At 56.0% G+C, this 57,671-nt stretch carries 48 protein-coding genes and 2 pseudogenes (1 of these 50 running past the window's edge); 17 read left to right on the top strand and 33 right to left on the bottom strand.

Annotation, left to right across the window (positions count from 1 at the left end; genetic code table 11):
• The 5 genes from glgB to I554_RS0113370 form a co-directional block, all read left to right on the top strand.
• Window positions 1-1,860: the 3' portion of a 1,4-alpha-glucan branching protein GlgB gene (glgB, locus tag I554_RS0113390; RefSeq protein ID WP_024576567.1), read on the top strand. 291 nt of this gene lie to the left of the window's left edge; 1,860 of the gene's 2,151 nt are visible here — the last part of the coding sequence; its start codon lies off the left edge, out of view; the stop codon is at window positions 1,858-1,860.
• Window positions 1,860-3,938: a glycogen debranching protein GlgX gene (gene glgX, locus I554_RS0113385; protein ID WP_024576568.1), complete on the top strand. Its 2,079-nt coding sequence runs from the start codon at window positions 1,860-1,862 to the stop codon at window positions 3,936-3,938. The genes glgB and glgX overlap by 1 nt, the downstream gene beginning before the upstream one ends.
• Window positions 3,935-5,692 (top strand): malto-oligosyltrehalose trehalohydrolase, encoded by a 1,758-nt coding sequence (gene treZ / locus I554_RS0113380; protein ID WP_024576569.1) that lies wholly within the window; start codon window positions 3,935-3,937, stop codon window positions 5,690-5,692. The genes glgX and treZ overlap by 4 nt, the downstream gene beginning before the upstream one ends.
• Window positions 5,693-5,696: 4 nt before the next feature.
• Window positions 5,697-8,501: a malto-oligosyltrehalose synthase gene (gene treY, locus I554_RS0113375; protein ID WP_024576570.1), complete on the top strand. Its 2,805-nt coding sequence runs from the start codon at window positions 5,697-5,699 to the stop codon at window positions 8,499-8,501.
• Window positions 8,502-8,890: 389 nt separating this feature from the next.
• Window positions 8,891-11,335: a glycogen/starch/alpha-glucan phosphorylase gene (locus I554_RS0113370; protein WP_024576571.1), complete on the top strand. Its 2,445-nt coding sequence runs from the start codon at window positions 8,891-8,893 to the stop codon at window positions 11,333-11,335.
• A 669-nt stretch (window positions 11,336-12,004) separates the two neighbouring features.
• Here the strand turns inward: I554_RS0113370 and I554_RS27295 are convergent.
• Complete coding sequence (locus I554_RS27295; protein ID WP_192817737.1) at window positions 12,005-12,415, bottom strand: hypothetical protein; 411 nt, start codon at window positions 12,413-12,415, stop codon at window positions 12,005-12,007.
• A 96-nt stretch (window positions 12,416-12,511) separates the two neighbouring features.
• Between I554_RS27295 and I554_RS0113355 the strand changes: the two genes are divergently transcribed.
• Window positions 12,512-13,054, top strand: coding sequence for a DUF4142 domain-containing protein (locus tag I554_RS0113355; protein WP_024576573.1), 543 nt, complete (start codon window positions 12,512-12,514; stop codon window positions 13,052-13,054).
• A 457-nt stretch (window positions 13,055-13,511) separates the two neighbouring features.
• Here I554_RS0113355 and I554_RS0113345 read toward each other — a convergent pair whose 3' ends face one another.
• Window positions 13,512-13,922, bottom strand: a complete 411-nt coding sequence (locus I554_RS0113345; protein WP_024576575.1) for a DUF3147 family protein — start codon at window positions 13,920-13,922, stop codon at window positions 13,512-13,514.
• Complete coding sequence (locus tag I554_RS0113340) at window positions 13,919-14,263, bottom strand: DUF3147 family protein (RefSeq protein ID WP_024576576.1); 345 nt, start codon at window positions 14,261-14,263, stop codon at window positions 13,919-13,921. The genes I554_RS0113345 and I554_RS0113340 overlap by 4 nt, the downstream gene beginning before the upstream one ends.
• An 81-nt stretch (window positions 14,264-14,344) precedes the next feature.
• Between I554_RS0113340 and I554_RS0113335 the strand changes: the two genes are divergently transcribed.
• Window positions 14,345-14,938: a phosphatase PAP2 family protein gene (locus tag I554_RS0113335; protein WP_024576577.1), complete on the top strand. Its 594-nt coding sequence runs from the start codon at window positions 14,345-14,347 to the stop codon at window positions 14,936-14,938.
• Window positions 14,919-15,527 carry an isochorismatase family cysteine hydrolase gene (locus tag I554_RS0113330; protein WP_024576578.1) on the top strand — a complete coding sequence of 203 codons (609 nt, stop codon included), beginning with the start codon at window positions 14,919-14,921 and terminating at the stop codon, window positions 15,525-15,527. The genes I554_RS0113335 and I554_RS0113330 overlap by 20 nt, the downstream gene beginning before the upstream one ends.
• A 671-nt stretch (window positions 15,528-16,198) precedes the next feature.
• On the opposite strand, the gene I554_RS27590 is transcribed toward I554_RS0113330, so the two are convergent.
• The 7 genes from I554_RS27590 to I554_RS0113295 all read right to left on the bottom strand — a co-directional run bounded on the left by I554_RS27590 (window position 16,199) and on the right by I554_RS0113295 (window position 23,658).
• Window positions 16,199-16,675 (bottom strand): MBL fold metallo-hydrolase, encoded by a 477-nt coding sequence (locus tag I554_RS27590; RefSeq protein WP_244432749.1) that lies wholly within the window; start codon window positions 16,673-16,675, stop codon window positions 16,199-16,201.
• Between the two features lie 293 nt (window positions 16,676-16,968).
• Window positions 16,969-17,742: an enoyl-CoA hydratase-related protein gene (locus I554_RS0113320; RefSeq protein ID WP_024576579.1), complete on the bottom strand. Its 774-nt coding sequence runs from the start codon at window positions 17,740-17,742 to the stop codon at window positions 16,969-16,971.
• 36 nt (window positions 17,743-17,778) lie between these two features.
• Window positions 17,779-18,864 carry a CaiB/BaiF CoA-transferase family protein gene (locus tag I554_RS0113315; RefSeq protein ID WP_244432762.1) on the bottom strand — a complete coding sequence of 362 codons (1,086 nt, stop codon included), beginning with the start codon at window positions 18,862-18,864 and terminating at the stop codon, window positions 17,779-17,781.
• Window positions 18,865-18,963: 99 nt separating this feature from the next.
• Window positions 18,964-20,463: an AMP-binding protein gene (locus I554_RS0113310; RefSeq protein WP_024576581.1), complete on the bottom strand. Its 1,500-nt coding sequence runs from the start codon at window positions 20,461-20,463 to the stop codon at window positions 18,964-18,966.
• Between the two features lie 15 nt (window positions 20,464-20,478).
• A complete protein-coding gene (locus tag I554_RS0113305; RefSeq protein ID WP_024576582.1) occupies window positions 20,479-21,243 on the bottom strand; it encodes a glucose 1-dehydrogenase in 765 nt (254 codons plus the stop codon).
• Window positions 21,244-21,254: 11 nt separating this feature from the next.
• Window positions 21,255-22,475, bottom strand: coding sequence for an ABC transporter substrate-binding protein (locus I554_RS0113300; RefSeq protein WP_024576583.1), 1,221 nt, complete (start codon window positions 22,473-22,475; stop codon window positions 21,255-21,257).
• Between the two features lie 46 nt (window positions 22,476-22,521).
• A complete protein-coding gene (locus tag I554_RS0113295; RefSeq protein WP_024576584.1) occupies window positions 22,522-23,658 on the bottom strand; it encodes an acyl-CoA dehydrogenase family protein in 1,137 nt (378 codons plus the stop codon).
• Here I554_RS0113295 and I554_RS0113290 point away from each other — a divergent pair.
• From I554_RS0113290 to I554_RS0113280, 3 genes are read left to right on the top strand one after another with little or no spacing between them, the layout of a single operon-like run.
• Window positions 23,599-24,819: an NAD(P)-dependent alcohol dehydrogenase gene (locus I554_RS0113290; protein ID WP_204366237.1), complete on the top strand. Its 1,221-nt coding sequence runs from the start codon at window positions 23,599-23,601 to the stop codon at window positions 24,817-24,819. The genes I554_RS0113295 and I554_RS0113290 overlap by 60 nt on opposite strands.
• Window positions 24,816-25,616, top strand: a complete 801-nt coding sequence (locus I554_RS0113285) for an enoyl-CoA hydratase/isomerase family protein (RefSeq protein ID WP_024576586.1) — start codon at window positions 24,816-24,818, stop codon at window positions 25,614-25,616. The genes I554_RS0113290 and I554_RS0113285 overlap by 4 nt, the downstream gene beginning before the upstream one ends.
• Before the next feature lie 15 nt (window positions 25,617-25,631).
• A complete protein-coding gene (locus tag I554_RS0113280; protein WP_081710780.1) occupies window positions 25,632-26,810 on the top strand; it encodes an epoxide hydrolase family protein in 1,179 nt (392 codons plus the stop codon).
• A 6-nt stretch (window positions 26,811-26,816) separates the two neighbouring features.
• On the opposite strand, the gene I554_RS25595 is transcribed toward I554_RS0113280, so the two are convergent.
• On the bottom strand, window positions 26,817-27,452 hold the full coding sequence (locus I554_RS25595; protein WP_024576588.1) for a TetR/AcrR family transcriptional regulator: 636 nt from the start codon (window positions 27,450-27,452) through the stop codon (window positions 26,817-26,819).
• A gap of 764 nt (window positions 27,453-28,216) precedes the next feature.
• Window positions 28,217-28,783 (bottom strand): Pycsar system effector family protein, encoded by a 567-nt coding sequence (locus I554_RS0113265; protein WP_024576589.1) that lies wholly within the window; start codon window positions 28,781-28,783, stop codon window positions 28,217-28,219.
• A gap of 259 nt (window positions 28,784-29,042) precedes the next feature.
• On the opposite strand from I554_RS0113265, the gene I554_RS0113260 reads away from it, so the two are divergent.
• From I554_RS0113260 to I554_RS0113250, 3 genes are read left to right on the top strand one after another with little or no spacing between them, the layout of a single operon-like run.
• Window positions 29,043-30,599: an adenylate/guanylate cyclase domain-containing protein gene (locus I554_RS0113260; protein ID WP_024576590.1), complete on the top strand. Its 1,557-nt coding sequence runs from the start codon at window positions 29,043-29,045 to the stop codon at window positions 30,597-30,599.
• Window positions 30,599-32,287: a ThiF family adenylyltransferase gene (locus tag I554_RS0113255; RefSeq protein ID WP_024576591.1), complete on the top strand. Its 1,689-nt coding sequence runs from the start codon at window positions 30,599-30,601 to the stop codon at window positions 32,285-32,287. Before I554_RS0113260 ends, I554_RS0113255 begins: the two co-directional genes overlap by 1 nt.
• Window positions 32,284-32,802, top strand: a complete 519-nt coding sequence (locus I554_RS0113250) for a Mov34/MPN/PAD-1 family protein (RefSeq protein ID WP_024576592.1) — start codon at window positions 32,284-32,286, stop codon at window positions 32,800-32,802. The genes I554_RS0113255 and I554_RS0113250 overlap by 4 nt, the downstream gene beginning before the upstream one ends.
• On the opposite strand, the gene I554_RS0113245 is transcribed toward I554_RS0113250, so the two are convergent.
• From I554_RS0113245 to I554_RS0113205, 8 genes and pseudogenes are all read right to left on the bottom strand, one after another.
• On the bottom strand, window positions 32,780-33,709 hold the full coding sequence (locus I554_RS0113245) for a TIR domain-containing protein (RefSeq protein ID WP_024576593.1): 930 nt from the start codon (window positions 33,707-33,709) through the stop codon (window positions 32,780-32,782). The two genes, I554_RS0113250 and I554_RS0113245, sit on opposite strands and share 23 nt — an antisense overlap.
• A 981-nt stretch (window positions 33,710-34,690) precedes the next feature.
• Entirely contained in the window at window positions 34,691-35,545 is an 855-nt protein-coding gene (locus I554_RS0113235) for an alpha/beta hydrolase (protein ID WP_024576595.1), read from the bottom strand.
• 67 nt (window positions 35,546-35,612) lie between these two features.
• Window positions 35,613-36,673, bottom strand: a pseudogene (locus tag I554_RS25590) (alpha-hydroxy-acid oxidizing protein).
• Between the two features lie 168 nt (window positions 36,674-36,841).
• Complete coding sequence (locus tag I554_RS0113225) at window positions 36,842-38,011, bottom strand: alpha-hydroxy acid oxidase (RefSeq protein WP_152527677.1); 1,170 nt, start codon at window positions 38,009-38,011, stop codon at window positions 36,842-36,844.
• The gene (locus tag I554_RS0113220; protein WP_024576597.1) at window positions 38,011-38,937 is read right to left on the bottom strand and encodes a ketopantoate reductase family protein; all 927 of its coding nucleotides are present in this window, start codon (window positions 38,935-38,937) and stop codon (window positions 38,011-38,013) included. The genes I554_RS0113225 and I554_RS0113220 overlap by 1 nt, the downstream gene beginning before the upstream one ends.
• 89 nt (window positions 38,938-39,026) lie before the next feature.
• Complete coding sequence (locus I554_RS0113215; RefSeq protein WP_029659557.1) at window positions 39,027-40,241, bottom strand: ABC transporter substrate-binding protein; 1,215 nt, start codon at window positions 40,239-40,241, stop codon at window positions 39,027-39,029.
• 243 nt (window positions 40,242-40,484) lie between these two features.
• Window positions 40,485-41,276, bottom strand: a complete 792-nt coding sequence (locus I554_RS0113210) for a class II aldolase/adducin family protein (protein WP_051358638.1) — start codon at window positions 41,274-41,276, stop codon at window positions 40,485-40,487.
• Window positions 41,277-41,322: 46 nt separating this feature from the next.
• The gene (locus tag I554_RS0113205) at window positions 41,323-42,144 is read right to left on the bottom strand and encodes a class II aldolase/adducin family protein (RefSeq protein ID WP_024576600.1); all 822 of its coding nucleotides are present in this window, start codon (window positions 42,142-42,144) and stop codon (window positions 41,323-41,325) included.
• Between the two features lie 196 nt (window positions 42,145-42,340).
• Between I554_RS0113205 and I554_RS26395 the strand changes: the two genes are divergently transcribed.
• Window positions 42,341-43,264 (top strand): LysR substrate-binding domain-containing protein, encoded by a 924-nt coding sequence (locus I554_RS26395; RefSeq protein ID WP_192817738.1) that lies wholly within the window; start codon window positions 42,341-42,343, stop codon window positions 43,262-43,264.
• A 79-nt stretch (window positions 43,265-43,343) separates the two neighbouring features.
• On the opposite strand, the pseudogene I554_RS27585 reads toward I554_RS26395, so the two are convergent.
• The 4 genes and pseudogenes from I554_RS27585 to I554_RS0113185 all read right to left on the bottom strand — a co-directional run.
• Window positions 43,344-43,524: pseudogene (locus I554_RS27585) on the bottom strand (cysteine hydrolase); the annotation flags it as partial.
• A gap of 298 nt (window positions 43,525-43,822) precedes the next feature.
• On the bottom strand, window positions 43,823-44,266 hold the full coding sequence (locus I554_RS25585) for a nuclear transport factor 2 family protein (RefSeq protein ID WP_343205826.1): 444 nt from the start codon (window positions 44,264-44,266) through the stop codon (window positions 43,823-43,825).
• A gap of 80 nt (window positions 44,267-44,346) precedes the next feature.
• A complete protein-coding gene (locus I554_RS0113190; RefSeq protein WP_024576602.1) occupies window positions 44,347-46,044 on the bottom strand; it encodes a long-chain-fatty-acid--CoA ligase in 1,698 nt (565 codons plus the stop codon).
• A 182-nt stretch (window positions 46,045-46,226) separates the two neighbouring features.
• A complete protein-coding gene (locus I554_RS0113185; RefSeq protein WP_051373161.1) occupies window positions 46,227-46,886 on the bottom strand; it encodes a TetR/AcrR family transcriptional regulator in 660 nt (219 codons plus the stop codon).
• A 65-nt stretch (window positions 46,887-46,951) separates the two neighbouring features.
• Here I554_RS0113185 and I554_RS0113180 point away from each other — a divergent pair, with 65 nt between their 5' ends.
• Complete coding sequence (locus I554_RS0113180; RefSeq protein WP_024576604.1) at window positions 46,952-47,389, top strand: tautomerase family protein; 438 nt, start codon at window positions 46,952-46,954, stop codon at window positions 47,387-47,389.
• Between the two features lie 29 nt (window positions 47,390-47,418).
• Window positions 47,419-48,273: an SDR family oxidoreductase gene (locus I554_RS0113175; protein WP_244432748.1), complete on the top strand. Its 855-nt coding sequence runs from the start codon at window positions 47,419-47,421 to the stop codon at window positions 48,271-48,273.
• A 157-nt stretch (window positions 48,274-48,430) separates the two neighbouring features.
• Here I554_RS0113175 and I554_RS0113170 read toward each other — a convergent pair whose 3' ends face one another.
• From I554_RS0113170 to I554_RS0113125, 9 genes are all read right to left on the bottom strand, one after another.
• Window positions 48,431-49,324, bottom strand: coding sequence for a haloalkane dehalogenase (locus I554_RS0113170; protein WP_024576606.1), 894 nt, complete (start codon window positions 49,322-49,324; stop codon window positions 48,431-48,433).
• A gap of 175 nt (window positions 49,325-49,499) precedes the next feature.
• On the bottom strand, window positions 49,500-50,300 hold the full coding sequence (locus tag I554_RS0113165; protein WP_024576607.1) for a glucose 1-dehydrogenase: 801 nt from the start codon (window positions 50,298-50,300) through the stop codon (window positions 49,500-49,502).
• A gap of 126 nt (window positions 50,301-50,426) precedes the next feature.
• Entirely contained in the window at window positions 50,427-51,146 is a 720-nt protein-coding gene (locus tag I554_RS0113160; RefSeq protein ID WP_024576608.1) for an NAD(P)H-dependent oxidoreductase, read from the bottom strand.
• 186 nt (window positions 51,147-51,332) lie between these two features.
• Entirely contained in the window at window positions 51,333-52,205 is an 873-nt protein-coding gene (locus I554_RS0113155; protein ID WP_024576609.1) for an SDR family oxidoreductase, read from the bottom strand.
• 554 nt (window positions 52,206-52,759) lie between these two features.
• Window positions 52,760-53,290 carry a PadR family transcriptional regulator gene (locus I554_RS0113150; RefSeq protein ID WP_024576610.1) on the bottom strand — a complete coding sequence of 177 codons (531 nt, stop codon included), beginning with the start codon at window positions 53,288-53,290 and terminating at the stop codon, window positions 52,760-52,762.
• Between the two features lie 585 nt (window positions 53,291-53,875).
• On the bottom strand, window positions 53,876-54,373 hold the full coding sequence (locus I554_RS0113140) for a helix-turn-helix domain-containing protein (protein ID WP_024576611.1): 498 nt from the start codon (window positions 54,371-54,373) through the stop codon (window positions 53,876-53,878).
• Between the two features lie 235 nt (window positions 54,374-54,608).
• Window positions 54,609-55,322: an ABC transporter ATP-binding protein gene (locus I554_RS0113135; protein ID WP_081710788.1), complete on the bottom strand. Its 714-nt coding sequence runs from the start codon at window positions 55,320-55,322 to the stop codon at window positions 54,609-54,611.
• Window positions 55,315-56,982 (bottom strand): ATP-binding cassette domain-containing protein, encoded by a 1,668-nt coding sequence (locus I554_RS0113130; RefSeq protein ID WP_024576613.1) that lies wholly within the window; start codon window positions 56,980-56,982, stop codon window positions 55,315-55,317. The genes I554_RS0113135 and I554_RS0113130 overlap by 8 nt, the downstream gene beginning before the upstream one ends.
• Window positions 56,983-57,026: 44 nt before the next feature.
• On the bottom strand, window positions 57,027-57,671 hold a 645-nt coding region (locus tag I554_RS0113125; RefSeq protein ID WP_024578179.1), incomplete at its 5' end, for a branched-chain amino acid ABC transporter permease.

Below are 57,671 nucleotides of genomic sequence, written 5' to 3'. Positions count from 1 at the left end.
GCCATTCTGACCGACTTCGATCTATATCTTCTTGGCGAAGGAACGCATCAGCGGCTTTTCGATAAGCTCGGAGCGCATGTACTCAACCTCGATGGGGTGCAAGGCGTTGCCTTCGTAGTGTTCGCGCCGAGTGCACAACGCGTCAGCGTGGTGGGCGATTTCAATTTCTGGGACTACCGTCGGCACGCCATGCGCGTGCGAGGTACCGGATACTGGGAAATCTTTGTGCCGGGTGCGAAAGCAGGTGAACGGTACAAATTTGATATCGTCGGCCCTCAGGGTCAGGCGATACCCTTGAAGGCAGACCCCCTCGCTTTCGCAAGCGAACTGCGGCCGAGCACAGCGTCCATCATACTTGGCGAGCCGAGTTTTCGGCCCGCCCCCCTGCCGTCAAGCCAAGCGAATGCACTGAATGCGCCGATGTCAATTTATGAGGTCCATCTCGGATCATGGCATCGAACACCGGACAACCGATGGCTAACCTACCGTGAACTGGCCGAGGTTTTGCCTCGTTACGTAAAGGATCTGGGGTTCACGCATATTGAGTTTCTGCCCGTCAGTGAGCACCCGTTCGATGGATCGTGGGGGTATCAACCCACGGGCCTATTCGCGCCAACGAGCCGGTTCGGAAGTCCCGAGGATTTTGCGGCTTTGGTGGAGGCCTGTCACGAGGAAGAACTCGCGGTGCTCCTTGATTGGGTGCCGGGTCATTTTCCAGATGATCCACACGGTCTCGCTCAATTTGATGGAACAGCACTGTACGAGCATGCCAATCCGCTGCAGGGCCGGCATCTCGATTGGGGAACGCTGATTTACAACTACGGCCGGACTGAAGTTGTGAACTTTCTGGTGGCCAACGCTCTGTTCTGGCTTGAGCGATACGGTATCGATGGTCTGCGTGTCGATGCCGTAGCATCAATGCTTTATCTCGATTACAGCCGTCCTGCGGGTGGATGGATTCCAAACAAGTATGGCGGACGCGAAAATGTTGAAGCGATCGAATTTCTCAGGCGCTTCAATAAGGACGTGTTCGCTAAATTTCCGAACGCCACCACGGCCGCGGAGGAATCAACCGCTTGGCCGCAAGTATCTCGGCCTGTCGAACTTGGCGGTTTAGGCTTTGGCTATAAGTGGAATATGGGCTGGATGCACGATACCCTGAACTACATCAGCAAGAACCCTATCCATCGCAAACATCACCACGACCAGATCCGGTTTGGTCTGCATTATGCGTTCTCAGAGAACTTCATCCTTCCGCTTTCTCATGACGAGGTCGTGCATGGCAAAGGATCGATTTTAGCCCGCATGCCCGGAGACGATTGGCAGCGCTTCGCGAATTTGCGGGTCTATTTCTCGTTCATGTTCGCTCACCCTGGGAAAAAGCTGATGTTCATGGGATCTGAATTCGGGCAAGAGCGTGAATGGGACCACGATCATTCACTGGATTGGCATCTGCTAGATCAGCCCCGCCACCGAGGAATCCAGAGCGTTGTTCGCGATCTAAACAGGTTGCACCGCTCGCTGCCCGCCTTGCACGAGCTCGACTGTGATCCCGCCGGGTTCGAATGGGTCATAAACGATGATGCCGACAGCAATGTTTTTGCCTGGATCCGCAAAGGCAACGCTGCGCGAGACAGGTGCCTCATCGTGCTGAATTTCTCACCAAACGTATACAGGACCTATGAAGTGAAGGTCCCCTTCCCCGGAAAGTGGCGGGAAGTGTTCAACTCCGATTCCGTACATTACGGCGGCACGAACGTTGGAAACGTCGGCGAGATTCACACGTCAACAGAACCCATTCCACATCTCAGACTGACGATTCCACCACTCGCAGCGATATATTTGGTACCGAGTCTGTAATGCGCTTATCAACAGGGACCAACAGCCGGCTGGGAGCCACTTGGGACGGGCGAGGGACAAATTTCGCACTGTTCTCAGCGAACGCGCAAAAAGTCGAACTCTGCCTTTTCGATAGCCAAGGAAGGCGTGAAGTAGAGAGGATCGAACTGCCGGAGCGGAACGAAGATGTATGGCACGGCTATCTTAACGACGTCTCACCGGGGCAACTGTACGGCTACCGTGTTTATGGTCCTTATGAGCCGGATCACGGGCATCGCTTCAATCCTCACAAGCTCCTGCTCGATCCTTATGCCAAACGCCTTGCGAACCGTCTTGTCTGGAGTGACGCGCACTTCGGTTACCGAGCCGGCAGTTCGCGAGAGGATCTGTCCTTTGATCGCCGTGATAATGCCCGGGGGATGGTCAAGGCAGTTGTGGTCGACGAGACTTTCAATTGGGGCCGGCGTGAAAACCGCCCCAATGTCGCGTGGCAGGACACCATCATCTACGAGGCGCATGTAAAAGGGCTTACCCAGACCCGGCAGGACATCCCACCAAATCTGCGAGGTTCTTTCCGCGGACTATCGTCACCTGCCATGATCGAGCACCTAAGCCGTCTCGGTGTCACAACAGTCGAACTATTGCCCATACATGGCTTCATCGATGATCGTCATCTCGTGGAGAAGAAACTTTCTAACTACTGGGGTTACAATTCGATCGCGTTCTTCGCGCCCGAGCTGCGGTACGCGCCGGACAATACGCTCGATGTTTTACGAACAACAGTGGCAAGGCTACATGACGCCGGGATCGAAGTCATGCTCGACGTCGTCTATAATCACACCGCCGAAGGCAACCACATGGGGCCGACCTTATCATTTCGCGGTATCGACAACGCGTCCTACTATTGGCTGATGCCCGAAAAGCCGCGCTATTACGACGACTTCACTGGATGTGGAAATTCTCTAAACCTGGCACATCCGCGCGTCCTGCAGCTTGTCATGGATTCCCTGCGGTACTGGGTTGAGGTTTGCCATATCGATGGCTTCCGGTTTGATCTTGCAAGCACACTCGCGCGCGGGGCCAATGGCTTCGACCGCGGAAGTTGCTTTCTCACAGCAGTTCGCCAAGATCCGGTCCTCGCTTCCGTGAAACTAGTAGCAGAACCATGGGACGTTGGTCTCGGGGGCTACCAGGTCGGTGCCTTCCCCTCTCAATGGTCGGAGTGGAATGATCGCTACCGGGCGACACTGCGCCGCTATTGGTCCGGAGAAGGCAATCTGATTGGCGACGTGAGCCGCCGAATGACTGGATCGTCGGACCTATTTAATCACGATGGTCGAACGCCCCGCGCGAGCGTCAATCACGTGACGGTCCACGATGGTTTCACATTGCTGGATTTGTTTAGCTATAACGAAAAGCACAATGACGCCAACGGCGAGGACAATCGCGATGGCTCCAATGACAACAACAGCACAAACTGTGGCCATGAAGGCCCTACGGATGACGCCGAAATAAATTCACTCAGACTTCGGCTTCGAAAAAATCAACTTGCCTGTCTGTTTCTTGCACAGGGCGTGCCGCTGTTGCTCGCCGGTGATGAAGTTGGCAACAGCCAGAATGGCAATAACAATGCGTATTGCCAGGATAACGAGATTGGTTGGGTCAGTTGGGACGGTCTTGGGAATGATAAAAACGATCTCGTTGATTTTGTCGGCAAACTTACGGCACTGCGAAGCCGCTTTCCGCAGATCAAAGCACAGGGATGGGTCGACGGCAGGAGAGCAGATGGATCCTACGGCGTTTTATGGCTGACGCCCCGAGGCGAGGAGATGTCGGAAGACGACTGGAATTTCCCGGAAGGAAGGTTTCTCGCTTATATACTTGGCCCTACGGCGGAAGGGGTTGCCGCGGCTTTCATCGTCCTGAACGCGGCCCCGGAGGCGATCCAGTTTACGCTGCCTCCAATGCCGGAATACAAGCGATGGGAGTGCGTGCTCGATACGGCGGTCGAGGGACCAAAGGATGCAAACTTCCATTCCCCAGGTGAATCCGTGGAGGCGCCGCCCCGCTCGGTACTTGTATTCGCGGGGTCAATATGACCGGGCATCGGTTCAGTGCCGAGCCAAGCGGCGATGGCGTAACATTCAATTTATGGGCGCCAGCGGCCGATACGGTTGACGTCGTCATAAGAGAACGCGCGACTGCAATGGATCGTTCAGATCATGGCTGGTTTCGTCTGCACGTCCAAGAGGCCGGACCTGGCACACTGTATCATTTCCGCATCGACAACGAAGTCGATGTTCCGGATCCTGCGTCCCGTTTCCAGCCGACGGACGTGGCCGGTCCCAGCGAAGTTATCGATCATTGCAGTTACAAGTGGAGATCTCGAGAATGGCGCGGACGGCCCTGGGCGGAGGCTGTTTTTCTGGAGTGCCACGTCGGCACGTTTACTAACCAAGGGACATATCTGGCGATGATCGACAAACTCGATCATTTGGCGGCGACGGGTATAACGGCGCTTGAGTTGATGCCGATCGCGGACTTTCCTGGCAGATGGAATTGGGGTTACGACGGGGTCCTTTGGTATGCACCGGACAGCACCTATGGGCGTCCGGACGATCTGAAGACCCTTATTGACGAAGCGCATCTGCGGGGACTGATGGTGTTTCTGGATGTGGTTTATAACCACTTCGGTCCAGAAGGTAATTATCTGAGCCGATACGCCCCTACATTTTTTTCCAGCTCCCAGACGCCATGGGGAAACGCGATAGATTATCGCCAACGGGAAGTCCGTCAGTTTGCAATTGAAAATGCACTGCATTGGATCAAAGATTATCGCTTTGATGGCCTTCGCCTTGATGCAGTCGACGCGCTCACTGAGCCCGGCGAGCCGCATCTCCTCAACTCGCTGAGCAGCGCGGTTGGCGACTTTGCCAAGATGAATGGGCGGCATGTTCATCTTGTTCTTGAAAACGATGACAACATCGCTGGGCTGCTGAACCCTTCGACCGACCCTCCGCGCGGCCAATACCGCGCGCAATGGAACGATGATTATCACCACGGATGGCACGTTCTGGTGACGGGCGAAACCCACGGATACTACAGTGACTATCTTGAGCCCGAGAAAACCTTGATCCGGAGCCTCGGATCGGGTTTTGCATATCAAGGAGAAGCCTCAGTTCATCGAAACGGTGTTCCACGCGGCGAGTCCAGCGGTCACCTTTCACCGCTCGCTTTTGTAAATTTCCTTCAGAATCACGATCAAATTGGGAATCGCGCATTGGGCGATCGCCTCGGAATGGGGGCCAATCCGCGAACCATTGAGGCCGCGCTTGCAATTACGCTTCTTTGTCCCATGCCACCGCTGATGTTTATGGGCGAGGAATGGGGAGCTACTTCGCCATTTCCGTTCTTTTGCGATTTTTCAGGCCATCTGGCGGACGCTGTTCGAAGAGGACGTCGCGAAGAATTCCAGGCGGCCTATGAGCAATACGGGGATGAGATACCCGACCCGTTGGACGAGATGACATTCAAGTCGGCGCGCCTGGACTGGTCTTTAGCGACAGAGCCCGCTGGGAAAGATCGTTTGCAACTCGTTCGCAGACTTCTAGCCGTGCGCCATGCCGAAGTTATTCCTCATCTTGCCCACTGCCAGTTCGACCATGCAAGTATCAATCAACATTTGCTCGTAGCGCAGTGGAGGCTTGGGGGCGGCAAGCTGCTATGCCTTACCGCTAACCTGTCTGACGAGGTGATCGCGTCTCCTACATCGATAACTGGACGAACGATTTGGGGGAAAATAGAGCAGCGCAGGTTGCTTCCCTGGAATGTCGTCTGGTGGGTGCGAGGCTGACAAAATGGTCCGGCCTATTCCCCTTGCGACGTATCGTCTGCAACTTACCTCGAGGTTCGGCTTCGACGAGGCTGCTGAGGTCGTACCCTATCTGAAGGAGCTCGGCATCACGCATGTTTATGCTTCACCGTTCATGCGGGCACGCAAGGGCAGCACTCACGGATATGACATTATCGATCACAACGTGCTCAACCCCGAGCTTGGCGGCGCTGAGGGATTCGAGCGGTTAAGTGATGCACTAAAGGCGAGCGACCTCGGTCTCATTCTTGATTTTGTTCCAAATCATATGGGTGTTCATTTTGCTGACAATCCATGGTGGCTGGATGTGCTCGAATGGGGCAAGGCATCGCCCTATGCTCCCTTTTTCGATATCGAGTGGGACACCCTCTCCTACCGTGGAAAAGGCGGGATCCTTGTGCCTATCCTGGGAACGTCCTATGGCGAAGCTCTCGAGAGTGGCCAGATCGAGCTTCGTTTTGATCCCGACGGAAGTTTTTCCGCTTGGTACTTCGAGCATCGTCTCCCGATTGCCCCGCAACGATACAGCGAAATCCTGCGGACAATCGTGGCAGCAGCCGGCGTCAACAAAACCGCAACTGGCGACAGGATCCATGAAATTGCGAGTCTGTATGCCGGGCTCCGGCGTCCGGACAGGTCGGAAGCCCCCGTCCTAAAAAGGCAGCTGCTTGAAACTGCGGATATTCGATCCGTTATCGATCGAGGGCTGGATGCTTATCGCGCGGGTGCGCAATCATCCTCTGCCACCCAGGCATTGCACTCCCTGCTTGAGAGACAGCACTACAAACTTGCCCATTGGCGGTTGGCGACCAGTGACATCAACTACCGGCGCTTTTTCGATGTCAACAGTCTCGCCGGGCTTCGCGTGGAGGATAACGCCACCTTCGACAGCATTCATGGTCTGACCAAACGTCTCATTTCCGCCGGTCAATTGCAGGGACTGAGGATTGATCACATTGATGGCCTGCGGGATCCTGCGCAGTACTGCCGACGATTGGCACGCCTGATTGCGCAGGCGCGGGGTCATTCATTTGACCCATTCTATCTGCTGATCGAGAAAATCCTTGTAGAGGATGAGATTCTACCTCCGTTCGAAGGGGTTCACGGTACGACCGGATACGAATGGCTGAACGCCATCACGCAAGTCTTGCTGGACACGCGAGGCCTGGAAACACTCGACGAGGTCTGGCGTCAGGCAAGCAATATCCCTCCGAACCTCGCACCGATCCTCGAAAGCTCGAAACGCCGAGTGCTGGAGACCTTGCTGGCAAGTGAGTTCACCGTTTTGTCACGCCTGCTGGTGCGAATTGCCGGTGGTCATTATTCAACACGAGACTTTTCTGCGGATAGCTTGCGCCAGGCATTCGAATTGTATGTCGTGAACTTTCCAGTTTACCGCACGTACATGACGTCCGCTGGCCCCTCGTCCGCCGACCGCGCGCTGATATCGAAAACAATCGAAAAGGCGCGGGCCCGCTGGTTCAGCGCCGATGAAGGCATTTTCGATTTTTTGCGCGATGTTCTCACAATGGACCTCGCAAAAACCGGACGCCGCGCGCCCGGCAAGCCACGCATTCGCCGCTTTGCGCTCAAGGTGCAGCAGTTCACCGGGCCAATGATGGCCAAATCTCTTGAGGATACGGCTTTCTACAGATTTCACCGTCTTCTTGCTCTTAACGAGGTGGGAGGGAATGCCGGGAGCTCTGGTATGCCAATCGCATCATTTCATTCGCTGATGATCGAAAGGTCAAATTCGTCTCCTCATGGCATGAACACAACCGCCACCCACGACACCAAGCGAGGCGAAGATGCGCGGGCGCGTCTTCTCGCACTGCCGGAGCTTGCGAGCGAATGGGCCGGTCTTGTCGGACGCTGGAAGGAGTTGAATGCCCGCTATATCACTCACCAGGAGGGTTCCCGCAGCCCTTCGGTTGCGTTTGAGTACATGCTTTACCAGGCTTTGATTGGCGCGTGGCCGGAGAAAGTGGATGCGGACTTCACAAAGCGCATGCAGACATACGCCGTGAAAGCGGCCCGTGAAGCCAAACTCGAGACGAGCTGGCTCAATCCAAATGAACCCTATGAGCGGAACCTCGAATCCTTTATTGCGGCAATCCTCGATGCGACTCGCTCCAGCGCCTTTCTCGACTCATTTGAATCGTTCAGTAACAGGGCATCCCTTGTTGGTGCCTTGAACAGCCTTAGCCAGATTACACTCAAGACGATGATGCCGGGCGTACCGGATTTTTATCAGGGCACCGAGCTTTGGGAGACCTCGCTTGTCGATCCCGACAATCGGCGCCACGTCGATTTCAACGCGCGTCGATCCGCCTTGGAAGCGACGCATCTGCCCGACTGGAAAAATCTGACGGCGAACTGGCGAGATGGCCGACTTAAGATGGCATGGACCCGGCAACTTTTAAGGCTGCGCGCCCGCTTGCCCGACCTCTTCACACGGGGGGGCTATATGGCAGTACCGGTCGAGGGCCCCGACAAGGATCACGTTCTCGCGTTTGCGCGCTGTTTGGACGACCATGCGGTGATCGTCGCAGTAGGTCGGAAATTTGCAGGTATCACTGAGCAAGGAACAGTATGGCCGAGGCGTACGTTCGACGCAGCATTAAATCTGAGCGGGTATGAAATTGATTCCTCAATGACCGCACTGGAAAATGGCCGACTGTCGATCTCCGAATTATTTGCCCATTTCCCCGCAGCTACTGTGAACGCAACCGTGCTGCGACCAGGCAATGGACGGAAAAAGGCCGCCCGGGAGCATGGCCGGACGGCCTAGCGGGCGTTGTGCCGATTCGAGATCGGTTCCCTCCTACCGCAGGAGCTAGGCTAGGATTATGAGGCCGTGGCGTGCAACATCCGGCTTACTTACTGCCCGTTTATCAACAGAACGCGGTATTGCTGAGCAGCATTCGACGCTTCACGACGACCTTGGGACGGCAGACAAACCATTCCGGTTCCAGATGCACGGTGTTCGGCCGGCGTGCGCTCCGTGCTGATAGCATGATGCTGGCGCATACCACATCAAGGGACGTCGACTATGAAGCCTCCCCTTCCAATGCGATACTTGCCAAGCACAACTTAATTGCGGGAATCGCCGGAAGAGCGATGTTAACGGGTCCGTTGAAGCCGCAGCATCGTCTTCCCTTTCGAATAACGGGCATATGAATGCATTACAGCGAGCAATTTCCGGAGGATGTCGTAGCAGATATCAAGAGCGCTCTGCTGTCAAAAATTGTTTTGATGGCTGGAAAGGATGCCAATCGAGCGACAAAACGCGACTGGTATCATGCGACTGCTCTCACGCTCCGTGATCGTATTGTTCATTACTGGCTTCAATCCAATCAGGCCTCCCACAGCGGTGGCGAAAAACATGTCTATTATCTCTCGCTCGAATTTTTGATTGGAAGATTGCTCACAGACTCATTAAGCAATTTGGCTCTAACCGCGCCCTTTCGACTAGCGCTGGAAGACTTCGGAATCGACTTCGATGAGTTGCGGGAAATAGAACCTGATGCCGCGCTCGGCAATGGTGGCTTGGGGCGGCTCGCAGCCTGCTTCATGGAGAGCATGGCGACGCTCAGTATTCCCGCTCAGGGTTATGGAATCCGATACGAGCATGGCCTCTTTCGTCAGATCATATCGAAGGGACGGCAGGAGGAATTTCCTGAACAATGGCTGCTCTCCGGCAACCCCTGGGAATTCGAACGGCCTGAATGTACCTACCGGGTGTCCTATGGCGGCCACATCGAGCGCAAAAGCGCAAATGGATTCGGTCAGGTCATCTGGATTCCTGAGGAAACCATCGAAGCTGTTGCTTACGATACACCGATCGTTGGATGGGGAAGCCACCACGTCAATGCGCTGCGTCTTTGGTCGGCGAGAGCCGTAGATCCCTTGAACCTGAACGTTTTCAACAGCGGAGATCATCTCGGAGCGATGTCGGAGATGGCGCGTGCGCAGGCCATCTCCAAATTCCTGTATCCCAGCGATGAGTCGCCCTCAGGCCGCGAGTTGAGACTTCGACAGGAGTATTTCTTCGTCTCGGCGTCGCTTCAAAATATCATTGATTATCAGTTGCAAGGCGACGGCGATCTGAGAAATCTTGCCTCCAATGCAGCTGTACAATTGAACGATACCCATCCCAGTCTCGCAATTCCCGAATTGATGCGGCTTTTGATGGACGACCACAGAATCGGTTGGGACGAAGCCTGGCAGATCACCAACAAGACGATCTCGTATACCAATCATACCCTGCTCCCAGAGGCACTTGAAACCTGGCCAATCGAATTATTTCAGCGGCTGCTACCGCGGCATCTCGATATTATTTACCGCGTCAACGAGGAAAATCTTGCCGCGGCGGAACGCCACGCGCCAGGCGATATTCGGTTTCGGGCCTCAGCGTCCCTGATAGAAGAGACGGGCGGTCGTCGTATCCGCATGGGCCATCTCGCCTTTGTCGGTTCGCATAAGATCAACGGCGTTTCCGCCATGCATAGTGAATTGATGCGTGAGACGGTATTTGCTGATCTCAACAGTCTTTATCCCGGTCGTATCACGAATAAAACCAATGGAATTACGTTCAGGCGCTGGCTCCATCAGTGCAATCCCAGGCTTGTCAGCTTATTGCGTGAGGCCTGCGGCTCGGCCGTTTTGCATGACCCGGCGCATTTGAAGGAGCTAGAGAAACTCGCCGACGACCGGGAGTTTCAGCGCCGTTTTATGGCAGCTAAACTTTCCAACAAGGTCGCACTCGCCGACATCATAGCTAACCGGTTAGGGGAACGCGTTGATCCGTCCGCGATGTTTGACGTGCAGATCAAACGAATCCACGAATACAAACGCCAACTTCTGAACGCCCTTGAAGCGGTCGCACTGTATCTTGCAATCAAGGCAGAGCCTGACCGCGGCTGGACACCACGCGTCAAAATCTTCGCCGGCAAGGCAGCCGCCAGCTATCAGCAAGCAAAACTAGTCATCAAATTCATCAACGACATAGCAGCAACGATTAATAGCGATCATGATGTTCGCGATGTTCTCAAGGTTGTATTTGTTCCAAACTACAATGTTAGCACAGCCGAGATCATTATCCCGGCGAGCGACCTCTCCGAGCAGATTTCGACAGCAGGAATGGAAGCTTCTGGCACCGGCAATATGAAGCTCGCCCTGAACGGCGCGCTAACCATCGGCACGTTTGACGGGGCCAATATTGAAATCGGCGATCACGTTGGCGCCGATAATATCTTCGTCTTTGGCCTCCGTGCGGATCAGGTCGTGCAGCGGCGCGCGCAGGGACTGGATTCGGAACACGAGATCGCCAGGTCAGCTGAACTTCGAGGCGTCATCGACGCAATTGATCGGGGTCTATTTTCGCCAGATGATCCTTCGCGGTTTGCTCCTATTACGCACAGCCTGCGCTATCTCGACCACTACCTCGTGGCAGCGGACTTCGACGATTATTACCGGACCCAGCGCATGGTCGACAACCAATGGCAAACGCCGGGCTGGGCCCGCTCGAGCATTCTTAACGTCTCTCGCATGGCCTGGTTTTCGTCGGACCGCACGATCGCCGAGTACGCTCAGGACATCTGGGATGTGCCTGTAATGCGGTGATGCGTTTAGTTCTGGAACTACAAACCTGCACGGTACGGAACAAACTCAAGTTCGAGTCCGTTAACAGTCGGGACGTTGGGCCGATTACCGTCGAAGGCAGCGCTCGTGAAGCCGAAGGACCCAGACTATTCACCGCTTGAACAGCATTCAGACGGCCTCGATGAGGAGCGAGACTATATACTCAAATGTCCGCGGTGCGGTCACTGGTTTGATTGCCGCGATCCTCTCTCTCTGATCGGGCACATCGGCCCTCTCCCACATAAGAACGAAACCAACTAACGCTGCCGCAAAGCTGCGAGCGAGAACGATCTGAACAGGAGATTCTGCGCTGAATAGTATGACCACAAGGAGTGAGTATGAGAGCGGGCGCGCTCCGCCTGCCTTCCCGTTGCGTAGCCTGCGATCCACTCGCGCGACATAGCCCTGTGGTTCGTTCGTTGGTCTAAAAACGAGCCGACTTGAAAGGTCTGATTTGATGCATCGTTTCACGATCGTTAAGTGCGAAACTGGTTACATCGTGCGAAGCGAAGGCGAAAACATCCTTCAGTGCAAGACAAGAAAAGACGCTCAACGGACCGCCTCAGAAGCCGGCAAACTTATCGCGCGGCCGAAACGCTTACTCAGTGCGTGCCGGGAAGCCACAACCGATCGCAGGTAGGCGTCGGCTGATTAGCCGCAATCGCTCAGCAGTTCGGCAACGGTCGCCAGTTCCATCCTGCGTTCACATCCGTGGATAGCGGCTTCGAGGACGGGAACCGCACATGCACGAACTCGTTTGATCCGCCGAGCATGCACCTTATCGAACTGCTTTTGCCGATTCAGGACAATCACGGGACGCCGTTTCCGCGCGGCCTCTTCCGTGCCGTTCAGGAGCACCTGACCGAAACTTTTGGCGGAGCGACAGCCTTTACCCGCGCTCCCGCCGAGGGAACCACGAGTAGAAACGGGGAAATCGAGGAAGACCAGATTATCGTTTTCGAGGTGATGACGGAGGAACTGGATCGGACTTGGTGGAGGAACTATCGCTGCCAGCTCGAACAGACGTTTAGGCAGCGGCAGATCGTTATCCGGACCCACCACGTGGAAGTGCTCTGACTTCGAAACCCCCTTTCGAGGTCGAGCGGGGAACACGATCAAAGTTAGAGTGTTCTATGCGCACCATGGGAGGATTTTCAAATGAAGCGTCTTGTCGTCGCAATCGCTTGCCTTTGCCTGGCAGCCTCAACAGCTTCCGCACAGTCTGTCGGTGAAAAAACGGGTATAAACTCAACGCTTGGGATCAGCCCTAGCACGCCCGATTTCGTCAAGCAGGTCGCCGTAAGCGACATTTTTGAAATCGCGTCTAGCAAGATGGCGCAGGAAAAGGGCGCCCCTCCGGACAAAACGTTTGCCGCGCAAATGGTGACAGATCATACCAAGACCAGCAACGAGTTGAAGGCTCTCATCAGTTCTGGGAAAGTAGAAGCCCAAATTCCCTCCGGCTTGGATAATCCTCACCAAGCAAAGTTGGATAAGCTTAAGAGCCTGAGTGGGGCGGACTTTTCATCCAGCTTCCGATCAATGCAGGTGGATGCCCACAAGGACGCCGTTGATTTGTTTGAGCGGTATGCCAAGAGCGGAGACAATTCTGATCTGCAGAAATGGGCGCAAAATACGCTCCCCGCTTTAAAGCATCATCTGGAGATGGCGCAGGGTTTGGAGAAGCAGAGCGCGAAGTAAGATCGTGTCACATAACTTTGAATCGGCGGCCCTCATGGCGTTCGGTACGTTCACAGCGTATGCAGCATTGATGAGAGTTCGCCTCCGCACTCCCTTGGAAGCTCTCGCCTATTCCGAGGCATTGCCGGCAATCACACAAGCGCGCCCACACTGGCAGGCAGCAATAACGGCTATGCGTAATGCCGACGACACCGAAGCCCTATTAGACAATGCTCGGGATTCATTTCGTCGGGCGCTGAGCTTGGATGGCCTCTTGGTGGATTGGTCCGAAAAAGGTGATTGGCTTTAGTCACTGCGGCCGCGACACCGAATAGAATGGCACCGGGGGAAGGGCTGAATAGAAGCCTACCGCCTTTGATGGGCCTGTCACATGGGTAGTCTCTGCAGTCGCAGCAGTTCTCACGATAACCGAGTCTTTAGCCGAACTTGGGATTTCTGTGTCACCAAGTTTGTAATGTTAAGACCGCAAGGCCCGCCACAAGCCATATGAAATCAAGGACCAAGCTATGAGGCCCGACACTAAAGAGGCAGTAGGTCGCATTGCAAACAGGAAAACGCATATCCCGAACGCCGCCAACCCTATGCCTGCGATAGCCGCGCCGTTCGAATCGAGAGCAGCTGCAAGTTTACCTCGACGTTCGCCCGTCAATCCCTTCTCGGCTTTCCGGCGTTGCTCATGCCGCTCGACCAATGAGACGCTCGCACAGAAAACTGCAGGGAAAGCAAGGAATAACCCTCCATATTCGGGTCCGAAAACGTCCGCTACAACACCGGCTAACATCGTTGCGATTCCGCCAAGCAGAAAGCGGACCACATATTCATACCAGCGCCCCTCCTTGAGAGCGGCGACTTTGACCCTTTCGATCATAAGCGTACCGGGAAAAGCGTGAGAAGTGACAGGGATATAATGAGCCAAATAGGAAGCGAGATAAGGCTCGCGGACAGAGCGGATAGTCGCGTACGCACCAGCAAATAGCACACCATGGTGCTGTAAAAACTAAGCGCGACACTTCCAAAGATCATCGAGCGGCCTTCGATGGACGCGTAAGCCGGCTCCCTGTTAGCGAACGTAATCGAGAGGGTGACTAGAGCAACAGCCGGTGACGCCGAAAGAAGTCCTGCAAGACTTTTTGGCCGAATAATATCTGCCAACATCGCGAAAACAGACACAACCACGCCGCCGGCGAGAAAACGGACCAGATACTCCACTTTTTCTGCTCCTTTTTTTAAGCTCTTGGGAAACCAGCCGCGTTTATCCGAGTTCCATCAGAAATCGGGAGAACTACCGGGATGGGACTTTTGCAGATAAAGCCCACGGATTTGGACCGAAGCATCGCCGAGTCTGTGGCTAAATATACAAATCCAGACATCGAAGCCGCCGCGCGGTTTTTGACCTGGGGCGCTGATGAACACCTTTTGTTGTTGGCGGCGGGCGTTGCTTGGCTGGCTACAAGGACTTCGACTTCGTTACCCCACCAAAAGCTCGGTTCGCACCTTCTGGTTACCAGCATCGCGGCGTCTATACTTCCCCACGTTCTTAAAGCTGGCATCGATCAGAAACGGCCTGATCGCGAATCCTCTGAAGCACACAGACATGGTGTTCACTTTTCCGGGCGAGCGAATGATGCTTTTCCCTCGGGACACGCGATCCATATGGGAGCGGCTGCGGGCGCGGCAACCCTGCTTCCTCCAAGGAAGCGTGACGCGGTGTGGCTCGTCGCGGGTCTTCTCTCGGCAACACGCATCGCGATTCTCGCTCACTGGGCATCAGATGTTGTGGTCGGCTTCGCCGTCGGAGCGGGAGTGGAACGCCTGATTCGCAGAATGACGAAGCCGATGCGTTTAAGCGTCGAAGGCGAGCAGGATGGGAAAGCTGCGGGATAAAATCACTGAGCAAAGCATTCACCTTTGCATCGACATGCAGCGAATGTTCGGGGCAGATGGTCCTTGGGCCGCGCCTTGGGTCGAGCGCATTCTGACGCCCGTTTCTCGAGTGGCGTCGCATTCGCCAAGACGAACCGTCTTTACGCGGTTTATTCCAGCCAGGTCCGCGGAAGAAGCGCCTGGTATGTGGGCGAGATATTACAGAAAATGGGAAGCGGTCACGCTTGAGCGACTAAACCCGGAAATGCTGGAACTTATCCCTCCGCTACAGAGGCTCACGCCGCCGGCGGAAAAATTCGACCGAACCACCTACTCGGCATTTACTGATGGACGGCTCCACAATTGGCTTAGAGGGCGCGGGGTTACCGCCCTCATCATCTCGGGCGCAGAGACCGACGTTTGCGTGCTGGCAACCGTCCTCGCTGCAGTTGATCTAGGGTATCGGACGATCGTGGTACGCGATGCCTTGGCAAGTTCAGCCGACCAAACTCATGACTCGCTGCTCTCTCTTTACGATAGTCGCTTCGACATCCAGATCGAACTTACTGAAGTGGCGGAACTTAGGGAACCCTGGCACCCGCCCGATTAGCCGCCGCAATTGCTTCGATTTCTAACGCTGACCGACGGTCGCCGCGCAAGTCGAGCGGCTTCCAGCGGTCTCGGGGCGTTGAAAAGACGCTCAGAAGTCCAGCGCATCACCTCTTCGTGTTAGCCGATCGGGACGATCGACTGCGGTGTACGCTTCGAGGCGCATCTCTCGTTCTGCGAGGCGCGCGGTGCCACCCGTTCATGTCCTCAAAGGAATAGGCATAGGTGGGACACCCGTTACGAACAGAGTGCCAGTGATAGATTCGATACCCGCTGTAAAGCTTCCGCAGAAACGGCTGGGCGTTTTGCCGCTGCAGCTCACATAGAATTGCAGGCTCTTTCAAAAAACCTGATCGGTAGCAGCTGGCGTCAGCCCGCAAAGGGCCTGCTGATGCATTCCATAAACGCTCATCACGCGAAGAACTATCAAACGCGACTGATAAGCTTTTGCGTCTTCCCTTATCAGTCAGCCCACTGACTCCATTTTTCACCTTTCCTCATCAGTTTGCGAACTCACTCTATTTTCAGTTTCTTTGCGAGTCAGATGCTTTCTTCCATTTTTCGTCTGTCCCTATCAATAGTCTACAGACACACTCTCATATCAACCAAAGCCTCGCACATTGTTGATCGTTAAAAGGGCAAGCGCGTCTAGGTGTTACAAAGTCTAAACGATCAATCGTAGGCATCCATACCTTTGCGCAGTGTCTCCCACTGTGACTCATCATGGCTGCAAATGATTGTGGCACCATCTTTCTCGATCCGGCGTATCTCTTCGAATGACTTCAGGAACTGCTCGGGATTATGCGTGTTCTTTGGCACGATGTTCCTATCGAGGTTGGTCCGAATACTGAGGGCGTCGGATGCCAGTAGGAATTTGCCGTCTCGATCAAGCCTGATGAGTGCTCCGATGGTTCCGGGTGTGTGACCATGCAGGGGAACCAGGACAACTTTTCCGTCGCCAAACAGATCGAGTTGCCCATCGATTGTCTTCATTGGCATGGGGTGATCCCAGTCCGCCACGAAGTATCCGCTCTTGGCAGCGTCCGATGCCTTGGCGGCTTCGAGTTCGCGGGCATGCACGACAATCGTGGACTTCCTAAAGAACTCGTTGCAGCCGCAATGGTCGGTATGCAGATGCGAGCAGACCACAACGTCGACTCATCCGGGCCGAGGCCCACCGCCTTCAGGCTCGTGATCACGTTGTCGCCCGGCGGCATAACCGGTGTCATGAACTTCGCAGCGGCGCCCCAGCGTGCCTCGGGATTTTCCGCAATTGAGGGATGACATCCGGTGTCGAACAGAACATTGCCCTGGCCGTGCCGGATCAGCGCGCAGGAGACGGGCAGATCAATCATCGCGGCCCGATCGGCATCTGGGAAATAGATGCTCTTCCTCATCCGGAGCCTTCCGCCCGACAGCATATGCATCCTCATGGCTCTACCTCACTTCCCGCAGAACACCGGCGGCCGCTTCTCGGCAAACGCACGCCGTCCTTCCTCATAGTCTTCACTGGCAGACGCATGATCAATGAAGGCATCCGCATCTTTCAGATCGAGCGCGCCCGGGCCCATCGAGAGTTCCGTCAGAATCTTCTTGGCGCCTTCCACCGATAGCGGGGCCAGTCTGGCAACGTCTGCTGCAAAAGCCATCGCATCCGACATCGGATTCTCGCAGACACGGTCGATCAATCCCATTCGCGCCGCATCGATCGCGCTATATCGGTCCGCCGAATACAGGATACGTTTGGCATTCGTGAGTCCGACCAGCGCCAGAAGGCGCTGCGTGCTGCGGACGCCATAAACAATCGAGAGCTTGGCTGCGGGAATGCCGATTGATGTGCGGGTATGTGCATAACGGAAATCGCATGACATGGACAGATGACAGCCGCCACCGAGACAGTATCCCTCCAGCACGGCGATCACAGGCTGGCGCACCGACGCGATTGCATCGGACGATGCATCGACGGCCACTTCGTAATCCTTGCTCTCCGCGGTATTGGACCGGGCCTTCGCGAATTCCGACAAGTCCGCGCCGACGCTGAAATTGCCCCCAGCCCCGGTGAGGATAATGGCCCGCACATTGGCGTCCCGACCAAGCCGTTTAAATAACGACGCGATGTCATGCCACATCGACAGCTTCATCGCATTGCGGACGTCAGGACGGTTCAGCGTTACAACCGCTACCTTGTCCTGAATGGTCACCTTAACGTCTGACAATCTGTCGACCTCGCAAGTTTCACTGATAGACCGCCTTTAACCGGCCTGAAAGACGACATTTGACCGGCACAGTTCATCGACCGCGTCCGAAGGAATTCCCCAATCAGCCAGGATCTGACGGCTATGTTGGCCGAGCTCCGCGGGCGCTATCGATGCAGCAGCCTTCGTGAGGCTAAACCGCGGATTAGGACCGGGCTGATTGACTCCGTTCATGTCGACATAGGTCTGTCGGGCCTTGAGGTGCGGATGACTGCTCGCCTCGTCCATCGTCAGGACCGGAGCAAAGCAGGTGTCGGTGCCCTCAAGCAAATCACACCATTCATCCCGCGATCGCGTCAAGAAGCACTTCCTGAACTGCTCTCTCTGATAGGCCCATTTCGAGCGGTCCGTATGCGGCCGCATCTCGTGGTCACCTGCGATACCAAGCTTGGACAACAACAACTCATAAAACTTGTCTTCCATAGCCCCGATCGAAACGTACTTTCGATCCGATGTCTCGTAAGCCGCGTAGTAGGGCGCGCCGCCGTCGACGATGTTGTTGCCGCGCTCGGACGACCAAATGCCGCCACGCCGAAAGCCGACAACCATGGTCAGCAATGCTGCTGCGCCATCGACCATCGCTGCGTCCACTACCTGCCCTTGCCCGGTTCGCTGCGCATACAGGAGAGCGCTTACAACACCAAAGGCGCAATAGACCGCCCCGCCACCGAAATCCCCCACAAGGTTAAGCGGCGGAACCGGCGGCCCGTTTGACGAACCAATCGCGTGAAGCACGCCTGACAAAGCGATATAGTTGATGTCGTGCCCCGCCATCTGCGCGTAGGGCCCATCCTGCCCCCACCCCGTCAACCGTGCATAGACCAGTTTGGGATTCCGCTTCAGGCAAATATCGGGACCAAGTCCCATTCGCTCGACAACACCGGGCCGAAAACTCTCGATGACAGCATCGGCCTGATCGATCATATGAAGCGCGGTGTTGCGGCCCGCTTCGGTTTTCAGATCAATCGCAAGCGAGCGCCGTCCTCGCAGGATCAGGTCGAACTTGGGATCTATGGGAACTCCGAGGCCGGATGCGACCGGTCGATCCACGCGAACGACTTCGGCGCCGAGATCGGCCAGCATCATCGCGCAGTGAGGACCTGCGCCGATACCCGCAAGCTCGACGATTTTTAATCCCGAGAGTGGACCCATGATAAATTCCAGATTTTGATACTTGAACCGCTATCGGTGCGATGACAGCTCGCGCAGCTCGCGGCGAAGAATTTTTCCCGTCGGCCCTTTTGGGAGTTCATCGATAAACTCGATCTCGCTGGGCACCTTGTAGTCAGCCAGCTTGGTCTTACAGTAATCGATCAATTCCTTGATGCCGATAGCGTCGTTTTTTCTCACCACGTAGGCTTTTACAATCTCTCCAAACACCTCATCGGGCTTGCCGATCACAGCACACTCTGCCACGTCGTCGTGTGTGTAGAGAGCTTCTTCAACATCGACCGGATAGACATTCGCACCGCCTCGGATGATCAGATCCTTCTTGCGCCCCACGATATACAGAAAGCCGTTCTTGTCGGCCATTCCGAGGTCGCCACTGCGAATCCAGCCATCGATCATGGTTTCGGCAGTCGCGGCCGGATTTTTGTAGTACTCCGTCATGATCAGCGGCCCCGTCAGCATCACTTCGCCGACAGTTCCGACAGCGCACTCCTTCAGATCATCATCGACAATCTTGAATGCGCAGCCTGGCAAAGCTCGGCCGCACGAATCCGGGTGCCCTGCGGATTCACGTTTGGGATCGAATGTTGTGACGGGCGTACATTCCGTCATGCCCCACAGATCGAAGATATTGAAGCCGAGGTTCGCCTTGCCACGCTTGACCAGGGCATCAGGCAGACTTGCGCCACCCGAGAAGGCAACACGAATGGACGACAGATCGCACTTACCGCCCGTCTCCGCATAATTTATGAGCATGACATACATTGTCGGAACGCCCATCATGATTGTGACCTGATGTCGGCGAATAGCATCGGCAGCAAGCTGCGGATGGAATCGTGCCTGAAGAACGACGCTTGCACCTCCCGAGATCGATGCCATTGCGTTGATAATCAGTGGATATATGAAAGCCAGCGAACCCATAACGATCGAGCGATCCGCTGGCGTTATGTCAACATGCTTTGCAACCATGCGCGCGGCGAATATCTCGGCGCTATGACTTAGCAAGACGCCCTTGGGAACACCGGTGGTTCCTGACGTATAGAAAATGAGTGCAGGAGCATTATCGGGCAAATTCGCCACGAAAGCATCGGGAGCAGAGCCAGCTACGACCTTCTGCCAGTCGTTATCCCCGCCGCCTCCCCTAACGATCGCTTCGAACTCTGTTTTCGCTTCTGAAAAATGCCCGACCAGATCCGCGTCCAGAATTGCAAGCTTCGGCTCGCAGTGGTTCGCGATGTTGCACATCTCGGGTGGACGCAGGCCCGGATTGGTCGGCACACAAATCGCCCCTGCACCGAGAACGGCAAGAATGCTGACCATCCATTCGGTGCAGTTGTTCATGGCAAGAACAACGCGGTCGCCGTTGCCGATTCCTCTAGATCGCAGCGCCCCCGTCAGACGCTGAACCTGATTGGCGAGGTCGCCAAAAGCGATCGGCTGATCGTCAACGATAAGAATCGGTTTATCCTTGAACGAGGGACGACTGTTCCAAACTATCTCCGCGATATTCATCGAACTGCGACCTTTTCAACCGTGCATCGTCAAACCGCCGGACACGCTGATAACCTGCCCTGTGATGAATGATGCATCGTCGCTAAGCAGAAACGCTACGATCCCGGGGATGTCGTCCGGCTGACCCAGACGCTTGAGCGGTATAGCTCGCTTCATCGCATCATGCACCTTTTGCCCGCCAGGCCCCTGGTTCAAGAAATCCTGCAGCATTGGCGTGTCTGTCGGTCCAGGGCAAACCGCATTCAAAAGAATGCTCCGCCGGGCAAGTTCGCGCGCGAGGGTTTTGGTCAACGCAATGACACCGCCCTTGCAGGCGGAATAGACCGCCTGTCCTGACGAACCCACCCTGCCGGCGTCGGAAGCAATGGTAACCACCCGTCCCCCGTCACGCTGTGCCATTCTCGTCAGAACAGCGTGAAACATATTCACGGGACCATTCAGATTGATTGAGATCACTTTCTGACGCAACGCCTCATCGGTATCGAGAAAGTTCGAGAACTTGTCCCATCCGGCGTTGTTCACCAACAGGTTAGTCGACCCTATTGCTTTCTCGGCCGCATCAACTGCTTTGCACACGGCGGAATAGTCGCTGATATCGACGGCTATATGAAACACCTTTGCTGCGCCGCCGATATCGGCGGCAAGAGACTCAAGCCCGGCCTTATCGATGTCGAGCATTGCAATGCTGCAACCTTCATCGACAAGGCGCCGGCAGATTTGCCGCCCCATTCCACCCGCAGCACCGGTGACCAACGCGACCTTTCCGTTCAAACCCTTCATTGGTCGCTCGCTTACTTTGCCGCGCCGGTTACCAGAGGACAATTTCCTTCGCTTTCGGGCCGATAGGCATCCTTTCCCGCCAGCCTGCTCAGGATTTTATAGTCGTCGAACTTGCCCTTCGATTCCTGCGGGGACTTGACCTGAGCGAGATACATATCGTGAAGTACACGGCCATCTTTCCGAATCGTCACGTCCTTATTGTAGAAGTCATTGACCGGGATTTCGCGCATCTTCGCCGAAACGACTTTAGCTTCATCCGTACCGGCAGCCTTCACCGCTTTCAGGTAGTGGAGCACGCCGGAATAGAGCCCGGTCTGAAGCATGTTTGGCGGGCGCTTTCCGCCCGTACGCTCGAGAAATCGCTTCGTCCAGGCGCGTGTCTCGTCGGTGAGATCCCAGTAGAAAGATGTGGTGAGAACAAGCCCCTGCGCAGTTTGCAAGCCGAGCGATTCGACATCGTTGATATAGATGAGCAGGCCGCCGAGGCGCTGACCACCGCGCTGAATGCCAAACTCCGCAGCCTGCTTGATGGCGGTGATGGTATCGCCCCCCGCTGTCGCAAGGCCGATGATCTTCGCCTTGGACGCCTGCGCCTGGAGCAGGAACGACGAGTAATCCGTGGTCCCCAGCGGCGCGCGAACTGCGCCGAGAATTTTCCCGCCGCCCTGCTCGACAAATTTGGAGGTGTCACGTTCCAGGGCATGACCAAACGCATAATCCGCGGTGATAAAGAACCAGGTGTCGCCACCCTGCTTTAGCGTCTCCATGCCGGTGCTCTTGGCCAGAGCGTAGGTATCGTAGCTGAATTGGACGGTGGTCGGCGAGCAAGCCTTTCCGGTCAGATCGGATGTTGCCGCGCTTGCAGCAATCATCACGCGGTTCTTTTCCCTGGTGACTTCGTTAACCGCGAGCGCGATCCCCGAACCGGTCACGTCGGCGATGGCGTCGACCTGCTCGGTGTCTATCCATTTGCGCGCAATGCCGCCGGCGATGTCTGTCTTGTTCTGGTGGTTGGCAGGTACGATCTCGATACGCTTGCCAAGCACTGTTCCACCGAAATCCTCGACGGCCATCTTTGCCGCTTCAAGGGCCTTCATCCCGGTGATGTCTTCGTAAACACCCGACTGATCATTCATCACCCCGATCTTGACGACATCGTCGGAGACTTGCGCGTGGACGGGCCCCGCTCCAAGCAACGCCAGTCCGATCATCCCTGATTTCAAGACTTTCATCGTTCTCTCCCCCTTGCGCGCCTGCTTTCTGGCGATTTGTTATTTCTTAGGATTTCTGAAGTTCGCGCGAGATGAGCAGTTTCTGCACCTCGCTCGTACCGTCGTATATTTTGAAGACCCGCATATCGCGGTAGAATTTTTCCACGGGATAGTCGTTCAGGAAGCCGTAGCCGCCGTGAATCTGGATAGCTGCCGAAGTGACGCTTTCCGCCATCTCCGACGCAAACAGTTTCGCCATCGAAGCTTCCTTGATGCAGGAAATCCCGAGATCCTTAAGCGACGCCGCGTGAAGATACATTTGACGCGCGACCTCGATCTTGGTCGCCATCTCCGCGAGCTGAAACGCTACCGCCTGATGGTCTATGATCTTCTTGCCGAAGGTTTTGCGTTCCTGCGCATATCGTAAAGCTGCATCGAATGCGGCTTGCGCAACGCCGACAGACTGAGCAGCGACGCCCACGCGTCCACTATCAAGCGCTGAAAGTGCGATCTTCAACCCCTCCCCGGGGCGCCCGAGCACGTCGAAGGCCGGAATTTCCAGATTTTCCAGAACGATCTGGCAAGTATCGCACGAGCGATGTCCGAGCTTTCTTTCCTTGCGCGCGACGATATAGCCCTCCCGCCGCGTGCGGGTCATGAAGCACGATATTCCAGCCTTCCCCGCCGATGCGTCGGTAACAGCAATGATCATCGCGATTTCGGCCGTTTCGCCAGCCGTGATGAAATTCTTTGTGCCGTTGAGGACATAGACATCGCCCCGCTTTTCCGCACGGGTCACAATACTCGCGGCGTCCGAACCGGCCTGGGGTTCGCTCAATAGAAAGGCGGAGATCGCTTCACCGCTCGCGAGCGGACGTAAGAAGCGATCCTTCTGGTCGTCATTGCCGAATGCCAGCAGCCCCGCCGCTACCGGCGAATTCGTAGCGGCCATCATGTTGGCGATGCCGGCGTCCCCGTAGGCGATCGCCTCCATGGCGCTGACATACGACACGAAGTCAGCGCCCGCACCGCCCCACGTTTCCGGAACGCAAACGCCCATCAGGCCCAGCCGTCCCATTTTCGCCAGCGTCTCCAGCGGAACAGCTTCGTCCCTATCCCACTGCGCTGCAAAGGGCGTGATCTCATGGCGCGCGAAGTCCCGCGCCATATCGCGGATGCCGGCCTGTTGCTCATTCAGAAGCATTGTTTCCTCACCTTAAGGCCATCGAACAACGCAGCGCTTTCCAAGTCAACATCAAAATGCAATAATGAATCACTATTCTACTTTATGACGATCCAAAAGCTGGCTTCTGCAGCACAAAAACCCTTGGGAGAGAGGGCTAAAATGAAAGTCATGGAAATTCGCGAGGCATGGGGACTGGAATACCTGCGCCCTGGTGAGCGCCCCGATCCGGCTCCGGGAGAGTTCGACGTCGTGGTCGAAATGCAGGCGGCATCCGTGAATTATCGGGATCTGGTCATGGCGCGTGGCCGGTATGGACGCAAAGGCGGGCAGCTTCCGATGATCCCCGTCTCCGACGGAGCCGGAACAGTTGTCGCAACGGGCAAAGGGGTCACCCGCGTGAAGCCAGGCGACCTCGTTTGTCCCAATTTCGCGCAGAACTGGCTCGCCGGACCGTTTCACGCAAACGTCTGGGCGGGAATGCTTGGCGGATTCCACGACGGCGTCTTGCAGCAGTTCATGCTGCTGCCGGAGACCGGCGTGGTGAAAGCTGCAACGCATTTGAGCGCCGCCGCAGCGGCATCGCTTCCTTGTGCCGCCTTGACGGCTTGGAACGCCATCGTGGATGGCGGCGTGAAGCCAGGAGATACCGTGCTCACGCAAGGCACCGGTGGCGTGTCCCTGTTCGCGCTGCAGTTCGCGAAGATATGCGGCGCACGAGTCATCATCACCTCGTCCAGCGACGAAAAACTCAAGCGAGCATCGGCGATGGGAGCAGATGAGACGATTAATTACCGGACGTTCCCCAATTGGGAAAAGCGAGCCAGGGAAGTCGCAGGCACCGACGGCATCCAACATGTCGTCGAACTCGCCGGAGAGATTGATCGATCGGTCAAGGCCGTCAACGACGGCGGGGTCGTAAGCGTGATTGGCGTTCTGGCTGGCGCGTCCGCCTCGCTGGCATTGGGTCAAGTCGTGACGCGAGCGATACGCCTTCAGGGCGTTACAGCCGGCTCACTGCTTTCATTCGAAAACATGATGCGTGCAATCCAGCAGCATCAACTCGAACCCGCATTCGAGATCGCCGCGCGGAGAATGGAAGATGCACCGCATGTGATTGCCGCTATCGCCCAAGGCTCCCATTTCGGAAAGATCTGCATGGAATTCGGGAGGACGCAGTGACGGACCCAGATAATTCAATCATTTGCGAACGCCGCGGCCGGACAGCCTGGATTCGGCTGAACAGGCCAAAAACATTGAATGCACTGACGATAGAGATGGTCAATTCATTCGAAAGCCATCTGGCCGAACTGGAACGCGATGAAACGCTTTGTGCGCTTGTCGTGGCGGGCAGCGAACGCGCATTTTCGGCAGGCGCCGATCTCAAGGAGCTGCAACAACGTGCCGATGGGTCGGGCTATGAAAGCGGCCCGGGGACGTTTTCCGATCGCCTCAACACCTTTCTGTGTCGGCTGGAAGAATTTCCTTTGCCGGTGATTGCGGCAGTACGCGGCTGGGCCATGGCTGGTGGCCTGGAAATCGTTTTGGCCTGCGACTTGCTGATCGCCGGGGAAAGCGCGCGGTTCGGCGACGCCCACGCGAACTATGGACTGTTGCCCGGCGGCGGCAGTTCCGTCCGATTGCCCCGCAAGGTTGGACCGATGCGCGCGCGTGAGATGATGTTCACCGGAGACTCGTACCCGGCGGCCGATATGAAGCTCGCCGGTCTCGTCACCACTGTGGTTGCTGATGCCGCAGTGGAAGACGAGGCCGGGCAACTTGCCGATCGCCTGGCTCAGCGGAGCCCGGCCGGATTGCGCCGCATGAAGTCCCTTCTCACCTACTCGGCGGAACAGCCGAAAGAGGCGGCATTGCGCATGGAACAATTGCAATGGGCTTTGCACGCCACATCCCACGATTTGCGCGAAGGCATCTCTGCCTTCCGCCAAAAGCGCACACCACTGTTTACCGGCAATTGATCGGAGTAACGCTGTATGAGCCAGATGAGAACACAGAGCACTCCTTCGAGGATTGCTCCATTTTCGATTTCCATTCCAGAAGCAGACATCGAGGATTTGCGACAGCGGCTCAAATCGACCCGCTATCCGCGCACGTCGCCCAATGCAGGCTGGCGATACGGGACCGACAGGTCCTTCATGGAGAAGTTGATCGCGCACTGGCTGGAGAAGTACGACTGGCGGTCGACCGAGCGTCGCCTGAATCGCTTTCCTCAGTTTGTCACTAATATCGACGGTTATGACATCCATTTCATCCATGAGCGAGGTAGCGGAACGAATCCACTTCCTCTTGTTCTGACTCACGGCTGGCCGGGATCGTTTGTGGAATTCGACTCCATCATCGAACCTCTGGCTCATCCGGAGCGGTTTGGCGGAAGCGCCGATGACGCGTTCGACGTGATCGTTCCCAGCATTCCGGGTTATGGTTGGTCTTCTCCGCCGCCGCGCCCGATTACGACACGGGATATCGCACCGCTTTGGAACAAGCTCATGGTCGACGTCCTGGGATACCCAAGCTATGTCGCGCAGGGCGGCGACTGGGGAAGCCTCATCGCTTCGTGGCTGGGTGTTGATTTCACCAAACACACAAAGGCGATTCACATCAACATCATGGGCTTGCGGCCCTTCACCGGCGACGGCAGCGCGCCCTTCGACGCCGATGAAACCAGATGGCTCGCAAAAGCGCGTGATCGACTACGCCGAGAGAGCGGGTATCAAGCCATCCAGGGCACAAAGCCGCAAACACTCGCCTTCGGCCTGACGGACTCACCTGCCGGACTTGCGGCATGGATCATCGAGAAATTTCACGGCTGGAGCGAAAGCCCAAACGACATTCCGCCGTTCACGCTCGACCAACTCATCGACAATGTCATGATCTATTGGTTCACCCAGTCCATTCATACCTCGACCTGGCTTTATACTGCAGCCAGGCTCGAAGGCGGGATGGGCCTTGGAAAGGACGAAAAAGTTACCGCCCCTACAGGATTCATGGCCTGCCCGTTCGACCTGTTTCCGCCTCCGCCTTCATCATGGGTCAAGCGGACATACAATCTCGCCCACCGGACGGATCTTGCCTCAGGCGGTCACTTCATCGCTTACGAACGCGGGAATGATCTGGTGGCAGACATTCGAAAGTTCTCCAGGAGCTATCGATAATCAAGCTCAATCGAAAAGAGCACGCTGAATAAACTTGTTGTACGTCGCAAGGACCTTCGGCGGTGGCTCCTGAACCACCCCGTTGGCCTTGGCATAGCGCTGTGCAAGATAAACGCGTGACGCCATGACGATATATGCGACTGTTTCCAGCTCGTCCGGACTAAATGCGCGCAGTTCGTTCCGATTCTGGCTACGCTCAAAGCTGCGCACCAACCCCGACGTCATCAGGTCGAAGTAAATGGCATGCGCCTTCGGAGCCATCACTTCAGATTCGTTGAGCAAGCGATGGTACCATGGGTGCTCATCGAGAAACGCGAAGTAAGCGCGCAGACGCTGCTCTTCACGCTCTGCTCCGACAACATCCCGATCGACCCGCTCCTGGACGAACGACATCAAGGTGTGGCCCATGGCGGGCAAGAGCTGGTCGAAGAATTCCTGTCGGGACTTGAAGTGCCTGTAAAATGTTCCCAATGCGACCTTAGCCCGCGCTGTGATGCGAGCAATCGAAGCGCCCTCATAACCATAGCGCCCCACGGTTCGGGCGCCCGCTTGAATAAGTTTATTCCGGGTTTCTTCTGAACGCTCCTCGCGCGTGCGGCGTGCAGAACGCTTCTTGGCAGCAGGCTTGCGCGTCAGAGTCATAAGATTGATTTTCCGCCGGACAGCAATAAATGTGAAGTTTCCATTCGCATAATCTGCAAAATCGCTATGAACACAAGGGGGATTTGCCTCTCGCTTTCACGCAGTGCGCCTGTTGATTCGTCGCGGACGTCCGCTAAAAACAACGTCTCTCCGGTCAATTCGCGCCTACTTCTGAACGAGGTCCGGGAATGTTTTGGGGCTCGCCCATTCGCAGGCAGAAATGGCACTCAAGCAGAATGCAGTATCTTGCGATAAGACCTAAGTCTGGAAACCAACGCCGCCATAGGCAAGATGGATACACTGATTAAGGAAAGCGTCATTTTCTAATAAGTCGCCAACTGACTCCATTTCGGCCATTTTCATATCAGCCGCCGACTGACTCCATTTGCAGATTTTGCTTATCAGTTAGCTGACTGACTCCACTTCAGTTCTTTCTTTATCAGTTCGCCAGCTGACTCATTTCGATAAATCCCAAAATCAAGAACTGATAGCATTCCATGTTTCTACTCGGTTGCGTAATCGACTGACACATCACTCTGCCTTTGCTCGCATTATAGCCCACATACTATTCCCGGACATGGATAAATCCGCGAACGTTTTTCCATCAACGATCCGATTGGTAGCAGACGCAACTTCACGCATAATTTGCTGGATCACGTACTCAGATCTGTCCGGGCAATCATCGCAATGGTCCGTTCGTGACCTTCCTGCACAAGAGATTGGCTCGAGCGGGCCATCTGGCGCCGTCGCAGTCTAGCGAAGCATCAGTCGGTCAGCTGGAAAAGCCTGAGGAAGCGTGCAGCAATCCATAGTGGGGGGAGCACGAGTACCAAGAAGGCGAGCAACGTGAACCGCGCTGCGAGTTTGAACGATCGGAACTTGCGTTGCGCGATGCGCGCGTTGACGGAGATCTGCACGCTCAAGTCCTCGAGATAACCTTTGGTGCAGCTCTGGTTGGCGCCGGGCTTGTAGCATTGTTCTGCCTGGACCGCGAAGTCACGAACCGGCACCTCGGCGATATGCTCCCAATAGAGAAGACTCTTCGTATCGTTTTCCGGCTCGTGGAAGTCACCCAACAGCTTCGGCAAGAACGACAATATGCAGGTTATTCCTGCCAATCCGAACAGCGGCAACGCGAACAAGAACGCCTTGTCGTACCCGAACGGCAGAGATGCCGTACCCGTCACCAACGAGATGGAGCCGAGTATCCAAGCCGATGTGAACGTCAGCAGCGCTGCATTCTTTGTTTCGGCGAACTTCACGAAATCGACCGTGCGTGTGAGCTGCGCCGACAGCAGCTTCTCGAAGGCTTCCTCTTGATCGTCTTTCATCGTGATTGTCGCTCCTTGACGGTCAGTCTGGCCGAAATGCGCGGAACCGGCATCCCACGCTGTTCACCTCCACAACCAATGCTGTTGATAAGCCGAGCGGTATTTTGCCGAAGTTCCTGTTTTGTTCTAAGGAATAGAGACGAATACCGCTAAAATCCGGGGATTACAACACCGCTACGCTGGAACTCCGCGACACCGACACCACCTAGAATTGCGCCGTCAGTAACCTGAACGGCCGAGGAAACCGTAGAGGACGACCATGGCAACCCGCAGTTGGAATAAGGACCGCGCGCAGAAACGGATCGACGCCAAGATCGACGCGATGCCGCTCAAGGACATCGAGATCAAGGAATACGTCAAGGACACCAACCTCGAGAACCTGTCGAGCACGACGGCTTACCGCGTCGATGGGGTTCACCTCTACGCCGATATTCTCAACCTCAAGGACATGTTGAACGTCACGACAGTCGAGGGCGAGACCTGTCACAAGCGGACGCTGCGCTTCTTGAACCTTCATTACCGCGCTGTTCACCGCATCATCGCAAGGGTCGACGCGATCCGAGTCGATTTCCATAATCAGCGGCTTCATTCCGTTGTGGCCAAGCCCTACGACGACGAAACAAAGCGCGTGCACCGCGCTGTCGCGATGGGCCAGTTGATTATCGATGTGTTGGCCCAGACCGGTGAAGACGCGGATCATCCGGCTGCGAAGGTGCGTATCGGCATCGACACCGGCAAGGCCCTGGCCGTTAACAACGGTCGTCGCGGTCATCGTGAACCGTTGTTCTTGGGCGAACCGGCGAACTACGCCGCGAAGCGCTCGGGGGGCGGCACCGCGACTGGCATCTACCTGACCAACAAGGCCCGCAAAGCCATCGGTCTCCCTGACGCCAGCGATGTCGATAAGACCGCGCTGACGCCTGACGAGATTGCGACGAGCCAGAAGAAGGCCAACCTCGACGTCACGGCCGACGAGATTGTCAAGGAGTGGAAGGAAGACCTGAAAGGCAACCCAATCGGCGCCTTCGAGTTCAGCGGTCATACGCCGCCCTACAGCTCGCTCGATATCGAAGCACTTTCTGCCAAGAACTCCCGCCGCCAGGACGCAACGTCGGTGTATGCGGACCTTGACGGGTTCACGGCATATGTCGGCAAGAACATCTCGACGAACGAGACCGCGAAGCATGTCGTCCGGTCGCTGCACGTGCTGCGCAGTGAACTGGATGCGGCTCTGCATACGGATTTCAGTGGCCGCAAGGTGCGCTTCATCGGCGATTGCGTGCATGGACTGCTGGTCGAAGGTACAGCGCAAACCACCGACGCCGAGGAAACGATCAGCAACATGACGCTTTGTGCGGGCGCGCTGCGCAGCAGCTTCAACCTCGCCTTGGAGCGTCTGAAGGCGAAGGGCACTGACGCCTCGAGCCTTGGGTTGGCGATCGGATTCGACTACGGCCCCATGACGGTCACACGTTTGGGTATGAAGGGCGATTTGATCCGCTGTTCCGTGAGCCGGGGCGTCCTGCAGTCCGAAAAAGAGCAAGCGTCTTGCACGGGCACTGACACGGCAATCGGCCAGAAGGCGTACGACAGCGGAAACGACGCCGTGCGCGCGATCTTCGGAGAAAAGCGCAAGCGCTCGAACCTGACGTATGACGTCGCGCTGAACGAGTTGGCGGCCAAGAACGATAAGGCGGCCAAGGCGACAAAAGCATTGTCCGCATCGAGCCTGCTGCAGCCGGCATCCGCCGCAGCCGCGCCGCTCAGTTTTCCCAATCGTCCTGCCGGGCCGACCAAGCCGGGCGGGTTCGCCTAATGTGGTATCTGACCGATATTCCTCGCTACAAGGCCGAAAAGGACAGCATTCGAGCGCTCGCTTCGCAGGAAGGTCAAATACATCCGGTGAACTGGAGGATGAGTGACAGAGGTCGACTCATCCTCGATGTCGATATCGTTGTCGGCAACCGCACTTTCGAAGCCTTCCTGCAGTATCCGGCGCAATATCCCGAACTTCCGCCGTCGATTTATCCGCGCGATGAGAAAAGCCGCTGGTCGAATCATCAGTATGGCACCGGAGGTGAGCTTTGCCTTGAGTACCGGCCGGACAACTGGACGACTGATCTGACCGGCGCCGACATGCTGGCGAGCGCTTATCGATTGTTATCGACCGAGAACCCGACCGAAGGTCCTGTGGTGGTTGCGCGATCAGCACATGAGGAATCGCTAGGTCAGTCCTTGCGAATTGATTATCTGCGGTTCGTGCACACTCGAAGACTTGATGATTTTCTTGCGAGCGTAGCCGTAGGCCAGATGCTCCAAGCGAACATCCTGGTTCATTATCGTTCTGAGTGCGCGGTCTATCTCGTCGACAAGGTGACGAAGGCAGGCGGGGAGATCTGGAAGAATCCTGACATACCCGATGGTTTAGGTAGCGAAACCTACGAGCGAACCATTTCAGTCATGCGAGTGGCCGAGGATGCTCCGCTACCACCGACAACAGGTGCGCCAGAGTTTCATGTCGCAGCCGAAGCATTGGGGTTCGGCGCGGACGAAAAAAGCATGATCATATTGAGAGGTGGCGGCGTTCACTGCTTCCTGCTCAATGACAAGACGGTGTTCAAGTTTTCGCCTATTCCCGCCGAAACTGAGATGCCCCGCGTTGATAAGTCCCACGCCGTTCTGCGTGGCAAAAGCGTGACGCTGGTAGGCTGCGGGTCTCTTGGTAGCAAGATCGCGACCAGTCTCGCGCGAGCGGGGGTTGCGGACTTCTTCCTTGTCGACGACGACGTGCTGCTTCCGGACAATATGGTGAGGAACGATCTTGACTGGAGGGATGTTGGCGTACACAAGGCGCGCGCTCTAGCGAACCGCATCAAGAACGTTAATCCTGCAGCCCAAGTGCATGTACGCTGTTTTCGTTTTGCGGGGCAAGAAGCGAGCGAAAGCGCGGAGACGGCTCTAGCGTCGTTGCTCCGCCGCGATCTTGTGATCGATGCAACAGCAAACCCATCCGTATTCAATTTGCTATCGTCGGTTGTTGAGAAGAAAAAGAAACCGATGGTCTGGGGCGAGGTATTCGGCGGCGGCTTTGGGGGGCTTATTGCGCGATACCGCCCCGGCATTGAGCCTCCGCCGGTTTTGATGCGCCGCGCGATCGAGAATTGGTTTGGCGAGAGGGATTATCGTCCTGAAAGAACAGGCCGCGATTATGCCACTGGCGGTGATGGTCCATCGATGATCGCTGACGATGCTGACGTCGCGAGCATCGCTGCGGCGACGACGAGATTAGCAATTGATGTGTTGATTGGCCGCAATCCGTCTTATTTTCCATCGTCGGTATATGCCATCGGGCTTGCGCCTGAACCTGGGCTGTTCACCCAGGCATTTGAGACATTTCCACTAGAGATGCCTCCGTCACCAATACCAGCCCTTGCGGCTGAATTGACGCCGGAAGAGATCAAGGTGGAGGCTGAAGAAATCATTAAGTTGATAAGTGCGACATGAAGTTGCTTATACCGGCCGAACTGATCCTACGCCTTCAGCCGGAGCTACGTCGTGGCGGTCGCAAGGAAATCGGCGGCGTGTTGGTCGGAGAGCACGTCGAGCGATCGATTTTTCGAATTGTCGATCTTTCGGTGCAGCATACCGGTGGCACAGCGGTGCATTTCGTTCGCGACGAAAAGCAAAGCAAGGTGTTTTTGGAAAAGTTCTTCGAGCGCGTCGGTAATGACTACCAGCGTTTCAATTACATTGGTGAATGGCACTCGCATCCATCATTCGAACCGTTCCCGAGCGGAGAAGATCATGCGACGATGCGCCAGATCGTTTCCGACCCGACGGTCGGCGTGAACTTTGCGATCCTCATTATCGCAACTTTGGCACCGCGATCGATGCTCAAGCTGTCAGCAACAGCATACCGTGCAAGCGGAGACCCGATCGAAATCGATGTGCAAATCGAAGGAGAGCTGCCGAAGAAGCGCGGCTTGATACAGTGGGTTACCGATCTTTTCCGATCGTGAAGGTGCGCACTCCGAGCCGCTTTACGAGCGCGCGAACGGCGTCGCACGCTGGAGTGATACGCGCGTCAACCGTGCTGACATCCCCCGCCTCATACGGGATCAATGTGAGCCCGTGCAAATCCGAAGGGAGTTTGAGGTCCTTGACCTTGGGGTGAACCAAGATCGTGCGATAGCGGGTGAGCTTTCCCATGAACAGGCCCAGCTCGAACAGAACGTTGTCGCGAACCGTAGGCGCGCGTGTTCCCCGCGATACTGAAATATCATCAGGTTCGGCAATGGCAACGGCGAAATCGGATTCGCTGACCTGCTTCTCGAGAGCTTCAAGCGGATAGCCACCAGCGAAGAATACGCCCTCATTCCACACAGTGCTGAACACGTCTTTCTCAAGCCCTGACCGTAAAGCGTTCGCAACGGGAAGCGCTTCCGAGGATGAGACCACGAACAGCTTGGGAGCTTCATTCGGTGGATAGATTGTCTTGTTGCGCTGATGCAGTCTTTTCGACAGCTCCTGCGCGATTGGCAAAAAGATCTGAGGATAAGCTTCGCCAACTCTCAAGAAAGTGGCGCTTGAAAGTCTCAGAACCACAGCCGGTTCGAGCACAGATACAGTTGCCGAACGCGGAAGAGACGGTTCGATAGCGGCCATCTCGCCGACATGCTGACCTGCCGTGCGGGTGGCGACCTGAGCGCCGTTGACCACGATGGCCACCACGCCAGAAATCAGCAGATAAATCTCATTATCTTCCGCGTTTTGGACGATGATGTTCTCGCCGGCTTTGAACTCAATCAGTTCGCCGGCGTCCGCAAGCGCGGTGGCAATGTCTGACCGCCCGCCGGCAAAGTCTTGCTTGCGGAGTGATGCAACAAGCTGCGGCCTGTTGTCGGCGCCTTCAAATCTCTCCTTCATCCTCCGGTCCTAGGCATTGGTTTAACTGAGTTGGTGTGGGCGGCCGGAGTCGAATCGGCACGGGCCTTGCGGGCCCTAGGGATTGCCGTTGATGCGTTTCTTGAGCCGCCTAAAGACGGCGACGGCGGTGCACATGCTCTTGATATATTCCAGATTGTCAAGAACGGTACCGGTTTCTTGCGAAAGATGATAAGAGAAAGGTTCTTTCTGGCTCTGCCGGCGCCTACGTAGAAAAGTCTCAGTTGTAGCGACTGTTCGAGAAGGTCTCGGTGTCGCAAAGCATCACGAGCGTATTGTCACACCCAAGCCCTTTCGACTTGTGAACAGTGCTGATGCTTCGCTGAGCTGGCTTCGGATGGAAGAATGATCGGCGGCGTGAGATCTATTTGCGAACCCTGCGTCCATGTCGTCGAACCTTGGCGTCATCCCGAGTCTCACACTCACCCGCCAACCCAGCCTTACCACTCAGTGTTATTCTTTTGTCTCTTGCACCCGACTCACAAAAACGGGAATTCTGCAATGGTTGGACAGAAATTTTCTGACCAATTTGGAAAGGAAACGGTTCGATTCCGATCTCTATAGAAGCTCAGCGCGTTTAAAAAGCCGCCAATAGCGGGCCTCTCTCTCACCAAAGAAAGAAAATCTCTCAAATCCGGACTGGATGGCTGGCGACGCAGTGCCGATCGCGGCCGTCTCTGGGTGAACTCCCTGCTAACAGGGAATTTTACAGGGAAATCTGCGATTTTCCGGCTCGAGCGGGCGACTTTTAGAGCAGAAACCGCTGTACCGTATTGATTTTTGGGAAATTCCCTAGACAAACGAACAGGGAATAAATCTTAGAGATCAGGGAATTCTTGCAGGGATAACAGGGATTTTCGAAGTGCCGTTGGTTGCTACCGCTTCTTTAGTTCAAATAGTTACTCTAGGGCCCAACTCCGCGGTACAGCGGCCGCGCACGGTGAGGCCGCTCCTTAAGGCCACCTATTGCGAACCGCCAAGGAACGGCACAAGCACTTCGCTCAATTCATCGGGTGCTTCTTCCGGCACGAGATGACCGCAATCGGCGATAATGTGAGATGTTACGTTTTGGGCAACAAGGCTCACGCTTTCCGCTACCTCCGGCCCCCTCCCTCGACCGGCGCCGCCACTAACGGTTAGCGTTGGTATCCGCAGCTTGCCGTGTTTAGCAATCATTTGCGATGCGAATGCGTTGGACTGTTCGACCGATCGATAATATTCGAAGCCTGCTCGCATGGCGCCTGGCTGCGAGTAAGTCCGCACATACTCAGCGAGATCGTCCGCTCCGACAGCGCCTGCACGTTCGCTATACTCCTGATAGAACCAATTCAAATACGCGGCCTCTCTGCCCGCGGTCAGCGCTTCAGGCAAATCGGGGGTCCGATGAAAAGCATGATGCCATCGCAAACCGCCCTGATTGCCCCCGGCGGCGCGCCCGTCTCCAGGGAGAACAACGTCGATAACTGCGAACCGCCGCACACGAAGGCGCGCGAGCAAACATACAGCGAAGGCGACCGGCCCTCCCCAGTCATGCCCAACAATTGAAAAACGTTCGATCCCGAGCTGGTCGAGCAGCTCGATGATATCGCTAGCAACACTCTTGATATCGTATCCCGCCGCTGGTCGAGAACTATCCCCAAGCCCCCGCATGTCGGGCGCTAACACGCGATGGCGGCTTTCAAACTTAGGGATGACATGCCGCCACGCATGCGACGTGTGTGGCCAGCCATGAAGCAAAAGCACAACGTCGCTTCCACGCCCCGCCTCAAGATAGTGCATGCGGATCTGGCTCAGCTCAGCATAACGATGAGAAGTCATGTGGATTCATTTCCGAGTTGACGACCTTGTCTACGCGTCGCCCATCAATTATTTCGACCCAAGAGGGTTAGCGCCCCGGCGCAGACATTATCAATGACGCCGGTTGTAGATCGGCAAGTGTTGGATAGCCATCCACCGCCATCAAGAGGTCCGCCTCGGCAAGGATGCATTTCAAGACGTGAACGATGCCGTCCACGCCATCGAGAGCCAGCCCGTAGGCATATGGCCGGCCAATGCCGACTGCTGCAGCACCCAATGCCAGCGCTTTGATGACATCCGTGCCGGAGCGCACACCTGAGTCAAACAAGACCGGTGCATTACCTGACGCTTTGACAACGCCGGGCAGTAGATCAATCGCGGCAAGACCGCCATTGGCCTGCCGTCCGCCGTGATTTGAACAGTAAATGCCGTCGACACCACCGTCGATTGCACGCCTCGCGTCGTCAGGATGACAAATGCCTTTCACAATCAAAGGAAGCTTTGTCAAAGACCGGAGCCAGGGCAGATCGTCCCATGTCAATGGATTACCGAAAATTTTCGCCCATTGCATGACGGCAGCGCTCGGGTCCTGCTCCGGAGGCTTGGCGAGCAGGCTTCGGAACACCGGGTCCGAAACGTAATTGGCGAGACAATAGCCCCTCAGCTGCGGAAAGTTCGCCTGCTTAAGGTCGCGCGGACGCCATCCTGTAACCCACGTATCGAGAGTTACCACAATTCCCTTGAAGCCTGCGGCCTCGGCGCGGTGCACAAGACTTTCGGCAACCGCCCGGTTTGTCGGCGTATAGAGCTGAAAAAACCGGGTGTATCGCCAAATTCAGAAGCAACTTGCTCCAATGGAGTTTCACTCAGTGTCGATGCAACCATAGGCACACCGATCGCTCGGGCAGCGCGGGCGGTCGCGATATCTCCCCGGCCGTCTTGCGCGCAGATACCGATGACGCCGATTGGACTCATGAACAAAGGTGTCGGAAGCAACATCCCAAACAGATTGATGGACATGTCACGTTTGGCAGCGCCGACGAACATCCGGGGCATTAGCCCCCATCGCTCAAAAGCGGTGACGTTGAGATTTTGAGTATGCTCGTTGCCGCAGCCGCCCGCAACGTAAGACACAACACTTGGCGGCATGGCCGCGTGGGCTCGTGCTTCAAGTTCGCTGAAATTAACCGGAAGTTTTGGCAGCCGTCCGCTAAGGCCAGCGCCGTATATTTCGGTTTGGTACTCGCCGTAGTGAGCCAAAGTACTCTCCAGCATTTTGATGATTAAGGGCGAGCGCGCAACGCGTGTCTCGGACAATCAGTGATCATGGCCCACGAGCGAACCGTCACTCCGGCGAAGAAGGGTTTCGGGAGAAACTGTCTTCACGTCGTGGACGCCGGTCAAAGCCATCGAGGTGTCCAACTCCTTGCCGAGAATGCCAAGCATTTCCTCGACCCGCCTCTGCCCTCCCGACGCAAGAGCATAAAGATAGGCCCTTCCGATCATGCATGCCTTGGCTCCCAAGGCCAGAGCTTTTAAAACATCTTGCCCGGAGCGAACGCCTCCATCGAACAGGACTTCGGTCGCGCCTCCGACCGCATCAGCGATCGCGGGCAAAGCTGCGATGGATGAACTCGCGCCATCCAATTGCCGGCCCCCGTGATTCGAAACCACGATGGCATCGGCTCCGCGCTCCACCGCCTCTCTCGCATCGCGTTCATCGAGTAGTCCTTTGATGACAAGTTTTCCCGGCCAGATACTCCGAACCCAATCGACGTCATCCCAAGTGAGAGACGGATCGAACTGGCCGCCGACCCAATGCGCAAGGGAGGCCAGCCCTTCCTCGGCCGCTGGGGCGCCCTCCAGATTGCCAAATGACCGCCGCCGTCCAGCCAGGACGCCCAGCGCCCATCTCGGCTTCGAGGCGATATCGAATGCGTTTGCGAAGGTCAGTCTTGGCGGAATGCTGAGGCCATTTTTGATGTCGCGATGCCGCTGGCCGCCGACTTGCAAGTCAACCGTCAGTACGAGCGCCGAGCATTTCGCCGCGACCGCACGCTCAACAAGCGACCGCGTAAATCCGCGGTCGCGCATGACATAGAGTTGAAACCAGAACGGCGTTTTTACCGCCGCCCGCACATCCTCGATCGAGCATATCGACATTGTGCTCAGGCAGAACGGAATTCCCGCATTCTCTGCGGCGCGCGCTCCGTGTATTTCGCCGTCCGCGTAAAACAGACCGCCAAGACCCGTCGGCGCAATGATCAGAGGTAAACTCACATCGCTGCCAACGATCCGGGTTTTTATCGAGCGACGGGACATGTCGACCATAACGCGCTGACTGAGGCGCAGGCTTTCTAGATCGCGCCGGTTGGCCCGCAATGTCATCTCGTCATAGGAGCCACCATCACCGTACTCGAAAATCGAACGCGGTATCTTGCGCCGCGCAACCTCGCGAAAGTCCTGTACATTGGTAAAGGCCATGATTATGCGGCCGTTTCCCTGGCACGCCGCGCCTCATAAGCTTTCACATGTGCATAAGCCGCGCCAAGAAACGAACGCGGAGCAGCTACTCCTCCGCGGCTAAGCATATCCCCCAAAATATGATCGCCCTCGGTCGGTGCCCCCTTCTCGATATCACGTAGCATGGACGCCATTAGCGGCGAGCCGCGTGTCGTAAACGCCGTGCGGGCCCATTCGACAAAGGCCGGACGTGGCTCAAATCCCTTCTTGACGGCAATCGCTGTGCATTCCTCAAAGAGCGCGAGCACAAGATCGGTCGCATCTGCATTGACCATGTCGCCCACAGACGCACGCATCAGGCATGTGGAGCCCGCCCCGGTGGCGATGAAAACCCATTTCTCCCACATCTCCTGCATGATGTTATCGCTGGGCTGCGCGACAAAGCCGGCGTCCGAAAGCGTCTTGGCAATTTCAGCGTATTTCTTGGGTTCCTTCGATTGTGGACCAAAGGTCAGCGTGTGCAGGTCGTTAAGATGAAGTATCTCACCCCCAGGAGAAAGAGTCGCCGAGATCGCACACTGACCGCCAAAAACCTTTTCCGCGCCAAACCGCGCGGTCAGCAAATCAACATGCCGCAGACCGTTCAACAGTGGAATGATTATAGTGTCCTTGCCAACTGCGGGAGCAAACGACTGCATCGCCTCGTCGAGATCGTAGGCCTTGCAGCTCAGGATGATAATATCGAATGGCTGGCTCAGCCTGTCGGCCGTAACGGTCGGCGGTGCAGGTAAATGAAGATCGCCGAGCTTGCTTTTGACGGTAAGGCCGCCTTTCGCGAGCGCGGCAGCGCGCTTCGGCCTGACAAGAAACGTAACGTCACGGCCTGCAGCCAACAGCCTTGTACCGAAGTACCCACCGAGCGCTCCCGCTCCGATCACCAATATCCGCACACTCTTCTCCTTGCTGAAACCCGGTGCAATGCGCCGGTGCTATTGTACAAATCGCCGGGCGCTTGCGAGCCCCGGTGTTGATTCACATGTCAATCAGCAGCGCTGATGAGGCTACCGATCGGCTCCCAGTTCTTGCCGGTAAATCGCTGCAACTGGAGCGAAGTCCACGCCTGATGGTTGGTCGGGCTGGTGTTGATAGTGATGCCCGGCGCGGCCATCCCCGGCGCGAAATCCTTCAAGCTCAAAGCCTGCTTGATGATATTCTCGCGGGAAAGATCGTTACCGCACTGCTTTAGAATCTGCTCGAGGATTTGCCCCTGAATAGCTCCAAGGGTATATGCGGCTTCACCCACATCTCCCGTCGGCAGATATTTCGAAAGAAATGCGCGATATTCCTTTGTGGCGCTGTCGTCCGCCCAGCGTGGATCTGTCGCATCTTTCTGGAACGTTCCGGATATGACGCCCGTTGAATTCTCAATGCCCGCCGGCGCAAGCGTGCCTGCGATCGAGCTCGACGGATAGTTGACGAGCGTAAGCGGCTTCCAGCCGATTTCTCCGGCTTTCCGCAGAGCCTGTGCCGTGAATTTGGGCGTTCCGCCAATGAACAAGGCCTGAGCCCCGGAGCTTTTTAGGCTTACGATCTGAGAATCTACGGTGGGATCGGTGGTCTCGTAAGCCTTTGCTGTCACCAATTTATCGAAATCGTCTTTCAGATAAGACTTGAATGCCGAGACCAGATCTTTTCCCATATCGTCGTTCTGATACAGAATAGCGATGCGCGCCCCCGGCAGCTTCTGGCTGATGTACTTCACGTAGACCTTACCCTCGGTGTCGAAGCTAGGCAGACCAGTTGTGGTGTAAGGATACTCAGCGTAATTTGTGAACTTATTTCCGCCCGTCACAATGAAAAGCTGCGGCACCTTCTTCATGTTGACGTACTTGACCGTCGCGGAAAGACTTGCCGTACCCAGCGGACTGAACAACAGTGCGACTTCATCGCTCTCGACTAGCTTGCGAGTTTGTTCAACCGACTTGCTCGGCGTGTAGGCATCATCCAGCGCCACGAGCTTGATCTTCCGGCCGTTCACGCCGCCCCGGTCGTTGATGAGATCGATATAACCCATAAACGCTTTACCGACATTTCCAAGTGAAGACGCTGGACCGCTGAATGGAAAAGTGGATCCGACAGTGATCTCTTTCGTTGTAACGCCAGGCTGATCGCCCGCACTCACCGCGCTTGATGACAAACCCGCCAAGAGAACGCTTACCAAAACACCCGTTGATCGAAGTCCCGTCCGAAACATAAGATCCTCCTGGGATCAGGCGCACAGAGCGCCGAAATGACGTTTCCATTTTTGCGTCCCGCATCTGCGGCGGGATTTCGTCTTTTTCTTCAGCCGCCGGACGATCAAACAACGCTAAGCCCGGGCAATAGTCTCCTTTCGCGCTGGCGCATGGCGCGCAGTTCGTGCACCTCCCGTTCCTATTTATGAATCGATCAGGCGCCGTCGAAGAGCCGTGACCAGTCGGCCACGGCTTCCCCCGCGTTAGTCCCGATAGCGAGACCCTTTCGCATCGAGCTCGCGACGATAAGCGTCGAACGAATCCTGGCCAAACGAGGTCGTCTCATCAAAACCCTTGGCAACTTCCGCCTGCATCTGACGTGCCGTCTTGCGCAACACATCTTCAGAAAGCGGCCGATGGTTCTTTCCGAACGCTGCAGTAGTGACTTGCACTTCACACGCCCGCTGCAGAATACTCATGCGAAACATCGCCTCCGCTGCCGTTTTTCCGCAAGCCAGCAGTCCGTGATGCCGCAAGATCATGTAGTTCTTGTCGCCGAGCGACTTCACCAATCTTGTTCGCTCATCCAGATCGGTCGAGATGCCCTCAAAATCATGGTATGCAACCTGATCATAGAGCATCGCACCGTAGAAACTGTGATGTGATAGTCCATCCTCTGTACATGCAACTGCAACGCCTGCTGTGGTGTGAGTGTGCGCGATGAAATGAGCATCCTCCCGCGCGGCATGAATGGCAGAATGGATCGTAAAACCCGGAGCATTCACACGCCCCGGCACGTCCACAACCTTATTGCCGTCAAGGTCGATCTTGATGAGGTTGGAAACGGTAACTTCGTTGTATTGCAGACCAAACGAGTTAATCAGGAAATGACGATTTGGGCCGGGCACGCGCGCCGTGATGTGGTTGTAGATATGCTCCGTCCATCCGTGATCGTAGAAAATGTGGTAAAGCGCAGCGAGATCCTCACGAACCAGCCTTTCTTCCGCGGTCATCGCGTTGCGAATCGCGTTTTCCGGCGACCTCTGGATATTCATCATTAGCTCCCTGAAGATTTATTTTCGGCTGACGTTTACTGCGCGATCAATTGAGCAGATCCGGCTGCTCCCTCACGATCTTGGAATAGAGAGTCTGGAACTGGAACCATCCCGTAAACGGTGACCCGAGCACGTTGAACGCCTGCTGCGCCGAGCTCTTGGAAATAACCTTGAGATCCTGTCCCGTCCGGGCGGCAGCCGCTTCTGCGACAAGCTGAACCTGGCAGGAGCGCTCCATGGTGATGAACCACCAGACTGCTTCATCGACAGTTTGGCCGACTGTCAGCAACCCGTGATTTTGCAGAATTGCCGCCTTGTGAGGCCCGAGCGCTTTCGCGATTTGCTGCCCCTCATCCAGCTCGACTGCGACCCCACCGTAGTCCTCATAGAGCGCGTGATCGTTGTAAAAAGCGCACGCATCTTGCGTAACAGCGTCGAGCTTTTTGCCAAGCGTTGCGAAAGCGCGTCCATACATGGAGTGCGAATGAGCAGCACCTACCGACTCCGGACGCGCGGCATGAACACTGGCGTGGATCGCAAAGGCCGCCGCATTCACCGGGTGATTGCCCTCGACAACCTGCCCCTTGTGATCGACACGAATGAGGTCCGAGGCTTTGATCTGGCTAAAGCTCATGCCAAAGCCGTTCACCCAGAAGGTATCTGTAAATTCAGGATCACGCGCTGTAATATGACCAGCAACACCCTCATCGAAGCCAAATTTGGCAAACAGCCGGAAGCCTGCCGCCAGCCGTTCCTTACGATGCTGCCGTTCTTCGGCCAGCGTTGCGAACACCGGTGGCTGCGGCAATCCTCGGTTTATCTTTTCCGCTGCACTCGTCCCGTGATCATGTTTGTATGGCGCATTCATCGGCGTTCTCCCTCGGTACGCGCGTTTGGCGGGGCGGTATATGCGTGGCGTCAACAAGAAGCCGGCCGCACCGCACCTACAAACCGGTTATTGTTCTTTGTTGAACTCGCCTTCAAGGCTGAGGCATAACTGCCAACATGACAATTGAATTCGACTGCTGATTGCTGAAGCAGGTTCAACCCGAGGAATGGTGAAGATGTCCCATATGCTTCCTCCGCTTGTGAGCCTGCGCGCATTTGAAGCGGTCGCAAGATTTGGCAGCGTAAAACTCGCATCCGAAAACTTGAACCTGACACCTTCAGCAATCAGCCATCAAGTTCGTGCACTAGAGGCACATTTCGGGGTTCAATTGGTCAAGCCGAGTGGACGAGGTATTGCGCTTACGGAAATGGGATCTGTTTATGCGACAGCGGTGATGAATGCCTTCAATGAATTGTTTCGTGCGAGCGATCTCCTTGACACGCGAAGGCACGATAAGATCGTACGAGTTAGTGTTACACCGACATTCGCAACGCTCGCAGCATTACCCAACCTAGCGAACTTCCGCGCCGCTAATCCCGACATCGATTTGAGACTTGAAGCGAGAAATACACCAGTCAACTTTGAAAATGATCCGATTGACGCAGCCGTACAACTTGGGACGCCGCCATTTCCCGGCTTGATATTTCATCGTTTGCTTCATTCTCGCACTATGCCATGCGCCGAGCGAAGCCTCATCGAAAAGTACGGCCCTGTTCGTGACGCAAAAGATCTCGCGAAAATCCCGTTAATCGAGTTCGCTACGGCCCCGGGAAGTTGGCGCGCCTGGTTCAATGAAAGGGCGCCAGAACTGTCATCGATAGACCCGAAATTGTTGGGCGACAGTTTGCTGACAGGTATCCAAATGGCGAGATCTGGCATGGGAGCAATCCTCGCTCCATTTCCTCTCGTATCTTCAATGATCACGAGCGGCGCCCTCACCGCCATTACCATCTGGCCCCCAACGCCACTGGGCGAGAGGGATTTCTATTTCACGTACAGAAAGGTCGATGCTGCTTCGGAAAAAATAAAGGCCGTGCACAAATGGTTGAAGCAGGCGGCGCGCGGTCTCGAAACTGAAGCGGCCGAACTAGGTATCTGACGGATGCTGGCGTCTGTTAGATCGATTTAAGCCAAGACAGCAAGATGCGGCGATAGCTTCTCGACAGTTATGAGGCTCGTCATCGTACGTCCCACGCTTCCAGTATTTCAGCGACTTCCGCTACTTCGATTTGCATCGAAAACCGGTTGGCATAGAGCTTCATCAAGGCATCATGCGTCTCGTGTGATGAGCTTGCTAGAGCGTCACGAGCGAGAACCAAGATCGACGGCACTTAGTACAGTCGCTAGCACACAAACGTCCCGCAAATACAGCAGCAATAATCCGCAGCGCGACAAGCAGGCGCTGATAGACGTTATCCGTGCTGCCCGGCTCGATATAGAGTGTTCTGTCGCCGAGTTTTCCAAGCCAGGCGCGAACCCTTGGTCGTCATCTGATCGGAGTAGACCGATTAGGGTTGCCGTTCGGCAGGAAGACGAGCACTTTTCGCTCGCGCTCTTGAGGAAGTCTGATACCCGACCAAACCTCCTCATTCACTATAGGTCACTCTTTGGCGACCCTACCGAGCGCGCCAGGTATTGCTGTGTCTCGGGGCGGGCCTCAAGCAAGGTTGGTCCAGCGCCGGAAAACTTTTGCCATCCGCTCCGGCTCCGCGCCTAACTGCGCCATTGCGACGCCACCGTTGACTGATTCGCGATACTCCGCGATCAGACCTTCACGGATGACAAACCGACTCATCCCGTCCATCACGACGTGCTTTCCCTTAAACTGCGGCACTGTCGAGGTGAAGCTTGCCAGCCACCACGCATAGCCCTTAGTGCCGTCAAACACGGGATCGAACATTTCCCAACGATAATTGGTCCCGTCACGGTAACACAGATCCTGCACCAAATGCGCGATACCGGCCCGGCCCGTGTGCGGGCCATACATGAAATCGTGATAGATCGCGTCTTCGGTGAAATGGCTAGCGACCCGTACGCCACCGCCTGACGCCCACGAGAGTGTCAATTCGCCGATCAACGCCGCAAATTCATCGCTGGTCATCTCGCCTCCGTTTCGCCTCCGCTTGTTGCGGGCCGGGCGGCGGATGCGCCCGCTGCCTACCTGTGATGTTCGCTGCTTGCTCAGCTTGCCGCCGAGACAGGCGCAATAGCGATTTCATCTCGCAATTCGCGCCTTAAAATTTTCCCGACGTTAGTCTTAGGAAGCTCGGTTCTGAATTCCACGTGTTTCGGCACCTTGTAGGGTGTCAAATGCGTGGCAGCAAAGCTTGTGATGCTCTGATGCGTTAGGTTGGGATCGGTCCGCACGACGAAAACTTTTACCGCTTCGGTCGATTTCGGATCAGCCACCCCGATGACCGCGCATTCCAGAACCCCCGGATGACTCGAAATCACTTCCTCGACTTCGTTTGGGAAAACATTGAAACCGGAAACAACAATCATGTCCTTCTTCCGATCCACGATCCTCGTGTATCCCTCTGGCGACATGATGCCGATATCGCCTGTGCGGAAAAACCCGTCGCTTGTCATGACCTGTGCGGTTTCCTCAGTGCGATTCCAGTAACCCGCCATCACCTGCGGCCCCTTGCCGCAAATCTCACCTGGCTGGCCGATCGGCACTTCCTTGCCGTCATCGTCTCGGATCGAAACATAAGTCGAGGGAGCCGGCAGCCCGATCGTTCCGGAAAAAATCGCAAGATCTGGCGGCGTCGCCGTCAGGAGAGGAGCCGTTTCTGACAATCCGTATGCTTCGGACAGCACGCAACCCGTCGTAGCGCACCATTTGTCCGCAACAGTTTTCTGGGTCGCCATGCCGCCGCTGATCGAAAGCTTCAGCTCAGAAAAATCGACGTTCTTGAAATCCGGATAATGCAGAAGACCGTTGAACAGAGTGTTCACCGCAGGGAAAATATGGGCCTTGTACTTCTGGAGCTCTTTGACGAAACCGGGAATGTCTCGCGGATTCACAATCAAAAGATTGGTGCCGCCGACGCGAAATGAAAACAAGAAACAGACTGTGAGAGCAAAAATGTGATACAGCGGCAGCGCGCAAACGGTCAAAAGGGGCTCCCCGTGCGCGGGCCGGTCCAGGACAGAAGCCGTCCAGGACTTAATCTGAGCTACGTTGGCGACCATGTTGCGGTGTAGCAACGTCGCGCCCTTCGATACACCCGTCGTGCCGCCGGTGTACTGCAGAAACGCGACGTCATCCGGGGCGATCTCAGGCTTGTCGAGGCCGGCCCTGCGGCCTGCCGACAGCGCCTCGTTGAAAGACACTGCACCCGGCAACGAAAAGGCCGGGACCATCTTCCTGATCTTACGGACGACAAAGTTGACGACGGCACCCTTCAAACCAAGCAAATCGCCCATGCTGGCGACGATGATGTGTTTTACGGCGGTGCGCGCCACCACTTTTTCCAAGGTTGTTGCAAAGTTTTCCAGAACAAGAATGGCTTCCGCGCCGGAATCCTTGAGCTGATGCTCAAGCTCCCGAGGCGTATAGAGCGGATTCACGTTTACGACGATGAAACCCGCACGCAATACTGCCGTCACGGAAACTGGGTTTTGCAGCACGTTTGGCATCATGATCGCAACGCGCGCACCTTTTGCCAGCCCCCTGCTTTGCAGATAAGCACCGATCGCGGCCGACATTTCGTCAAGCTCGCGATAGGTAATCGACTTATCCATGCAGAAGAACGCTTTGCGGTCAGCGAACTTCGCGAAGCTCTCCTCAAACAGCGCGACCAGCGATGAGTACTCATTAGCATCGATATCGGCAGGGACACCTGCCGGATAATGCTGCAGCCAAAAACGCTTCACGTTATTTCCTCCGTCTTGAAAACCCGCTGATACAGGCTTCTTTTTTTTAATCTCCGAAACGAAACCGGATCCGGCCACGATCAGAACGAATGATATGCTATCTGCTTATTCTTCCCGAACCGCTTTCGCCGCGCCACCATTCACCGCATGACTGTCGTTTGCCATACAGGGATAGCGATGGGCTATGACTTGCGGCCGGCCGGACGCCTGCCTCGCTTTGCTTTTTTAAGGTCTGCAGCACTCTCTCGGCACCGCTCAGTCGCCGTCACCAACAACTCCTCGCCGAGATCGCTCGACTTCGGTACTGCCCGGGCCAGCACAAGAGCCCCGACCATGCGGCAAACCAAATCGACTGCGTCGCTGCGGGACGCAGAGTCCTCAGGCATTCGACGCTCAACAGAGACAATCAAGCGTTCGAGTCCCTCGGAGAAAACCTGCTTAATAGCCGGCGTTTGACGTGCAACTTCGGTCGCGAGCGCGGCTGCGGGACAGGTCAATCCCGGCGCATCCTTGGCTTCGTCTGATAAATAAGCCGCGATAAACTCATCCAGACTCTCAATTCCACCCCGCACCTCATCCATAACTCGGAACGAATGATGAAGCGCCTCGGCGACCAGCGCCTCTTTCGATTCGAAATGGTTGTAGAAACCGCCATGTGTAAAGCCCGCGGCCTTCATCAAGTCATTGACGGATATCCCGTCGAAACCCCGCTCGCGAAAAAGCCTCGAGGCTTTGGCGACAACCTTCTCCCGATTTTTCCGAACCTGCGTCTCGGTAATCCGCATAACCCTGTCCCCGACCACTTGCCAATAATGATACATGTCATCAATATTGATTGACAACGCGATTTTTTATAATGACTATCATCATTATAGTGCGAATGCACGGCAGAATTGAGGGGAGCAGAATGCCATTTTGGAAAATTTATCACCCGGTGGGTGCATTCACCGCTGAGGACAAGCGCGAGCTGTCAAAGCGCATAACGGGCCTCTATCGCTCGCTACCGAAATTCTATGTGATAGTCGCATTTCAGGAGATCGCCCCCGAGTCTCTTTATAAAGGTGGCGAGGAAGCCAGAAATTTTGTTCGCATATGGGCCGATCACATCGCAAGGTCTTTTCCGCCTGATCCAAAGATCAAATCCAAGTGGCTGAGTTGGGCTGAAAAAGCGCTTGAGCCTTACATCAAGGACCGCGGCATGGATTGGGAAATCCATTTTGACGAAACGCCTTTCGACCTTTGGCAGGTTCAAGGCATGGCTCCGCCACCTCCAAATTCGGAATACGAAAAGCTTTGGTTCAACGAAAACCGGCCGGTTCCTTACCCCATTCAGGAACCCGCTTAAAACAACGCCACTTCAACCAGACTGAGAATTTGGCGCTGCGCCCATTCGGGTCGGACGGGCGGGCCGGAGGGATAAACATGATGATCGATAACCAACGCTTTGCGGTTGTTACAGGCGCGTCGTCAGGCATCGGCGTTGCGTATGCGGAACGCATGGCGGAACGTGGCTACAACCTGATCCTAGTCGCCCGCCGTCTCAACCGGCTGGAGGAAATTGCCGGGCGGATCAAGCTCAAGACGAACCGCACAGTCGAACTGGTGTCCGCAGACCTGAGCGACGCGAAAGATTTGTCGCGTGTCGAAACTCTGCTGGCCCAGCGAGAGGACATCGACGTTCTGATCAACAATGCCGGCCTGGGCGCGCTTGCACCGACGTTGCAAACCAGTGCGGACGCGCTGGAGAATATGATCAAGGTCAATGTCTTGGCATTGACGCGCTTGTCTCACGCTATCCTGCCGGGGTTGCTGAAGCGCAATCGTGGATCGATCATCAACATTGCATCGATGATCGCCGTGATGCCTTCGCCTATCGGCGGAGGATATTCGGGTTCGAAGGCGTTTGTTCTGAATTTCACCCGGTCGCTGCAATTGGAAGTCGCTAAGACGAACGTCGTGATTCAGGCAGTCCTCCCCGGCCCTGTCCGCACCGAATTTTTCCAAGCGTCGGGTCTAGCGGCGTCTCCCTTCCCCGATGAGATGCTGATGTCCGCGGAGGAGTTGGCAGATACGTCGCTGCGGGCGCTGGATCGCGGCGAGCTTGTCTGCTTTCCATCTCTGGAGAATCTATCGCTCTGGACAGCATTTGAAGAGGCCCGCGTTGCATTGAGCCGCGCGCTGATGAAGTCGGGCCGGCCCGCGGCACGATATTCCGAGGCAGTTCACTGAGCCATCGGGCCAGTCAGAGATGTATCCGTGGCCGTCAAATCCATGCCGCACCCCGCCAGCGGATGCAGCGCCATCGATCTCGCCGACTGTCAAGTCGGCATCCCTGATCGTATTCCAACCCGATAGAGGCAAGCGCTGTGCTTTGGACCGTATACGCCTAAAGCGAACGAGCGAAATCCGCTACTGCGCGGCCGATTTCGTGAGGTGAATCTTCCTGCATGAAATGCAGCCCCTTGACGGTGACCTCTATCTGGTTGGGCCAGGTCCGACAGAATTCACGAGCGGTTCCAGTGAGGATTGCCCCAGGTTCTGCATTGATGAACAGCTTTGGAATCTGACTTTGAGAAAGCCACCGCCCATTATCTTCCACGATTTCTACCATGCTAGCCGGTTCGCCATTAATCGGTAGTTCTCGCGGCCAGCTCAGAGTTGGTCGGCGATCTTCACCCGCCTTTTCAAATGGAGTCCGATAAACGACCATCTCTTCCTCAGTCAAACCGCGCATAACTGAGTTCGGCAAGACGCCTTCGACAAACAAATTCTTTTGAAGGACCATTTCTTCGCCATGCTCGCTTCGGAAACCCTGAAAAACCTTTCGGGCGCTTTCGGGCCATTCTTGCCAGCCAACCGGCTTCACGATCGCTTCCATATAGACGATCCCCTTTACGCGCTCTGGATTGCGGCGAGCCCATTCGAACCCGAGGGCCGATCCCCAATCGTGAAGGACCAGAATCACGTCGTTTCCGATATCTAATTGATCCCACAGCTCGAACAGATACTCACGATGCTCCTGGTAGCCGTAGCGGTCCGGTCCCGAAGTCGCGAGCTTGTCCGAATTGCCCATTCCAATCAGGTCGCAGGCAATCAGACGTCCGAGCCCTCGGCAGTGCGGCATCACATTTCGCCACAGATAGGATGACGTCGGATTACCGTGCTGGAAGACGATCGCGCGCCCTTGGCCATGGTCGTGACAGGCCATTCGCCTGCCGTTTATTTCAATGAACTTCTGTTCACCAAAACTTCTAGCGGAGATAGCGTTATGCTCGTTCATTAGAATTCCCTGATCAGAACTCAAGCGGATAGCAAACCGCTGCGACTTAAGGATGTGGAGATCGTTGCCGCCGCAGGTGCCATTTCGTTCAATGGCACGCGATTTGGCAGCGGTGGGGGCCAATCGTATTGAAACTGACCCGAAGGTACTCGTATCGCCGAAGTCAACTGCCTAACTATTGCAATGTATATCCTCCATCCACCGTGAGTTCGGCGCCGGTCATGAACTTCGAGGCATCGGAGGACAGAAACAAGATAACACTCGCGACGTCGTCAACTTGCCCCCATCGTCCCATCGGAAGGTGCGCCTTGACCATGTCCACGCCAGCTTCGAAGCTCGGGGCCACTCCTTTCTCAACCGCTTGATGCACTGCGCTGGTGCCAAGATCCGTTTCCGTCGGTCCTGGATGGACTGAATTGACGCGGATCTTCCCCGATCGCGAACGGGCCAACTCTACCGCAACAGCCTTCGTCAACAGGCGGACGGCACCCTTCGATGCGGAATAAGCTGAGTGAGTTGGGCCCGCGACCTGGCCCCATATTGATGAAAGATTGATGATCGAACTACCATGCGGTGTGCTCTGCGCCGTTCTCTTCATCAGTGGAACGGCGCACTGCATACCGATGAAGACACCTTCGACGTTGACGGCATGAGTGCGACGAAAATCATCAAGTGTCGTTTCCATAAATGGGCGATTGACCATTATGCCAGCGTTATTGACGAGAATATCCAGTCGACCCTCGTTCTGTTCGACGCTTGCAATGACGCGCTTCCAGTCTTCTTCAGACGTCACATCGTGACGGATTGCTCTCACCCCATTTCCAAGCTGCGTGGCGGCTTTAGTTACACCGGATTCCATGACATCGCTCAGTATAACGCGAGCTCCCGCCTCGTGGAGCCGCTCAGCAGTTCTCCTTCCGATTCCGTTTGCAGCACCGGTGACGAGTGCGACGCGATCATTCAAATCAAAAATCATCTTGAAACATCCTGTACTCCCCGTCCGTCCGCCAAGGCTCTCGCTGAAGCCACGCTCGCTTTTCGGCGCCGTTCGACTCAATTTTCTTAGCTTCGCACCAAACTTCGACTGCCCTTCCGATCACCACTAACGTCCACGGTCGCGCATTGGAGTAAGCACATCGTCGAAATCTCCAAGCTCGGGAAATTTAAGAGTAGGTTGGCGGTCGAGTTCACGCACATAGACCCGCAGATCTTGCAGCTGTGCCTGCCTGTCTTGGTGCGTAATGTATGGAACATGATGGGCGACAAATGGCTTGTGTACGGTTAGTCCGACATAACCCAACGTCCCCTGAAAGAAATGACGCATCATCCCAGTCTCGAGATCTCCATGGAGGGCATCGGGTCCGAACATATTTCGGCGTCCGCCGAGAGCCATCGCGGTGAACGTTCTCTTACCCCTGAGACCACCCAGATCGTAAAACTCGCGGTTGCCGCTATGCATCGGCCCGCACAGCAAGACACGATCGATCCAGCCTTTAAGAATGGCCGGAACGCTGAACCAGAATATTGGAAAAGTGAAGACGATGAGGTCCGCCGCCAGCACATTTTCTACTTCGCGGGCGACATCGGAAGCCAAAGTCGAAGTCGCGTAGCCGTGGCGCTGCTCGATCGTGTATACCAAATAATCGGGTCGCTTTCTTGAAGTGAAATCGTTGCCGGAGAGAACAGGGTTGAAATCGTCGTGATAGAGATCGCAAATGGTGACAGTCGCACCTGCGGCTCTCAGTTCGTCGATAACAACATCTCGCATCGCGCTCACAAAGGAGGTCGGCTCTGGGTGAGCATGAACCAAATGAACACGCATATCTAATCCTTCACTTCTGTAGCGAGATCTGTCGCACCACTAATCGAGCTCTATGATCTTCCGTTTTCGTTAAAACGAATAAGGTCAATCTCCTTGCTCGGCTTACCGCCAACCCTTAGCACTCAGCTCGAGAACGATTTCCGGTCAACGACAATCGCAGCATAACGACGGCACCGCCTAGGCGGGCTAACCACGCTTCGCCTTGTCCTTCTCGTTCTGAGCAATGATACCGTCCCGCGCTGCGGTCCAATCTGAATCCGTCCAGTCACGCGCTTCGTAAAAATTGCCGCCCATCGCCAGCGCTTGTGCACCATCCATCGCGATGGTTTCGCCGTTGATCCAGTCGCAGCCACCGGAGATCAGAAAGGTCGCGAGATTTTGCATCTCGCTCAGCTGTCCGACGCGACCCATCGGGTTCACAGCGACGCTTTTCGCTCCGGCATCGTCGCCCGGCTTGATGCGCTTGCTCATGCCCTCAGTCGGAATTTCTCCCGGCGCGATGGCGTTGAGACGGATTCCGTAGCGACCCCATTCCGTGGCCAGCGACATGGTCATGGCGTGAACTGCCGACTTGCTCATCGTGGACGGAACCACGAATGGTCCGCCATTGCGTATCCAGGTAACGGTGACGGATACGACGTTGCCGCGATGCCCCCCGGCGATCCAGCGTTTGCCGACAGCGTGGGTCACGTAGAACGTGCCGTGCATCACGATATTGGCGATGGCATCGAACCCACGCGTTGTAACGTCCTGCGTGCGGGAGATAAAATTGCCCGCGGCGTTGTTGATGAGATCCGTCAGCGGAGCTTCCTTGAAGACGGCCTCGACCATAGCGTCCACCGCCGCAGCATCGCGGATATCCACGCCATGGGCGGTGACCTTGCCGCCGTGAAGCTTCATCAACTCAGCTGCGGTCTCGTCGCAAACAATTTTGCGGCGGCCGCAAATGTGGATGTCCGCGCCGAGGCTAAGGAATTTCGCCGCCATGGCCTTGCCGAGGCCGGTGCCACCCCCCGTCACCAAAATGTTGCGGCCCGCGAGTAGCTTATCCTTAAACATAGGTTTCCTTTTGCTACTAGTTGCAAAAAGACCATAATTTATGAATTCTCATTTTGCAACTAGTTGCATAATAGATTGGTAGATAAATTCGCTCGCCTACACCCGGCGATGTTGGAGCATTTCAGGTGCAGCGCCGGCTGCACCATCAAGAAGTTTGCCTAAATCGACATTCGTTTTTACAAATGTCCTTCTCGTTAAGCTGGCGTTTCCGCTTTCGTCTCCCAGACAGCGCAACAGTAGAGCCTACTCTTTGATAGGAGATCACGATTCCACCCCCCGAGACGGGCTTCCGCTGAAACCATTTGCCACATGGTTGTTGGGTCCCGCTTTGTCCGCTGGACAGCTCGACGAGAAGCTTGGATAGAAGATCAGAACTGGTGCCCGCTGATATCGCGATGTTTACTGAAGCATCAGCACAGCCCCTGCCGCTTCCCGCGCACAATCGAGCGCTCGCGTCATTGGAAGCTTATCTACCCGATGGATAAAGTGATGCCGCGCGGATCAAACACATGACGCGGCCATGATGCTAGCGAGAAGTGGGCTGAACCATAAGGTCAGCGACCTTTCAGGATTGAAATTGCCTCCTCGCAGAAGGCAATGCGCTGGGTCTCGAAGTCGATTCCCGCCTTCAGCACGAAATGGCGAAGTTGTTCATCCACCCTCGCCGTCTTTTGCGAGAAATCCTTAGCCTCAATTTCCCGGTAGACGTTGAGCTTTTCGCGGTGTTGTTCGGCGAGACACGCCAGCTCTTCGATTAAGCGTGTGGGGCCTATGACGGCTTCCGCCCGGAGCCGAACCATTAGTTCGTCGCGAACCGGAGACGGGGCCGGCCGCTCCACAAGCCAGCGCCGCAGTTCCTTCACTCCTTTCGGTAGCACACGATAGGTCTTCTTTCCTCCCCGCGCACCACCGACGGGAGAGCCATGAACAAAGCCGGCCCCTTCGAGACGGGCAAGCTCTCGATAGATCTGTTGATGGCTCGCTTGCCAAAAGTAGCCGATGGAATGGTCGAAACGCTCGGCCAGTTCAGATCCGGAACACGATCGCTCGATCAAGGCAGTCAACAATGCGTGGGGCAAAGACATCGAGGAAGAATCTCAACATGGAAGTAACGCTTGTCGCATCAGTTATAGATGAACTCAACGGCGAATTGGACGCCGATTACGGCCAGCGTCTCCTCTCAAACGTTTCCGTCTTGACCGTTGGCCACCGATCGGCTCGCCGATAACGCTCTTTCGGCCTTCGAGACCGTTCTCGATGAGGTATATGCTTCGGAGGTCCGCGCGCTGCTCGTCAGCCGCCGACAGCGCGGAATTCCGAGCCAGTAGTAGACCCACGGCCCCAAGAACATTCTGAGCAAGGTCGCCTTCCGCGGAGCCTCGCAGGAACGTCCCATGCATGTTAACGCACACCTTGAGCGCTGGCTTGCAATGGAAGTCGGCGAAGTTTGCTCGTTCCAGCGCAATCTATAAAAACTGCGACCGTCGCTCTTTCTTGCGTCGGGTCTAACTCGTAGTCTGCCGGAAATCTATACTCAAGCTAACAGAGAAGGTATCTTGAGTAACAGGGCATTTGCATCGACAGCAGGAAGTTCCGCGCTCCAACAGAGCGCGCAGATAAATAGTCGGCGAGACCGCTTTTTTGCTCGCTCATACAATATCCGATATCGCTCATTGCGCAGATACTAAATGCGTTAAGCGCCATCGAATGAGATCGTCCGCACCGGGACCTTCCTGCGGCAGGACATCAGCGATCCTGACACGATGTCCTGTCTCCGACTCAATAAGCGCAAGTTTCACTACACGGCCAGTTTTTCGATTGACGAATTTGAGCGGCGGTCCGGCTTTGCCCGACACAGCCCATTTATCGCCGACTTGTGCCAGCGCCAACGGCAGAACAATAGTATCCCATCCCTTCCGGGTCAGGACGTACTCGTAACGCTTCGGGTTGTCCTGGTACCGCCGCCGCTCGATCAGTTCATATTCTTCGAGATGTTTTAACCGATCGGACAACGTCGCGTTTGTCACTCCGGTTGATCGGCGCAGGTCCTGATACTTGCTCAGACCAAAAGACAGGTCGCGCAAGATCAGCACGGCCCATCGATCGCCCATAGCCTCAAGTACTCCGGCCATCGAACAGGCCATTCCATCAAAACTTTTCGATCGCATAAAACATTAGCCTCCGACAGAATCATCTTATCATCAGAGTTACTCTCCATCCAGTTTGTCGGACGGGGTGCGAGCGCGAATTGACAAGACTGACGGCTAAAGTTGTTGAATTCGAGTTTCAAACTGCCAGCACGTTGAGATCGCGTTCCATAACTGCTTTCCACGGAAATGGACTCGCACATAACTTCGGAACTCCAACGCTTCGTATTGTCACCTGCACCGGCCCAGAACTCGGTCAACCTTCTAGATACATTCGCATCAGATCTTTATTAGATCTCAGTTCGGATGCCAATCCTTCAAGTAGCACACGCCCGCGCTGCATCACATAAGCCCGATCAGAGATGTTGAGCCCGAGCGCCGCGTTTTGTTCGGCGATCAGCACGGTCACACCCGATTTCCGCGCCAACTGAACCAAACGCTCCGCGATCTCGTCGACAATGCGTGGCGCCAGGCCGAGGGATGGCTCGTCCAGAACGAGCAGACGGGGCGAACTCATCAATGCTCGCCCGATCGCCAGCATCTGCTGTTCGCCTCCGCTCAGGGTCCCGGCGATCTGATGAAACCGGTCGCCAAGCCTCGGAAACATCGCGACGACGTGGTCAACCGCAGACTGTAACGATGACAGGCGCAGCTCCGGTTTGGCAAAAGCACCAAGCTCGATGTTCTCGCGAACAGTCATCTCGGAAAAAATGCCGCGCCCTTCGATCACCAGCGCAAGGCCGCGCCGGACCCGCTCAGCCGCATCCAATTGGCAAACATCCTCCCCGGCAAAGCTGATGTCGCCCTTCGCTGGCTGAACAAGCCCGGCGATCGCATTCACCGCGCTGGATTTCCCCGCGCCGTTCGCACCGATCAGAACGACGATCTCACCTGCACTGACGTGAAGATCGAGATGTTCCACCGCGAGGATTGTCCCGTAGCGAACCTGAAGCCCCCGCACCTCAAGCATGAACATCGCTTCTCTCGCCGAGGTAAGCGCGCCGGACATCGGCATCGGCGATCACCTTTGCCGGCGCTCCATCCAAAATCGGACCGCCGCTGTTCAACACCAGAATGCTGTCGGAAAGCGGAATGACGAGGCTCATGATGTGATCGACCAGAACGATGGCACAGCCTTTCTCTTTTTGCTCGCGTAGCAAGCCAGCCAATTGTTCAATTTCCGCAGACGACAGACCGGCACCAGGCTCATCCAGCAACAGAAGAGCCGGGCTTGCCGCCAAAGCTGTGCCGATTTCGATCAGCTTGCGCTCGTACTGGTTTGTTTCTCCGGGAAAAGCGTGGGCGACGTGCGTCAGAGCGAGCTGATGCAGGACCCTGCTTGCCTCAGCCGCATATCGGCCACCGAGAACCGAAGCTCCCAGCACCATATTTTCATAGACCGTCAGCGTCGGGATCAGCCGGGCATGCTGGAATGTGCGCCCCAGCCCGAGACGCGCGCGACGATAAGCCGGTGCCTGCTCGACAGAATATCCGCCGAGTTTGATCATACCGCTATCTGCGGCGATTGCCCCGGAGATCAGCGCAAGCGCAGTCGATTTCCCTGCCCCGTTCGGTCCGATGATCGATTTGATCTCCCCCGCGCGCACGTCAAAACTCAATCCCTTGACCGCTTGCACACCGCCAAATGCCTTTTCGATATCCCTGACCGCCAGAACCGTCTTGTCGCTCGATATCGATGGCGGCCCGGCCGGCGCTTCACTAGGCGAGAAGAACGAGCGTCTCCGCACAAATCCGGCCAATCCGCTGGGTGCGAACAGCATGATGATGGCGAGGATCGATCCAAAGATCACCGGCTGCCAGGTCGCGGCCTCGCGCAGCAACTCCGGCATCCAGCCCAGCAGGACGACACCGAGGATACCGCCCCAGATGCGTCCCATCCCGCCCACGACCAGCATAATGACCAGTGTCAGGGAATAGTTGAGGCCGAACGTATCGGGCGCCACGAATTGAACGTTGTGAACGTACAGGCTTCCGCTCAGTGCTGCGATGGTCGCGCTTGCGACGAACACCATGACCTTGAGCGAGGTGACGTTGATCCCGCGCGCGGAAGCTGCCGTTTCATCGGCATGGATCGCCCGCAGCTTCAGGCCAAGACGCGAATTGGCGAGATTCCACACGACCAGAAGTACGACGGCGACAACACCAAGCACGAGATAGTAATACACCAAGGGATCGCGCAGGATGTAACCGCCGATCTTGAGCCGCGGAATCGAGATGATCCCTGAGGAACCGCCGCTCCATTGCGACGTCACGCGAATGGCCGCATCGAACATCACCGGGAAACCCAGCGTCGCCATCGCCAGATAGTAACCGCGCAGGCGAAGCGTCGGTACCGCGACGATCGCGGCCAAGAGAGCTGCGGCAAGCATACCGACGGGCATCGCCGTCCAGCCGGAAACACCAGCCTTGGTCGTAAGGAGGCCGGACGCATAAGCGCCAATCGCGACAAAGATGCCATGGCCGAGGGAAAGCTGTCCGGCATATCCGAGCAGAAGGTCCAGTCCCACAACCACAAGGATGTTGAGAAGCAGGAACGTCCACACGCCCAGGACATAAGGATCCTGCGAAACAAGCGGAACGATCGCAAATGAAGCAAGAATGCCCAGCATGGGCCCCTGCCTCATCGATATAGCCGGCATGAGAGATCGCAGCATCATCGGGCCGATCCCGGCTCGGCGCGGCCGAACAGGCCCTGCGGCCGGACGAGAAGGATCACCAGAAGCGTGAGGAACGCGTATGCATTCTGCAAATCAGAAGATATCAGGCCGACGCCCAGCCCTTCCAGCAAACCCAGCACGAGCCCGCCGATCACGGCACCGAACGGATTGGCCAAGCCGCCGACAATTGCGGCCGTAAAGCCCTTGATAGCGAGAATGACGCCGTTGTCGTAAGACATCATCTGCGAGGGTGTGATCAGCATTCCGGCGAGACCGCCGATGGCGGCGCTGGCCAAATAGGCCAGCAACACCATGCGCCGCGGACGGATGCCGACCGTCCGGGCCGCGCGGCTGTCATTGGCGCATGCACGCATGGCCTTCCCGATCATGGAGCGGAACAGGAAGACCCATAACGCGACGCAGACAAGGGCGGTCATGACCAGAATGGTGATCGTTGCGTAGTTGACGCTCGCACCGAACACCTTGATCGCACCTTGCGGATACAGCGCATACGTCTTGTAGTCTGTTCCCCATATCTGATGGGCGAGGCCTTGCAGCGCGATCGCGACGCCGATCGTGGTCATGATGTAAGTCAGTTCATTGCTGCCTTTGCGCGCGGTCGACAGCAGTCCCTGCAATGC

It is taken from the genome of Afipia sp. OHSU_II-C1 (genome assembly GCF_000497575.1).
In the GTDB taxonomy this organism is placed as follows: domain Bacteria; phylum Pseudomonadota; class Alphaproteobacteria; order Rhizobiales; family Xanthobacteraceae; genus Afipia.
This window is presented reverse-complemented; position numbering and strand designations above follow the sequence as displayed.

Excerpts from the sequence above, each read along its gene's own strand:
- I554_RS0113290 (WP_204366237.1), top strand. The coding sequence starts at position 23,599 with ATGGCGCGCGAAGTCCCGCGCCATATCGCGGATGCCGGCCTGTTGCTC.
- I554_RS0113135 (WP_081710788.1), bottom strand. The coding sequence starts at position 55,322 with ATGCTTGAGGTGCGGGGGCTTCAGGTTCGCTACGGGACAATCCTCGCG.
- I554_RS25585 (WP_343205826.1), bottom strand. The coding sequence starts at position 44,266 with ATGACCAGCGATGAATTTGCGGCGTTGATCGGCGAATTGACACTCTCG.
- I554_RS0113310 (WP_024576581.1), bottom strand. The coding sequence starts at position 20,463 with ATGAATATCGCGGAGATAGTTTGGAACAGTCGTCCCTCGTTCAAGGAT.
- I554_RS0113215 (WP_029659557.1), bottom strand. The coding sequence starts at position 40,241 with ATGTTTCGGACGGGACTTCGATCAACGGGTGTTTTGGTAAGCGTTCTC.
- I554_RS0113155 (WP_024576609.1), bottom strand. The coding sequence starts at position 52,205 with ATGTTTAAGGATAAGCTACTCGCGGGCCGCAACATTTTGGTGACGGGG.
- I554_RS0113330 (WP_024576578.1), top strand. The coding sequence starts at position 14,919 with ATGGGAAAGCTGCGGGATAAAATCACTGAGCAAAGCATTCACCTTTGC.
- I554_RS0113315 (WP_244432762.1), bottom strand. The coding sequence starts at position 18,864 with ATGCTGGCCGATCTCGGCGCCGAAGTCGTTCGCGTGGATCGACCGGTC.
- I554_RS0113305 (WP_024576582.1), bottom strand. The coding sequence starts at position 21,243 with ATGAAGGGTTTGAACGGAAAGGTCGCGTTGGTCACCGGTGCTGCGGGT.
- I554_RS0113160 (WP_024576608.1), bottom strand. The coding sequence starts at position 51,146 with ATGCGTGTTCATTTGGTTCATGCTCACCCAGAGCCGACCTCCTTTGTG.
- I554_RS0113250 (WP_024576592.1), top strand. The coding sequence starts at position 32,284 with ATGAAGTTGCTTATACCGGCCGAACTGATCCTACGCCTTCAGCCGGAG.
- I554_RS0113140 (WP_024576611.1), bottom strand. The coding sequence starts at position 54,373 with ATGCGATCGAAAAGTTTTGATGGAATGGCCTGTTCGATGGCCGGAGTA.
- I554_RS0113355 (WP_024576573.1), top strand. The coding sequence starts at position 12,512 with ATGAAGCGTCTTGTCGTCGCAATCGCTTGCCTTTGCCTGGCAGCCTCA.
- I554_RS0113255 (WP_024576591.1), top strand. The coding sequence starts at position 30,599 with ATGTGGTATCTGACCGATATTCCTCGCTACAAGGCCGAAAAGGACAGC.
- I554_RS26395 (WP_192817738.1), top strand. The coding sequence starts at position 42,341 with ATGTCCCATATGCTTCCTCCGCTTGTGAGCCTGCGCGCATTTGAAGCG.
- I554_RS0113130 (WP_024576613.1), bottom strand. The coding sequence starts at position 56,982 with ATGCTGGGCATTCTTGCTTCATTTGCGATCGTTCCGCTTGTTTCGCAG.
- glgX (WP_024576568.1), top strand. The coding sequence starts at position 1,860 with ATGCGCTTATCAACAGGGACCAACAGCCGGCTGGGAGCCACTTGGGAC.
- I554_RS0113265 (WP_024576589.1), bottom strand. The coding sequence starts at position 28,783 with ATGAAAGACGATCAAGAGGAAGCCTTCGAGAAGCTGCTGTCGGCGCAG.
- I554_RS0113245 (WP_024576593.1), bottom strand. The coding sequence starts at position 33,709 with ATGAAGGAGAGATTTGAAGGCGCCGACAACAGGCCGCAGCTTGTTGCA.
- I554_RS0113300 (WP_024576583.1), bottom strand. The coding sequence starts at position 22,475 with ATGAAAGTCTTGAAATCAGGGATGATCGGACTGGCGTTGCTTGGAGCG.
- I554_RS0113165 (WP_024576607.1), bottom strand. The coding sequence starts at position 50,300 with ATGATTTTTGATTTGAATGATCGCGTCGCACTCGTCACCGGTGCTGCA.
- treY (WP_024576570.1), top strand. The coding sequence starts at position 5,697 with ATGGTCCGGCCTATTCCCCTTGCGACGTATCGTCTGCAACTTACCTCG.
- I554_RS0113150 (WP_024576610.1), bottom strand. The coding sequence starts at position 53,290 with ATGTCTTTGCCCCACGCATTGTTGACTGCCTTGATCGAGCGATCGTGT.
- I554_RS0113170 (WP_024576606.1), bottom strand. The coding sequence starts at position 49,324 with ATGAACGAGCATAACGCTATCTCCGCTAGAAGTTTTGGTGAACAGAAG.
- I554_RS25595 (WP_024576588.1), bottom strand. The coding sequence starts at position 27,452 with ATGACTCTGACGCGCAAGCCTGCTGCCAAGAAGCGTTCTGCACGCCGC.
- I554_RS0113180 (WP_024576604.1), top strand. The coding sequence starts at position 46,952 with ATGCCATTTTGGAAAATTTATCACCCGGTGGGTGCATTCACCGCTGAG.
- I554_RS0113205 (WP_024576600.1), bottom strand. The coding sequence starts at position 42,144 with ATGAATGCGCCATACAAACATGATCACGGGACGAGTGCAGCGGAAAAG.
- I554_RS0113345 (WP_024576575.1), bottom strand. The coding sequence starts at position 13,922 with ATGATCGAAAGGGTCAAAGTCGCCGCTCTCAAGGAGGGGCGCTGGTAT.
- I554_RS0113210 (WP_051358638.1), bottom strand. The coding sequence starts at position 41,276 with ATGAATATCCAGAGGTCGCCGGAAAACGCGATTCGCAACGCGATGACC.
- treZ (WP_024576569.1), top strand. The coding sequence starts at position 3,935 with ATGACCGGGCATCGGTTCAGTGCCGAGCCAAGCGGCGATGGCGTAACA.
- I554_RS0113260 (WP_024576590.1), top strand. The coding sequence starts at position 29,043 with ATGGCAACCCGCAGTTGGAATAAGGACCGCGCGCAGAAACGGATCGAC.
- I554_RS0113295 (WP_024576584.1), bottom strand. The coding sequence starts at position 23,658 with ATGCTTCTGAATGAGCAACAGGCCGGCATCCGCGATATGGCGCGGGAC.
- I554_RS0113370 (WP_024576571.1), top strand. The coding sequence starts at position 8,891 with ATGCATTACAGCGAGCAATTTCCGGAGGATGTCGTAGCAGATATCAAG.
- I554_RS0113235 (WP_024576595.1), bottom strand. The coding sequence starts at position 35,545 with ATGACTTCTCATCGTTATGCTGAGCTGAGCCAGATCCGCATGCACTAT.
- I554_RS0113280 (WP_081710780.1), top strand. The coding sequence starts at position 25,632 with ATGAGCCAGATGAGAACACAGAGCACTCCTTCGAGGATTGCTCCATTT.
- I554_RS0113335 (WP_024576577.1), top strand. The coding sequence starts at position 14,345 with ATGGGACTTTTGCAGATAAAGCCCACGGATTTGGACCGAAGCATCGCC.